Genomic DNA, 57671 nt, shown 5'->3' on the forward strand with positions numbered 1-57671 from the left:
ATCTTTAGGAACAAGCTCGTCAATACAGACGAACTCAAGAGAAGACTGAGTTTGGGGGCGAGAATTAAGCATGGCTTATTATAAAAAATCCCCGCCTAGGTTGGCGAGGACTTTGTCAGCAGTCTGAACGCCCATTAAATAATGGGCGTTTTTATTTTTTCAGTTGCTTAGCTGTTTGCTAGAGCTTTAATTCTGTCATCCAGTGGTGGATGGCTTGCTAATAATTCACCCAATGTCGGGCGCTTACCTGCGTTAATGCCAAATGCCATCATGGTTTCTGGCATATGGGATACTTCACTCTCTTTTTTGATACGGATAAGTGCTGCCATCATGTCTGATTTGCTTACTAATTGCGCACCTGCGATATCAGCCTTGTATTCACGGTAACGCGAGAACCACATGACTATCATAGAGGCCAAAATACCGAATAAGATTTCGAAGATGATGGTGGCAATATAATAACCCCAGCCTACACCGCCTTCGCCTTCATCATCTTTACGTAAGAACTGATCAACCGCATAGCCTGCAATACGGGCAAAGAACATAACAAATGTATTTACTACACCTTGTATTAGCGTCAGGGTAACCATGTCACCATTTGCAACGTGACCAATCTCATGGCCAAGTACCGCTTCGATCTCGTTAGGTGGGAATCTATCCATCATACCTTGAGAAACAGCGACTAACGCATCATTTTTATTCCAACCTGTAGCAAAAGCGTTGGCATCATGGCTTGGAAATATTGCTACTTCAGGAGTTTTTATACCTGCTTTATGAGCTAGTTGAGCAACTGTGTCTAATAGCCACTTTTCTTTATGGTTAGCAGGAGAGTCGATTATCTGAGCTCTGGCACTCATTTTTGCCATTTTTTTAGAAAGCAAAAGCGAAATAATACTGCCAGTAAAACCAAATACAGCACAAAATGCGAGTAGTGAGCCAAGGTTAAGGCCATCATTTGAAATGTATCTATCTACACCTAAAACACTGAGGACTATGCTAGCAACTATCAACACGGCGATGTTGGTGGCTAGAAATAATAATATACGCATTACAATTTGCTCCAAAATTAATCATGGCGTTAAGCCTGTTGAGCTAATCATATGGTCTTAATGTGTTTTTTCAAGCTTAAAAATAAGCATTTGAATGCAATTCACATTCCATTTGAACTGCTTATCACCTGAGGATGGCGATAAGCAGTACACTGAGTGGGGATAATCGCTTTGTTAGGTTTGGATTTAGTTATTTTCCTGGTGTCATACTTGCCATCACCCCGTCTTTACGAACGAATTTATGAAATAGCGCGCCACCTATATGAAATACGAGTAAAACTAGTAATAGGTTAATCGCACTTTTATGCAAACCTCTCATTAATAGAAAATCCGCTTCAAGGTAGCCTGAGGTAGAGACTTGGCTTAAATTGAATAAAGTGAAGGGCATCACTGGGAGTTCATGCAGACTTGCACTCAAGTAGCCAGTAATAGGAATCATGATAAGGCATGCGTACAAAGCAAGATGTACAAAACTGGACACACGTTTTTGCCAGCTTGGAATAGCATGCACGGGTCTCTCTGTTCTCACGATAAAACGTTTAACAAGTCTAAGAATGATAAATAGAGTAAGGATAGAGCCAATACTGGAATGGCCAATTAGCATATTGGTTTTATCTTCAACGCTAAGGGCGCTCGCAAAGCCGAATTTAGCCAAAAGCATGAGTAAAATGAGAGTCGCTACAAACCAATGTAATAGCTTGTAGACGGTATCGTATCGCGTGACGTGAGTTTGTGATGAGGTGTTCATCATGAGTGTATCAGGATTTAAATTTGATCGAGTTTGAATTGACATAATTGAGCTCCAATCGAAAGTTGCTTTATTATGACTGTTGTCTGTATATTGATAATCAGTTAATTAATGAAAAGATTGTTTTATATGCAGAACAATGATCTCAACCAAATCCGTATTTTTATCAAGGTTGCTCAATTCTCTAGCTTTACGAAAGCAGCAGATGTGCTTGATATCGAAAAATCCACCGTGAGTGCCAAGATTAGCCAACTTGAAGCATCTCTAGGGATTCGCTTGTTAGAAAGAACGACTCGCTCTGTTAGGTTGACTGAAGCAGGAAGAGAATACTTAACCTATTGCGAACAAGCACTTAATACCCTGGCTCAGGGGAATGATTACATCAGTTCATTGAAAGGCGCACCTTCTGGAACAATTCGGTTCTGTGCACCGAACAATTTGATTGATTTTATTTTATTGAGTGTGATCGAGCCCTTTCTTAAGCAGTACCCTAAAGTGAACCTTGAAATACATCAGGTTAATTCAGATGAGGGGTTCTTTTCTGGTGATTATGATTTAGCCATACGAAATCATAGAGGGGAGTTGAAAGATACGAGCTTAATATGCCGGCCTTTATTTGAAAGCCAATGGGTTTATGTCGCAAGTCCAGAACACCTTAAAGAGTTTGGTTATCCAAATACGCCTGAGATCTTATTGGAGCAACCGAGCATTGGCTTAAGGAATGCGAGCTTGAATAAAACCTATGATCCAAATTTAATCTGGCAAGGTAAAAGGCTCACATTTAAGCACCGATTTGCGGTAGATAATATGAGAACTGTGATTGCTTCGATAAAATTGGGGCTTGGTTTAGGTATGGTGCCAAAAAATATGGTCCAAACGGAATTAGAGAAAGGGGAGTTGATTGAAATAGTAAAAGAGATTCAGATACCTCCTACGTCACTTTATCTCATTTATCCCTCTAGAGAAGGGCAACCGGCCAAACTCACTAAATTTATCGACGTTTTGATGCAATGGGCAAAAGCTAACAGCTAGTATATAAAGCCTTATATAAATAAGTGCTATTAGCCAAAGGGTTCCCTGATACGAGAGCGCTGGGTTAATTCTTATCTTTTTCTAAACTAGTTCTAAACCAGCGGGTAGATAAATTGGGCTAACCTACAATTTATACCAATATGTCGTGAATTAATTGAATAAAAAGGGAACATCTAGATGAAAACAATCGCATTTAGTTTAACCATGCTGTCTTTAGTTGGCTGCTCTCAAGCCAGTTTACCTGTGAGCTCAATGGATTTGTCTGATTACAAAGGTAGCGGAGCCATTAGCCAAGGCCCAGCTAAAACCATCATTAAAAACTTGTATGAATGCGATAGAGGCAGAGCTCGGATTGCGGGTGTTGGAGAGGTACAAGATGTTAATGGAAATGTCTGGGTTGTGCCTGGTGTAAATCATTTTACTAGTGCTCCTATTAGTTCCGATTTACATAATGAATGTACGGGGTATCGGCCTAATAGCCTCTCTCAGGTCAATTTAAATAAGGTTCCGGTTGTCGAGGTTGATCCTGATGGTGAGATAGTCACTGGTTATATTTTTGCCGATAACTACTTTGAGCTTTATATCAATGGCGTCATGGTTGGTGTTGATTCAGTGCCTTTCACTCAATTTAATTCCAGTGTGGTGAAATTTAAGGTCAAAAAACCCTATAGTATCGCTGTTAAAGTCATTGATTGGGAAGAAAACCTCGGTTTAGGCACAGAAAGTAATAGGGGGAGTAACTATCACCCAGGTGACGGTGGTTTTATTGCCAGCTTTAGTGATGGCACTATCACGAATGCTGATTGGCAGGCTCAAACCTATTACACTGCGCCTATTTATGATTTAACGTGTCTAGTTGAGCCTAACAGCCTTCGTTATTCAAAAACTTGTTCAACAAAAGGCGTAGATAACGGATCTAATGCCTATGCTATTCATTGGAAAACACCAAGCAATTGGCAAGCACAATCGTTTGATTCAACAGATTGGCCTGCTGCAACCACCTATACAGAATCAGTGATAGGTGTTGATAATAAAAAAGCTTACATGAATTTTAGAGAGAAGTTTGCAGGCGCTGGAGCAGAGTTTATTTGGTCAACTAACGTGGTTTTAGATAACGAAGTGTTGTTAAGATATCAGGTTAAATAATCAAAAAAATGGCTTCACTATTTTGTTGAAGCCATTTTCATTTCTAGCTGGAAGAAGCATGAGACAAACTATTTTAGTTGTTGATGATAAGCATAATGTGCAACAGCTGCTGACCGAGTTTTTAACAGGTCAAGGCTACCAAGTAAGGCTTGCAACAAATGGAAAAGATGCACTTGTCTCTATAAAGGAAGAAACGCCAGATCTCATTTTATTAGATGTCATGATGCCTTTCATGGATGGTTATGAGTTCATGAAAGTCTTGCGTAAAACGAGCAATTTGCCTGTCATTATGATCACAGCTAAACAGCATGAAAGTGATTTAATTAAAGGTTTTGAGCTGGGAGCTGATGATTATGTGAGTAAACCTTTTCGTTTAAGCGAGTTATTAGCAAGGCTTAAAGCAGTATTAAGGCGGTCGGTTAGTTATGATGAAATTAAAACAAGCCATATTTACGCAGGTCTTAAGTTAGACAAATCAACGAATGAGGTTATCTACCTAGAGACTCAAATAATACTGACAGCTAGTGAATTTTGTTTATTAAATTTATTGGTTCAGCGTGCTGAGCAAACCGTTAATAAAGCTGATTTATGCCGCTACTTGATTGAAAATGGTAACACAGGGCTTGAATCCACTTTGAAAATTCATATTCGTAACCTGCGATTAAAACTGGCTGAAAATACAAACAATGCTTTTGATATCAATAGTGTATTTGGTGTCGGTTATCGATTAAGTGTTATGACAGAATGAAAATGTCTCTGAGAATTAAGCTAACGCTAAGTTACTTCGCTTTAACGAGTTTTACTGGCATTGTGATATTTCTACTTATCTATTTAACGTCTGATCAAAGATTAAAAAGCTTAGTTGATCAAGAACAACAGGCTGAGATCATTGCCGAAGTGATTAATTGGTATGAAATTGAAGGTTCATGGCAAGGGTTTGAAGAATACTATATAAACCTACATCCATTAAAACTTGATAATAAAGTTAATCTAGCTGGGCGAAACTCTACCAAAAAGCCGCTTGAGAGGCCAACTAAAAGGCGTATAAATCAGCATGGTATTTTGGATGCAGATAAAAGAGTACTAAAGCAATTTTTAACTTTCTCCACTGGCGACACTCCTCCTGATGTCTACCTCACCAAGATTAAACCGATAGAAATAGATGGTGAGGTGATTGCTTGGTTAGTGCCAAAAGATGGTAAGGGTATTAGCTTACAATCAGAGAAGAAAATCTTTTTTGAGCATACAAATCAAGTTCTTCTGATAGCTGTAGCGACAGCATTATTTGTTGCGGCAATCTTAGGAGGAATATTAGCAAAATACTTGCTAAGACCAATCGAGGCACTAACAAAAGCAAGTCAGGCTATGGCAAAAGGTGACTTGAAACAGTCTGTTGTAAAAACGTCTCGTGATGAGCTCGGTGAATTAGCAGAAAGCTTTAATAAAATGAGTGCTGAGTTAGCTCTTGCAGATATAAAAAAGCGTCAAATGACAGCCGATATTGCTCATGACTTAGGGACGCCATTGCAGGTGATATCTGGCTATATAGAAATGGCACAAGATCTTAATTCCCCTTTAGACTCCTCTAAACTAGACATTATCTCTGGTGAAATTGGCCAAATAAAGCGACTTTTAACCGACTTGAGCATTTTATCGGAAGCAGATGAACAAACCCTAAGCGTTATTTGTACTGAGGTGAATTTAGTAAAACTCTTTTCACGTATAGAAGGCGCTTTCCAAGCGCAATGTCTGAGTGTAGGGGTAAGCTTTAAAACAAATGTTGAGCATGGTTTATCCTCTGTCTTATTAGATGAAGAGCGTATGGTCCAAGTATTAAGTAACCTTGTGAGTAATGCTTTACGTTACAGCCAAGTTGACGGTGAAATTGTGTTAAAAGTGAAGCGTGAAAAGGCTTATTTGATAATAGAAGTGAAGGATAATGGTATCGGTATTGAGGCAAAGCACTTACCCTTTGTTTTTGATCGCTTTTATCGGGTTAGTCATAGCCGTAGCAGTGAGATTGGCCATATGGGTCTTGGTTTATCTATTACTAAAGCGCTGGTGGAGTTACAAAATGGTGTAATAAAAGTCGATTCGGCTGGTATAGGTAAAGGTTGCAATTTTCAGATACGTTTTAAGATGTTTAATATGGGGAAATGAGCAATAACATTCAAGAAACTACCTAATTTATGCTTTATTTTAGTGTTTAAATACAAAATAGGTAATGAGGGGTAATGAGTTTGGAATTAACACAAATATTGGCATATATGACTGCGCTCGCTATCGCAGCGGCTATTCCCGGGCCAGGAATAACGGCACTTGTTGCAAGAAGTGTTAATAGTGGCGCTGGTGCGGGTTTTGTCATGCTATTCGGGTTAATTTTGGGTGACTTAACTTATTTATCTTTTGCTGTTTTTGGTTTGGCTCTTCTGGCAAGCAGTTTTGGTTTGCTATTTGTCTTGGTGAAATGGGGTGCGCTTTGTTATTTGTGCTACTTAGCATATTGTTTTTGGACTGCAGAGCATCAAAACCTAGATAGCCAAGCTGAACCTAAGAAAAAAGATTATATTAGTGCGGCAATCTCGGGCTATACCATCACATTAGGCAACCCTAAAACGATTGCTTTTTATATGGCTCTTTTACCAGTCGTGATTGATTTAGAGTTGGTAAATATCACGACTTGGGCTTTTGTATTGGTGCCTAGTACCATGCTTGTTCTACTTGTGGTAGGTGCTGTTTTCATTCTTGCTGCTATGGCAGTACGACAAGCCTTGTCGAGTGAAAAGGCACAAACCCTGTTACACCGTGGTGCTGCAACAACTATGCTAGGCGCTGCTGCTAGCATGTTCGTTAGAGAGTTCTAAGCTCTCTTTTAGCTGATTGAGTGTTTGATCATACTTTTTAATAAAGAGATAGTTGAGACCTGCTATGGATTGGAAGCCTAAGGTATAAGCTATCTCTTTAGTGTTATAGCCCTTTTTAGAAAGATTTATAGCAAATTCACATATCACCTGATCAAGACAGTTCTGGAAACTTGTATCATGAGACTTTAATAATCTAGATAATGTTTTTGTGGTTGTTCCTAATTGGTCAGAAATATCTTTTAGGCTAGGCTTTTTGCCCTTGTAAATATTATTTCGGATAAGTTTGTTTACACTTAATACACAGCCTTTGATACTTTTGTAATAGTTTGATTTTTTCAAGAATTTATCACGATTTTTATTGAAGAAAGTTGGGTGCTTCATTATAGAGGGAAGCGGGAGTAATTCTTTTTCTATTTTTATTGATCTTGAATGTTTATTCGGTTTGTTTATCTTGTATATGAAAGGCTCTGTTTTTATTATATGAAAATCAGTTTTGAAGAAACGAATATATTTCTCTAGCATAAGGCATGATAAATCAAGAATATCGTCATTAAATTCTTTAAAAGTGCCTGGGTTTTCTATAATAAACTCTACCCCTTCTGAATTTGTCTTTTCTAACTTAAAATCAAAGCTTGGCTCTAGAATACAGAAAGCATTCTTAATCAGCTCCAGACCTTCTATCAGGCTGGGTGCAGAGAGTAGTGTAAAGCCAAAACCACCCAAATCAGATATGTTTAAATTCTCTTCTAGCACGTTAGCAATCTTTTCGTCAGGTGCCAAATAGCTCTTTATTAGCGCAAGTGATTTAATGAGAGTCTCAATTGTAATTTGGTTATGTTCATTTCTAAGGTCTTTATAACTAAAATTACAAGTGTGATATAACTCATCAAGATTTAAATTGTTTTTCAAATAAAAATCATGCGCCATTTTTAACGCATAAGTTGATATTAAGTTGAAGGATAAATGTTTCAAATCTTATCTCATCGAAAATATGTTTTTATAGCTTGTCTTATTATTTATATAGCTTTCTATTTTGAAAGTAAAACAAAATATTTATGAGATATATTCTTATTTGTAATGGGTGGGTTGTAAAAAATGAGACTACTTTCTTTAAAAAGTGAGACTGGTTCGTTTTGTCCCTTTTCTTATGTTTGTTGTCTTTATTCTTTGTTGTTTTAAACGCTTTTCTACATGGATACTTTGTCTTGCAAGTTTGCGCTAGGTAAATCAGCACAAATAAATAATTAAAATTAAGTGTTGCCTTGTGCCTTGCATAACAATGAACATTATAGATGGATGATAATAATGAAAAAATTAGCAGTGTTAACGTCTGCAGCTTTTGCTGCGCAAGTGGGTTTTGCTAGTAATTTGTTGGATGAATATTTTAATACACCTGAAAATGGTGGCACCATTACTTACTTTGAAAGCCAAAGCTTTGGTAAATCGAGTAATGGTAGCGATTTTGACATGTGTGATAATTATATGAATAAGCGCATGCCGGGAGACAAAATTACATCTATCACGGCTTACAGCGGTGATGAACGCATCAAAGGGCTAAAAATTCAGTACTTATATGCAGATGATGAGTTAGTAGGCAAAACGGATGGCAGTGGTACAGAAAAACTTTTAGGCGGCACTGAATACATTCAGGGCTGGCGTATGTATAAGAAGAATGCTGACAATATTTCACGTATTAGATTATATGTTGAGGATATGCATGACGGCTCAACTCGAGAATTATATTTTGGCTCTAACAACGGCTGGGATAAATGGCAATCCTATGATTTAGCGATTGATACTCGTTCTGTTGTGGGATTTGCAGGAACGGCTAGTGACTCAAAAATATGGAGTATCTATCCTTGTATCGGTGACAGGTTAGACTTAGAAGAAGTTGATGTTGAGATTCATTGGGATCAAATCAGTGACTATTCTGGTACTAAAACCTACTTTGGGGAGCGTTTACTACAAAACTCATCAAGTCTGATACAAGGTGATACGGCTGAAGTTTGGTATGTTGATGGTAAAAGCCAAACCGATTCTTGGACAGAAACACTAGGCGTGTCAGTTACCGCAGGTGTCAGCTTGACTGAAGGTTATAAAGTGGGTGTGCCTGGAACCGTAGAACAAAGTGGCTCAATTACATTTAACTTTTCAGAGACGTTTAATGCATCAACCACGGTTGGGGAAGACACTACCGTGAATAATCAAACAACAGAAAAAGAAGCGATGCCAGCGAATGTACCTGCTTACGGTTTAATGCTGGCAAGAATGGAAGTGCAAAATAGTGAGGTTGATATTCCCTACACAACAACAGTTCGTAACCCTCATAATAATGAAGAGTTTGAATTTAAAGGGGTAATTTCTGGTTCGGATTATTCTAATTCGATCAAACGTTGGGATGAAATCGGTAAAACATACCCCGACAGATACGAAATTTATGAGAGCTATGAATGGGTGCTTGATCAATATGCACTAGAGAATGTGACGATTATTGATGATCCAGTCATTGAAGAGTAAAGGCTAATTCTCGTTTTATAGGGTGACGCGATTGCGGCGCCCTTATTTGTCTTTTTAGGTCTAGATAGCGTCCTCTTTTACCCTTTGGCTGACATCACTTTTTCGGTACTTTAACTTGTGTTAAATCCTTAAGGTGTGATTGGAGATATAAATGCTAAACATGAATATGAGTAAACAAGGAGATGCAATAAATCAGTATTGCCCAAGATCAGGTAAAGATGTAGTTTCAAACTCTTATACACTTTACCGTGAGTATACCGTTGGTTTTTGTAACCCGGGTTGTCGTGATGATTTTCGAGACAACCTCAATGAAAGGCCTAAAGATAGGGCTTTTTTCGATAAGTTAATTGATAGTTTAATGTAATAAAGTCGAGTGCCTAAGTCGCACATCAAGTAAGAGTGATTTATTAATTACATTATACTTAACCACACAAAGCGCCTTTTCATGGCGCTTTTTATTTTTACTCTCAAGCCTTTCTTTAATATGGCTAAGTTTTTCTAGCATGCTAGGGAAGTCGTAATTAGTCTAAAATGATATTAGTCAAATTGTGCTTTAGTTCAATATGGCAAGATAGGCGCCAAATCTATAAGTGATATTTATTGAAATATAAAGTTTCGTCCCCATTTTATTAGGGCTACAAGAGATAACGTAACTTTTGATATGAGCTGACACAAACGGCTGTATTTTATTTTCATGAAATCAACCATGTTTTTGATGGTGTTTAGATATCTAGCCAAGCATTTTGGCATGAATCCCCATTAAGCGTTACATAATAAATAGAGAGAATCGAATGGCACTAAATAACATAGAAGACATTATTACAGATATCAGAGACGGTAAGATGGTCATCTTGATGGATGACGAAGACAGGGAGAATGAAGGCGATATTATTGTTGCTGCCGAAAAAGTTACGCCTGAAATTATTAACTTTATGGCGAGCAAAGCTAGAGGTCTCATCTGTTTAACTCTGACACCAGAGCGCTGTGATTATTTAGGCTTACCTTCTATGGTGGCAGGGAATGGATCTAAGTTTAGTACGCCGTTTACTGTTTCCATTGAAGCGGCGGAAGGGGTAACAACTGGGATCAGTGCCGCTGATAGGGCCAAAACAGTTTTTGCTGCTGTTAATCCTATGGGTAAACCTGACGATATTGTTCAACCTGGTCATATCTTCCCTCTAAGAGCGCAAGCGGCTGGCGTATTATTACGTGCCGGTCACACAGAAGCAGGCTGCGATTTAGCAAAACTTGCTGGTCTACAGCCAGCTAGCTGCATTGTCGAAATAATGAATGACGATGGCACTATGGCAAGAAGACCAGAGTTAGAAGAGTTTGCTAAGGAGCATGATCTTAAAATTGGCACCATTGCTGATTTAATTAAATACCGTATGGCAAATGAACACACGATTGAAAAGCTTAGCCAAGATACATTAGATACAGCCTACGGTGAATTTGACCTTCATTTATATAAAGACACAATTAACAATGAAGCCCACATGGTTCTTACGCATGGGGATGTGGCTGCCAGTGAAACGCCTCTGGTGAGAGTACAGTCTCAAGAAACCTTAAGGGATGTGCTAGGTGTGAATAGTCCAGGGTCTCATAGCTGGCCTATGCCAGAAGCGTTAAAGACAATTGCTAATTCAGATGCAGGGGTTCTTGTATTGCTTAATGTCGGCGAAAAAGAAAGCGTGATAGATTCAGTTGAAACCTTCTTGGGTCGCCAGAAGCCACAGCCTAACGCCAATATAGATAGTTCTGGCTCCTATGTGACAATAGGTACAGGTTCTCAGATTTTAAAAGACCTAGGTGTGAGCAAAATGCGACTACTGAGTAGTCCAATGAAATTTACCGGAATATCAGGCTTTGACTTAGAAGTCGTGGACTATCTCGAATACCAAAACTAATCGTTTATTTTGGCAAGCATTAAGATTTTAAGTATTAACTAACAATATTAGTGACACAGATAAGTAAGGGAAAAAAATGAAAAAGATCGAAGGTAACTTTAAGCCACTAGATGCGAAATTTGTCATTGTAAATACAACTTGGAATGAGTTTGTTGTAGATAAGCTAGTTGATGGTGCTGTTCGTGGTCTAACAAGGCACGGAATTAGTGAAGATGACATTACCTTGGTAAGTTGCCCAGGTGCATTTGAAGTGCCTTTAGTCGTTAAAAAATTAGCTGAAAGTGGCAAGTATGATGCTGTTATTGCCCTAGGTGCGGTTATTCGTGGTTCAACCCCTCACTTTGATTATGTTGCGGGTGAAGCGGTAAGTGGCTTAGGTAAAATCTCCTTAGATACGAATGTGCCAATTTCTTTTGGTATTCTAACCGTAGATACTATAGAACAAGCGATTGAGCGTGCTGGTACAAAAGCAGGTAACAAAGGTGAAGAATCAGCACTATGTGCTTATGAAATGGTGAGCTTGCTTAAACAAATCTAATAATTTGTAGATGGCATAACTTTTAGAGCCAGGCCTTTAGGGCCCTTCTATAAAGTCAGTGCTATAAAACAAAAAAGCCTTGATTAGAGTGAATCTGATCAAGGCTTTTTTATGGGGAGTGTGGCCTTGCCTGAACTTAGTACTTGCTTGCTCGTCTTACAAATCCGGGCGTTTCAGCAAAAAATGCTTTAAACGCTTTACTAAAAGCGGCCTCCGAGGAGTAGCCAGCATCTTCAGCAATTTGATACATAGAATCATCCGTCCCTTCTAATCGTGTTTTTGCCTTTTGCATACGCCAGTTAAGTAGATAGGTTTTTGGCGCTTGGCCAACCAGCTTGGAAAACTTATCTGTAAAGGCACTGCGCGACATAGCGACTTTTTCTCCTAACTTTTCGATGGTCCAAAAAGCTGACTCTTCTGCGTGTATTAGATTCAGAGTGGTGCCAATTTGTTGATCATTGAGGGCGGCGAGGTAATTATGCTTATTTGGTTGAGAATTAAGAAAGTAACGAATAATTTGAATAAACAGTACTTCAGTTAACCTATCTAGCATTAAACTTGAGCCAGGTGAAGGAGAGCGAGATTCTCTTGAAAGAGTCGCAACGAGTTCACTCATCCATCTTTGTTCGTTATTTTGTTCTGCTTTGATGTGTATGAAACAAGGTAGGTCTCGAATGAAAGGGTGCTTCATTTTTGTATCATAGCTGAATGATCCACACATTAAGGTGTTTTTGATAATTTCTTGGCTGGGCTCTGTTTGTGTTTCAAAGGGGCTTTCGCCCGATAAAATTTTATCTAGAACAAAGCGACTCGGCATTTTGGGACTGTCTTGATGGTCACTGATCCAATGGGCGCCACCACTGGGAAAAGCGACAATATCTCCTTTATTTAAAATGATGGTATTTGAATTATTACTTATATTTAGTACACAGCTGCCTTCAAGTACGACATGGAACATACCTTCACTGTCTTCATCCATCACAATCCCCCAAGGTGCATGAAAATCACTGCAAAAATAGGTTTGAGTATTTAAACGCAGGGTTTTAAGTACATCGGTTAATGCATCCAAAAGAATCTCCAAAACTGAGGTAAGCTGTTAAAGCCAAGATATCAGGACAAAATGACAATTAATTTGGCTATTTCATCATATTTTGAAGCAAATATATAAGGATAATTGCATGTATTGAAAATATGAATACTTTGGAGATTAGCTATGAGTAAATCAAACACAGTCCCAGGACTCGCTTTATATCACTATCATGCTTGCCCATTTTGCGCTTATACACGCCAAGCTCTTGATAAACTGAAATTGAATGTAGAACGCAGGGATATTCAAAAAAGTGCTCAACACAGAGGTGACTTAATTGCTGGTGGTGGTAGCAAGCAAGTACCTTGTTTAAGAATTGAGCGTGAAGATGGCCAAGTTAAGTGGCTGTATGAATCTCAAGATATAGTGAAGTTTCTAGTGCATTACTCTCAACAAACAGACTTAATTGCGTAAGGGTATTGCAGATGAACTTTAAAGAAGTTGATGTCGCCATTATTGGCACAGGTACAGCTGGCATGTCTGCTTATCGAGCCGCTAAAGCTCATACGGATAGTATCGCTTTGATTGAAGCGGGTGAATATGGCACTACTTGTGCGCGTGTTGGTTGTATGCCAAGTAAATTATTAATTGCTGCTGCAGAAGCTGCGCATCATGCTCATCAGGCGGATATCTTTGGTGTTGACGTTAGCGGTATTAAGGTTGATGGTACCAAAGTACTTGAACGTGTCAGAAGTGAGAGAGATAGGTTTGTTGGTTTTGTAATTGAGTCTGTTGAAGGTTTTGATGCAAAACATAAGGTGAAAGGCTACGCAAGATTTGTTGATGACAACACACTTTTAATTGATGATCACACTCAAATTAAAGCTAAGCGTATTGTCATCGCAACAGGCTCCAGACCTCACTTTGCGGATCTCTTTTATGAGGCTGGAGAAAGACTGCTTATTAATGATGATGTGTTTGAGCTTGAGGCCTTACCGAAATCGCTTGCTGTGTTTGGACCAGGTGTTATTGGACTGGAATTAGGTCAGGCATTGAGTCGTTTAGGTGTTGAGGTAAAGGTATTTGGGCGTAGCGGTTCGTTAGCGGGGATCCAAGATCCAACGATCAAAGAGTATGCTCAAGCGACATTTAACAAAGAGTTTGTATTGGACTTAGACACAGATCTTAAGCGTATTAGTAAGCTTGATAATGGTGTTGAAGTTGAATATATCAATGAAAAAGGCCTAAGTGTTACAGAGTGTTTTGAATACATTCTGGCAGCGACAGGTCGAAAAGCTAATTTGGATAACTTAAATTTATCCTTAACTAGCTTAGAATTAGATGGGCGTGGTACTCCAATTTTTGATGAGAAGACCTTGCAAACAAGTTGTGATCATATCTTTATTGCAGGAGATGCTAATGCTTTTTTACCGCTTTTGCATGAAGCTGCCGATGAAGGTAAGACTGCTGGTTCGAATGCTGGAAGCTATCCAGAGGTGAAGGCTGGTTTGAGGCGAGCTAGCATTGCTGTTGCTTTTACTGATCCACAAATCGCCAGTATGGGGTTAACACTTTCTCAAATTAAACAAGCTTATGGTGATAACTTTGCCGTGGGTGAGGTGAGTTTTGAAGGACAAGGTCGCAGTCGAGTCATGGCTAAAAACCAAGGGATGCTTAAAGTTTATGCCGACAAGCATTCTGGCGAGTTTTTAGGGGCTGAGATGTTTGGTCCTGCTGCTGAACACGTAGCACATTTGTTATCTTGGGCAATACAGCAAAAGTTGACGGTTGCTGAAATCTTAGATATGCCTTTTTACCACCCTGTTATTGAAGAAGGGGTGAGAACCGCATTCAGAGACTTAGCATCAAACCTTAATGTTTAAGTTTATATCGCCTTATTTTATATGCCCTTAGGATAAAAAAATGACAAAGAAGTTAACAAAAAATCTTGTTTTTAAAGCGATGAAAGTGGCGAGTGTTGTCGGTACGGTATTGCTGATAATTAACCAATATGATGCTTTATTTGGCGATGCGGAGCTTAGACTTGCCTCAGCGTTATTGACGTATTGTGTTCCTTTTGTCGTATTTCTCTCTGGTAAACTCTCTAAAGACTAAGTGGGGATTACTTAGTTTGCTATCATTGCTTGCTAACAATTGGCGAGCAATGATTGTGTCTTTAATTTGCTAATTTCCCTTCCTAAAAAATGCCTTAATTTGCTTAATCCTGTGCAGTTGCTTGCTTAATTAAATACTCACTTCGATTTGTCTCTTTTAGTTGTGTAATTAACTTGCCCATGTTTTGGCATTTATCCTTGTTCATCACAAGTACAGCATCAGCTGTTTCTATCACAACTAGGTTCTCAACCCCTAGAGTAGCAACTAACCTAGATTCAGATTTAATTAAACACTGGCTAGAATCTTGGCTAATAACGTCTCCCATTAGGCTGTTCTTATCATCATCTTTTGATGATTGATCATATACAGCAGACCAATTACCTAAATCTTGCCAGTCACAATAAAAAGGAACGACTTTCGCCTTTTTAGTTTGCTCCATAACCGCATAGTCTATTGAGTTTGCAGGGCAGAGTTTAAAAGCATCTTCATTGATGCGGATAAAATCATCATCTTGTTTACGTTCGCCAAAGGCTAAATGACAAGCTTGGAAAATCTCAGTTTGATGATTTTTTAATTCATTAAGATAACTTTCTGCTTTAAAAGCAAACATCCCAGAATTCCAAAGGTAGCTTCCATTTTTTACATACTCTTGTGCCTTAGCCAAGTTTGGTTTTTCAATGAAAGCCATGACCTCATGATTTTGACCTGCTTTGATGTAGCCATATCCTGTTTCTGGGTAATTTGGTTTAATCCCAAAAGTTACTAGATTGTTATCTTGAGCTAATTTGTTTGCAGCTTTAATACTCTGATCGAAACTCTCATCCCATTTGATATGATGATCGGCAGGTAAAACTAATAAGGTGTTATTAGTGTTACTTTGTAATGACTCTAATGCGGCAAGGGCAATAGCGGGAGCCGTATTACGTGCTACAGGTTCAAGTAAAATACGTGTATTTGCCAGATAAGCGTAGCTTTGTTTCAAGCTTTCAATTTGCTGGGCAATTACAAAGCGATGCAATTGATTGCAAACAATGATTGGAGAATTCAAATTAAGGTGCGCTATATGCACTAGAGTTTGCTGCAATAGGCTTAAATCATTTTCCGTTAATGTTAGGCAAGGTTTAGGGAAGGCTAAACGTGAAGAGGGCCAAAGGCGGCTGCCAAACCCACCGCATAGAATAACGGGTGTAATATTCATGAATTCTGACTCAAGTTGCTCGTTAAAAACGGATTAAGATGACTTAATCCGTATGTCGCGCATACTAACTGAGTTTTAGATGTGAGGCTAATGCTTTAGTTGAGCTGAATTAATTTCAGAGCACTTAATTCAACTCAGTTGTAAAAGGTTATCTTTGAGAATTAAAGCCTTCTAATACGTTGACTGTGTTAATACCTATCTCTTCGACGGCATAACCACCTTCCATTACAAATAAGGCGGGTAGGCCAAGTTCTGCTATGCGTTTCCCATAATCATAAAAGTCATCAGATTTGAGCTTAAAAGCGCTGATAGGATCATTCTCAAAAGTATCGACACCTAATGATACGACAAGGATCTCAGCATTAAATTGTTTGATTTGCTCAAAGCTTCTCTCAAGTGCATTTCCCCATGTTGTGTAATCACTACCAGCAGCAAGAGGGTAATTAAAGCAATATCCTTCACCTTCGTTTTCGCCTATTTCATTGGCATGGCCTAAAAAGTAGGGGAAAGCGAAATCAGGGTCACCATGAATGGAGAGTGTTTGAACGTCATTTCTGCGATAGAAAATTTGCTGAGTACCATTACCATGGTGATAATCCACATCTAAAATGCTGACTCTGGCATATCCATTATCACGAAGGTGTTGGGCAGCAATTGCAGCATTATTTAAGAAACAGTAGCCTCCAAATTGATCGCGGGCGGCATGATGTCCTGGCGGGCGACAAAGTGCAAAGGCACTGTTTTCTCCTTGGATGATATGCTCGGCTGCTGTGAGGGCGACGTCCTTGGCGGCATTAACCGCTTGCCATGTGCCTGCTGAGATCGCGGTTTCTGCTGCTAAAGCATAATAGCCAAGCTGTGCTTCTATATTGCTTGGAATGACATTAGATGGCATGGAGCGGGAAGGCCAAATATTCGGGATCGCATCACAAGTATGGCCAGCGTCGAGCCACTTTTGCCAAACGTTTTGTAGAAAATTGACGTAATCCTTGCTGTGTACCTTATGAACTGTTTCAAGGTTAAAAGCTTGCTCGGAAATGGGCCTATCGAAACCTCTTTTATCAAGCTCTTTTAATATGTAATCGACCCGCTCTTTACGCTCAAAAGGTGGGACTAATTCCCCATTATGAATTTCGGCTTTAACTTGTCTTAATATGTGTTTATCAGAATAAATGGTTTTCATAGATAGCCTTTGAGTTTCTTATTTTTAGTTATTTCTGAGTTGAGAAAATAAGTTTAAAGCTAAAATATGTTAGATATTAGATGTATTATTTAACAAATCTTATAGCAAATTGAACATAATGATTAATGGTGGTGTCTATTATGATAAGTGGTGGGGGTATTTAAGGATTAAAGTATGGATGAATTAAACCGTAAGATGTTGGCCTTATTACAGCTAGATGGACGCATGTCGATTGCAGATCTTGCTAATGCGTTAAAGGTATCTAGGGCAACCGTAAAAACAAGGTTGGACCGTCTAATCGCAGAAGGGGAGATTACAGGTTTTAGTGTGCAACTAAAATCGGCATTAAGCCCTCATGCGGTTCGGGCTGTGATGATGCTTGAAATTGAGGGTAAACCTTCAAATAGTCTTATTGTTAGGTTAAGAGCCATGCCTGAAGTGCTAGCCGTACATTCAACTAATGGGCGTTGGGACTTTATTGTCGAAATAGGGACAGAGAGTCTTGAAAGTTTTGATCATACAATTAAAGCCATTAGACTGTTAGATAGTGTCTCTTTAAGCGAAACCAGCATTAAGTTAACAACCCATAAGTCACATGATTAAATAGCATGTTTTAAATAGTTTTGCTCGAACGACTGCTAACCTTAACTTTTAGTCGCTAAGTGTGGCCTAATCTAAGTGTTCGGTATTGGCTAGGGGAAATGCCCATTACCTTATTAAATACCCTTGAGAAATAATAGGCATCTTCATAGCCTAGTTCCCAGCCTACTTCAGCAACTCCCTTGTCACTTACATCTAATAGGTGACAGGCTCTTTCAATCTTCATCTGGATAAAATCATTGATAGGTGTTCGGCCTGTTAGTGTTTTATAACGTTTGATAAAGTGACATTTTGATAAATTAGCGGCGTTAGCTAGTGTTTCTACATCAAGCTGTTGATGTATGTGTGTCAGCATTAGACTTCTTATTAATTCTAAATCTAAGCTTTTATCAAATTGAGACTGCACCTGTTTATTGAGTAGGGCGATATGAGTGATTATTTGACTTAATAAGCTACAACTATGGAGGAAGCTTTCAAAAAGTGAGTTATTGAGTCTTGTATCTAAAAGTGCCTCGAAATCAGTAATTAATCGCGAATGTAGACCTATGGATAATATGTTGCTCTGGGATTGAGTGATAATCTCATCAAGATAGTCTTTAGCGAGTATGCCATCACAGTGAACCCAGTAGATGCTCCAAGGTGACTTTTTCTTAGCGGTATACTCATGAGAAAGTGTTTTTGGCAGTATTAAAAAGTCCCCCGTACTGACTTTTATACTTTTCTTATTAAGCTTTAATAAACCTTCACCCGCAACGCAATATATTAATAAATAATCATCGTGATCTAGTCTGGACATAGTGTGCCCTTGTGCTTTTTTGTAAAACCCCATCGCAACTGGGTGGAGAGATTTTCCAATCGGGTTTTCTTTGAGACTATTAATTACGGGTCTTGGCAATAAAAAACGAACACTATCATTGGGAATTGGCCAGTTTGACGTGTTGCTCATGTGTGGGCTCTCTAAAAAATAATGTACAAAGTTAACCTAAAGGTAAACTCGTGATGTTTATCGCAATATAGTCCATCAATAAAGCAACTTTATCAATCCTGAAGTAGGAGTTTGCGTGGTAAAACATATTTCTGTTGAAAAATAATAAATATGAGATTAACGTTAACGTAAAGGTAATGACTTTGCTTACAAAGCAAACTCTCTGATTAACGCAATCTCTAAACTCAAGGAGAAATGGTTATGACACATAAAGTTCCTATGCTAATTAATGGTGAGATGGTGCAAAGCACCTCTCAAAACTGGATTGATGTGACGGATCCCGCTACTCAAAATGTCATTGCAAGTGTTCCTTGTGCAACTGAACAAGAAGTTGAGCAGGCTGTTACTAGTGCACAGTTAGCATTTGAAACATGGAAAGAAGTGCCTGTGTCAGATCGTGCTCGTCTTATGTTGCGATACCAGGCTTTGCTAAAAGATCATCACGATGAACTTGCTACCATATTAAGTAAAGAAACAGGTAAAACCTTTGAAGATGCGAAAGGTGATGTCTGGCGTGGTATTGAGGTTGTGGAGCAGGCTTGTAATATTGCAGCGCTAAGTATGGGTGAAACAGTTGAAAATGTTGCCCGTAAAATTGACTGCTACAGCTACACTCAGCCACTAGGTGTGTGTTTAGGTATTACTCCGTTTAACTTTCCTGCCATGATTCCGCTTTGGATGTTCCCTATGGCCATCGCTTGCGGCAATGCTTTTGTACTAAAACCTTCCGAGCAAGACCCATTAACGCCTATGCGATTGGCTGAGCTCTTTATCGAAGCAGGCGCACCTGAAGGTTTATTGCAAATCGTACACGGTACTAAAGATGTGGTGAGTCAACTGTTAGTTCATCCTGAAGTACATGCCATTTCGTTTGTTGGCTCTGTTTCTGTTGCTGAGCATATCTACAAAACTGGTACCGATCATATGAAGCGAGTACAGGCTTTTGCTGGTGCTAAAAACCACATGGTGGTCATGCCAGATGCACAAAAACAGCAAGTTATTAATAACTTATTAGGTGCATCGGTGGGTGCAGGTGGTCAACGTTGTATGGCTATTTCTGTTGCTGTCTTTGTTGGTGAGTCTCGTCAGTGGGTACCTGAATTAAAAGAAGCTTTATCTAAAGTTAGACCAGGTGCTTGGGATGATGAAGGCGCTGGATATGGCCCTTTGATCAATCCTGCTGCGAAAGAACGTGTGTGTCGCCTTATCAGTGAAGGAATAGAGGCAGGTGCTGAATGTCTATTGGATGGGCGTGACTATAAAGTCCCCGGATTTCCAAATGGTAACTGGGTAGGGCCAACACTTTTCACCAATGTTAGCCGTGATATGTCGATTTATCAGGAAGAAATTTTTGGCCCCGTGTTGTTAGTCATTGAGGCGGATACCTTAGAAGAGGCGATCCAAATTATTAATGAAAACCCATATGGTAATGGTACCTCTATTTTTACTGCATCAGGTGCGGCTGCACGTAAATTCCAACATGAGATTAAAGTGGGGCAAGTAGGTGTAAATGTGCCTGTGCCTGTGCCACTTCCTTTCTTCTCATTCACCGGCTGGCGCAAGTCGTTTTACGGCGATCAGCATGCATATGGTAAACAAGCTGTACGTTTTTATACGGAAACTAAAACAATTACAGCGCGCTGGTTTGAAGATGATATTGCGCATGGTCCTAATATGACGATTCAACTTAAATAATTACAATCTGAGGTGACAATATGGCCAGCGATTATCTAGCCAGTGACTAGATCACCTCATTAACAATTTAATAGTTTTAAAGGCTTAGCTTGATGATATGGCTAAGCCTATTTTGGAGGCTTTAATGGATTTTGAATTAAACGAAGATCAGGTGGCATTTTCGGATATGGCAACTGCATTTGCTCGCAGTGAGTTGGAACCAAATGCAGCAAAATGGGATGAAGAGTCTTTTTTTCCGGTTGATGTGATTCGTAAGGCGGGTGAAATGGGTTTTGCCTCACTTTATACCCCAGAGTCTGCGGGTGGCCTAGGTTTAAGTCGTCTTGATTCAAGTATCATTTTTGAGCGCCTTTCTATGGGGTGTACCTCCACTACCGCTTATTTGACCATCCACAATATGGTGACTTGGATGGTGACCAGCTTTGCTAAGCCTAGTGTGCTTGAAAAATATGCAGAGTCTTTGATTAGTGCACAAGCCTTGGGTTCTTATTGTTTGACTGAACCAAATGCGGGATCCGATGCGGCTTCTTTAAAAACAACGGCTAAGAAAGAGGGTGATCACTATATCTTAAACGGCAGTAAGGTATTTATTTCAGGTGCTGGTAGTACAGATGTATTGGTTGTAATGGCTCGAACGGGTGGTCTTGGTGCCCGTGGAGTGTCTGCTATTGTGGTTGATGCTCATAGTGACGGTATTAGCTATGGCCGAAAAGAAGACAAAATGGGATGGAATAGTCAGCCAACACGCATGATCAGTTTTGATAATGTGAAAGTGCCAGTGGAAAACCTGTTAAGTGAAGAAGGTGAGGGTTTTGTGCTTGCCATGAAAGGGCTTGATGGGGGGCGAATTAATATTGCTTCCTGCTCTTTAGGAACGGCTCAGCAAGCTTTAAATCAAGCGCGTGATTATATGCAAGAAAGAAAGCAATTTGGCAAACAAATTGGTGATTTTCAGGGTTTGCAGTTCCGTTTAGCTGATATGGCGACTGAGCTTTTAGCCGCTAGGCAGTTAGTCCGCTTAGCTGCAAGTAAGCTGGACCTTGGCCATAAAGACGCGACCACTTATTGTGCTATGGCAAAACGTTTTGCTACCGATGTTGGCTTTAAGGTATGTGATGAAGCGCTACAGATTTTTGGTGGTTATGGTTATATCAAAGAATACCCAATGGAGCGCTATGTGCGTGATACAAGGGTACACAGAATACTTGAGGGAACTAACGAGATTATGCGTGTCATTATTGGCCGTCGTTTATTGGCAGACACGGATTCTGAATTTTAATCTCATCATAAATTGAACATTCTTGTGTTCTGTATCGGCTCAATAGAGATTGATGTGATTTAGGACTGCAAGAGAAAGGAGCTAAACATGACTCAGGTAAAAACAGACTTAGTTTTGGTTGAGAAAAAGGGCCATATTGCCATTCTCACAATGAATAATTTACCCGCAAATACTTGGACGGCAGAAAGTCTAAAGGCGCTTAAGCTAATTGTTGAAGAGCTAAACCAAGATAAATCAATTTGGAGTTTGGTTTTAACGGGTGCTGGCGATAAGTTTTTTTCAGCAGGTGCTGACTTAAAGCTCTTTGCCGATGGGAATAAAGAAGTTGCTCGTGAAATGGCGCGTTTATTTGGTCTAGCTTTTGAAACCTTAAGTCAATTTAGAGGAGTCTCTATCGCTGCTATCAATGGCTATAGCATGGGGGGCGGCCTTGAAGTGGCACTTGCCTGTGATTTGCGTATCGCAGAAGAACAAGCTCTGTTAGCGCTACCAGAAGCAAAAGTTGGCTTGCTGCCTTGTGCTGGTGGTACCCAAAATCTGACTTGGTTGGTCGGAGAGGGATGGGCAAAACGAATGATCCTATGTGGTGAGCAAGTTAAAGCTGAAAAAGCGCTAGAAATAGGATTGGTCGAAGAGGTTGTTGAAAGAGGCGATGCTTTAGAGAAGGCGATTGCTTTAGCTGAGCAAGTCGGTCAGCAGAGCCCATCTTCTGTTGCTGCATGTAAATCTCTTATTCAAAATGCGCGAACAGCACCGCTACAACAAGGGCTAATTCTTGAAAGAGAGCTATTTGTTGATCTTTTTGATACGGAAGATCAGGCGGAAGGGGTGAATGCCTTCTTGGAAAAGCGAGCGGCTAATTGGCTAAACAAATAAAAAGCTAAGGAAATATTTATGGCAAGCGTAATCTTTCATGAGCACTTTACTGCTTCAGGTGAAATTATTGGTGAAATTAGGTTAAACGCTGAAAAGAAACTTAATGCGTTAACGTTAAAAATGATCGACCTTATTTCGGCGAAATTAGATGCTTGGCAATCTAAAAAAAGCGTTGTCGCTATTATATTAGATAGTGAAGGGGAAAAGGCTTTTTGTGCTGGTGGCGATATTATCAAACTGCACGAAGCAATGATGCGAGACGAAATTAGCTCTTTTCCAACTGACTTTTTTACCCGTGAGTATCAGCTAGATTACCAAATTCATACTTATCCTAAGCCAATTATTTGTTGGGGCAGTGGTTTTGTTATGGGGGGCGGCATGGGGTTGTTTGCCGGTGCTAGCCATAGAGTTGTTACTCAAACAACTTACCTTGCTATGCCTGAAGTGAGTATTGGTCTTTATCCTGATGTTGGAGCGAGTTATTTCCTGAATAAGCTGCCAGGTAATATTGGTATGTTTTTAGGGTTAACGGCGGCAGGAATTAACGCAAAAGATGCGATGGCATTGGGAATGGCAGATTATGCTCTAGATGTCGGTCAAAGATCTCAGCTTCTGGAGCGACTTCTTGTTGCCGATTGGCAAGCTAACCCTCATGAGGCAGTGAATAAACTTTTGCCTGGTTTGGGTGATGAATCACAAGGTGTATTTGAAGCATTACCTAGCCCAATAATATCTCATCAAGGTTTGATTGAAGATTTAATGTCTAATGATTCTCTAGATGACGTATTAAAGGACCTAGCTGGCATTGAAACAGAGGATAAGTGGTTGGTTAAGGCTCAAAAAACGGTTGCGAGCGGTAGCCCTGTGTCACTTGTTCTTATTAAAGCCCAATTAGAGCGAAGTGTGGGCTTGTCGCTGAAAGAGGTTTTTCAGCAAGAGCTTGAAGTGTCTGTGCAATGTACAAGACATGATGAGCTTGCTGAAGGTGTAAGAGCATTATTAATCGATAAGGATAAGTCGCCAAAGTGGCGTTATGAATCTGTGGCTGAGGTAGAAGATACTTATATTGCAGACTTATTAGGTTCTCCTTGGGATAAAGCTGATCATCCACTTAGGTATCTTTAGATTAGTAATGCTTATATAAGCACGCTGTTTGGCTTGTTTTTTTAAGCATTTAACAACAGAAAGTGGCAGATCAAATTACTAAAACAAGAATAATGATTTAAAGGATAAACGTCATGGCAAATATTGGATTTATAGGGCTTGGCAACATGGGCGGGCCAATGGCAGCTAATTTAGCAAAGGCTGGTCATCAGGTAAAAGCATTCGACTTATCAACAGAAGCGTTGGATAAAGCTGTGCAAGCTGGTTGTATGAAAGTGGACACGACTTTAGAAGCGATTCAAGAAGCAGAGTTTATTATTAGCATGCTACCTGCTGGTAAGCATGTTCATGGTTTGTATGTCTCTTGTGATGCTCCCTTGTTTGATCATATCCCCTCAGGCGCTTTGGTTATTGATAGCTCGACCATTGAAGCTGATGTGGCAAGGACAATTGCTCATCTCGCTAAAGAGCGCGGTATTGAGTTTATTGATGCGCCTGTGTCTGGTGGTGTAGGTGGTGCGCAAGCTGGCACATTGGCATTTATGGTTGGTGGTGAACAGGCTCAATTTGATAAGGCTTTGCCTGTACTAGAGTGTATGGGAAAGAATATTTTTCATGCGGGTGATCATGGTGCAGGTCAAATAGCAAAAGCCTGTAATAACATGATGTTAGCTATTCTTATGGCGGGCACTTGTGAGGCTCTGAATATGGGCATGAAGAATGGTTTAGATCCGAAGGTTTTGTCTGACATTATGAAGCAAAGCTCAGGTAATAACTGGGCTCTACAAGTCTATAATCCTGTGCCTGGTGTAATGGAAAATGTTCCTTCATCTAATCAATACCAAGGTGGATTTATGGTGGATTTGATGTTTAAAGATTTGGGGCTCGCTATGAATTTAAGTCAGCTAAGTTCATCTCCAACGCCTATGGGAAGTGCTGCTAGAGGCTTGTTTAACCTGCATAAAGAACAAGGTAATGGTGGTTTAGACTTTTCTAGTTTGATTAAGCTATATCAAGAAAAGTAAATATCATAATTTAAAGATAATCATGATTTAAGCTTGAGTCTGTGCATAACTTGATTTTTATAAGCTAATTCAGTCTTGAGTGTTATATAAAAGGAAGGTGTATGAAACTTGATCAAAAGGTGTTTGCAATAACTGGTGGTGCAAGAGGTTTAGGTGCTGGAATGGCGTCTCATTTAGTAGAGCTAGGCGCGCATGTTGCCATTATAGATCTTGATGATGCTGCTGTAGCTATGATGGCGAAAACGTTATTGGAACAAGCGCATCAGGCAGATAAAAATCTCACTGTGAAAGGGTATGTTTGTGATATTTCAAGTGAAAGAGAGGTGGAAGATACTTTCTCACAAATCAAACAAGACTTTGGTCAATTAAATGGCTTAATCAATAATGCTGGTTTAATGCGTGATGGCATGTTGATTAAGGTGAAAGATGGAAAGCTCACAGACAAAATGTCACTTAAGCAATGGCAGTCGGTTGTTGATGTGAATTTAACTGGATCTTTTTTATGCGGCAGAGAGGCTGCCGGTATTATGGCTGAGCAAGCAGATGCTGGCGTCATCATTAATATTTCATCTGTATCACGTGCTGGGAATGCTGGACAGACTAACTATAGTGCGACTAAGTCGGGTGTTGCGACTATGGTGGTAAGTTGGGCGAAGGAGTTAGCTAGATACAATATTCGTGTAGCTGGTATTGCTCCTGGCATGATTGCAACGGATATGACGGCACAAATGAAACCAGAAGCGGTTGAGCGTATGTTAAAAGCGGTGCCATTGAGACGTATGGGTGAAGTGGATGAAATCGCTCACACTATGCAGTACATATTAGAAAATGATTATTTTACGGGCCGTGTCATTGAAATGGATGGCGGACTTCGCGTATAACTTAGGGTGATGACCCTTATTTATCAGGCAAAACAAATAGTTAAAGAAGTATATACCTCTAAAGCTATAGATTGCAGTTAGGGCCATAAGCCTTGGCTGATTATAAAAAGGCCAAAAGCCATAAATTAGACAGAGATGGGAATTTGCCAATGAAAATTTTGGTAGCAGTAAAGCGCGTTATTGATTACAACGTAAAAGTGCGAGTTAAGGCTGATCAATCTAATGTTGATCTTAATAATGTTAAAATGGCCTTAAATCCTTTTTGTGAAATTGCAGTTGAAGAGGCTGTTCGATTAAAAGAGCAGGGTGTAGCAACTGAAGTGGTTGTAGTGTCAATTGGGTCAAAATCTTGCCAAGAGCAACTCAGAAATGCGCTAGCACTAGGTTGTGATAGGGCAATTCAAGTTGAATCTGAGGACGGGCCTGATTCACTCTCAGTAGCTCGTATTCTTGCTAAAGTTGCAGAATCAGAAGAGCCAGGTTTGATATTGCTGGGTAAACAAGCAATTGATTCGGATAATAATCAAACGGGCCAAATGTTGGCTGCATTGCTTGATAGACCTCAAGCCACTTTTGCATCTGAAATTAAAGTGGAAGACGGTAAAGCTTTAGTTACTCGTGAAATTGATGGTGGCTTGCAAACACTAAGGCTTACCCTACCTGCTGTTGTTACTACTGATCTTAGATTGAACGAACCTAGATTTGCATCTCTTCCTAATATTATGAAAGCTAAACGTAAACCTCTTGAGGTTAAGTTGGCTGATGATCTTGGTGTAAATGTTTCATCAAATCTAAAACTTATAAGTGTCGAAGAACCTGCACAAAGACAAGCAGGTATTAAAGTTTCTTCAGTTGATGAATTAGTTGAAAAATTACGTAATGAAGCAAAGGTGATTGCATGAGTACCTTAGTATTAATTGAACATGATAATAGAACGCTTTCACCTATAAGCTTGAATGTGTTAAGTGCGGCTAAACAAATTGGCAAACCTATTACTGCACTTGTGGCTGGTGCAGGTTGTGCAGATGTTGCAAATCAAGTTGCAAAAATCGCTGATGTTGATTTAGTTTTGTTAGCTGACAGCGTAGCATATGAGCATCAAGTTGCAGAAAATGTTAGTAAACTGCTATTAGAGCAAATTGACCCTGATAATAAAGGTGCTGATGTTGCAAGATTTAGTAATCTTCTTGCGGCATCTACGACAACTGGGAAAAATGTTCTACCAAGAGTGGCTGCGTTATTGGGCGTTAATCAACTATCGGATGTTATGTCTATTGAATCTGAAGGTCGCTTTAAACGTGCTATTTATGCAGGCAATGCGATAGCGACAGTTGAATCATGTGATGCTGTTAAGGTTATGACGGTTCGTGGAACCGCGTTTGATGCTATCTCTGCTGAAGGTGGATCGGCTCAAATAGAGCAAGTATCAAGTGTTCATTCATCAGGCGATATTGAATTTATTGAGGAGTCTTTAGCTGTATCAGAAAGACCTGAATTAACCGCTGCAACAACTGTGGTCTCTGGTGGGCGTGGTCTTGCAAATGGTGAAAACTTCAATATGTTGTACAGCTTAGCGGATAAGCTAGGTGCTGCTGTCGGCGCCTCTCGTGCTGCGGTGGATGCTGGCTTTGTTCCTAATGATATGCAAGTTGGACAAACGGGTAAAATGGTTGCGCCAGAGCTTTACATTGCGGTTGGCATTTCAGGAGCGATTCAACACCTTGCGGGCATGAAAGATTCTAAAGTGATAGTTGCAATCAACAAAGATGAAGAGGCGCCGATTTTTCAGGTGGCTGACTATGGGGTAGTTGGTGATTTGTTTGAGCTAGTGCCTGAGATTGAAAAACAAATCTAAAGCGATTGTTTTTCACTAGCAAGATTCCTTAAAAGCCTGTTCAATAGCCTATTGGGCAGGTTTTTAAGTTTATAACGATTTAAAAAAATCATACATTTCCTTTCATATACTCCTTTTTGTAAAATTCAGAGTTAGTAGTATATATTTTGCTGATTGAAATAATTGTGTGTTAATTCAGTTAAATACGACATTTGTTAAATACTGTTATTAAAAAATATATATGACTGTTTTTTTTGGCTTTTTTCTGTAATCATTGTGCCCAATAAAATTACACCTGATAACTTTAATGCCATTGATAAATATTGAATATAAATGCATTAAACAAAAAGCGATAATTGACCTTATGAAAACTTGTAAAAAAACAATTATTACCATCTTTATGCCTATTTTTTTAGCTGGTTGCTCGGTTCCAGGGTCTTACCTAAGTGTACAGGATGGTGACAAGGATCCTGCTTTAGAAACCAGTTCAACTGATATTATAAGTAAGATCAATCTTTACCAGTTAACAGCTGCTGAAATGAAGAACTTTAAAACCCCTAAAGTGGTAGCAAGAGTTAATACAGCATTAGATAAAGAAATTGCAGATTATGAATACCTAGTAGGAAGTGGAGATATTCTGAATATTACCGTTTGGGATCACCCTGAATTGACGATACCAGCCGGCTCGTATCGTAGTGCAAGCGAATCTGGTAATTGGGTTCATGCGGATGGGCGTATTTTTTATCCATATATTGGCTTTGTTGAGGTTGCTAATAAAACAACTACACAAATCCGAGAAATTATGACGACGAAGTTGTCAAAATTCATAGAGTCACCTCAAGTCGATGTGAGTGTTGCTGCATTTCAATCTAAAAAAGCCTACGTAACTGGCGCAATTAGCTCACCAGGTCAACAATATATTTCCAATGTACCTTTGACACTACTTGATGCGATAAACCAGGCTGGTGGTCTGGTTGAAGATGCAGATTGGCGTAATGTAAGCCTTACCAGCAATGGGGCCGAAGAGACATTATCTTTATATCGATTAATGCAAAAAGGTGATTTAACTCAAAATCGTTTATTAAAACCTGGGGATATAGTTCATGTTCCAAGAAACGATAATCAGAAAGTGTTTGTTATGGGTGAAGTTAACAATCCTCAACTACTGAAAATTGATAGATCTGGTATGAGTTTAACTGAGGCGTTAAGTAGTGTAGGAGGTATCAATCAATTAGCTGCTGATGCGACAGGTGTGTTTGTTGTAAGAACTAATAAAGATAATACTAGCAATGAATCTAAACTAGCTAATGTATATCAGTTGGATATTTCAAACTCGATTGCATTGGTAATAGGTACTGAGTTTGAATTGAAGCCAAAAGATATTGTGTATGTTACAGCTGCACCAATCGTTCAGTGGAATAGAGTGATTAGTCAAATAGTGCCAACAACAGCTGGTTTTAATAGTTTGACCGACGGTATTAATGATGTGAGGGGGTGGTAATGTTTGATAAAATTTTAGTTGTTTGTGTAGGGAATATATGCCGCTCACCAACAGGTGAATACATTTTAAAGTCACTATTACCTGATAAGATTATTGAGTCAGCTGGAATTGGCGCCTTAGTTGGTAAGCCAGCGGATAAAACCGCGTTAGAAGTGGCAAAGGAAAATGGGTTGAACATGGAGGGGCATATTGCCCAACAACTCACATCAGATTTATGTAAAGAGTTTGACTTGATACTTGTTATGGAGCAAGGACATATAAATGCAGTTACAAGTATAGCTCCTGAAGCGAGGGGGAAAACCATGCTATTAACACAATGGCTTGATAAACAAGATGTTCCAGACCCATACCGACAAAGTAAAGAAGCATTCGAATATGCATATACTCTTATTAATACATCTGTAGTTGCTTGGTCTAAAAAACTAAACTGATTTATTATTTATTGGAAAAAATTATTTATTATGAATAATCAAACACGATTACCTCCTCAGGAAAAACAAGCAGATGATATTGACTTAACTAAAGTATTTGGGGTTCTGTTAGATAATATCTGGTTAATCGTTGTTATTACTGGTGTATTCCTTATGCTTGGGGTTGCTTATGCATTGTTATCTACACCAATATATAAAGCGGATGCTTTGTTACAGATTGAAAGCAAAAGTAGTGGTATGTCTGCTTTAGTTGGTGATATGGGAGAAATGATCTCAAATAACTCATCATCAAACACTGAAATAGAAATTATTACATCCCGTATGATTTTGGGGAAGACTGTCGATAAATTAAATTTGACAATACTCGCTAGACCATATTACTTGCCGTATATAGGAAAGGGGATTGCTCGGATAGTTGGTAAGCAAAATTCAATTTTAGTTAGTCGTTTTGATGTTTCATCAGGTAACTCCTCTTATCTAACTCTGAAACTTGAGGATGCTAGTCAAGGTAAATACTCTTTATATAATAATGAAAATCGAAAAATTCTAGATGGTGTGGTTGGTGAATTAGCTTTTAATGATAGTTATAGTTTGTTTGTGCAATCAATAGTTGGTGAGAATAAAGATGAATTTTTACTAGGGAAACGATCCAGAGAACAAAGTATTGGATGGATAAAACAAAACTTATCGATAGATGAGAGAGGGTTGCAAACAGGTGTTCTGGAATTGGCATTTGTAGGTGAAGATAAAGTATTAGTTGAGAATATACTTAATGATATAAGTCAGAACTATTTACTGCAAAACGTCAAAAGAAATTCTGCAGAGGCAGAAAAAAGTTTGGAGTTTCTTAAAGGGCATTTGCCGAGTATTCAAGTTGAATTAACGTCATCTGAGGATGCTCTTAATCGCTTTCGTCAAGATAATGAGTCTATCGACCTTGGACTAGAGGCACAATCTACGTTGAAAGTAATGCTGTCTCTTGAGGCGCAATTAAATGACTTAACATTTAAGGAAAGCGAGATCAGTAAACGTTTTACTAAAGATCACCCTGCATATAAATCACTTCTTGATAAACGGGCTATTCTGTTAGGTAAAAAGGATGAGCTTAATACGCAAGTGCAAAAACTACCTAAAACGCAGAGGGATGTTCTGCGTATGAAGCGTGATGTAGAGGTTAATCAGCAAATTTACATTCAATTACTAAATAAAGTGCAGGAACTGAATATTCTAAAAGCTGGAACAGTAGGTAATGTGCGTATTTTAGATGCAGCACAATCATACTCCTCCCCAATAAAACCAAGAAAGCTTATAATCGTAATTTTATCTACAATGCTTGGTGGTTTTTTTGCTTTTGCATTTGTTATTCTAAAATTCGCATTGTACAAAGGTGTTGAAAGTCCCGATGAAATAGAGGCCCTCGGGCTTTCTGTATATGCAAGTATACCAATGTCAGATTTTCAAGCAAAAATGAATGTTAAGTTAAAACAAAAAATTAAAAAAGATGATTCACCTAAATTACATCAAACATTGCTAGCAGTTGCTAATCCAGCAGACCTTGCTATTGAGGCTTTACGTGGACTGCGTACTAGTATGCACTTTGCTATGATGGAAGCAAAAAATAATGTAGTTATGATATCTGGTCCTGGACCTGGTATTGGTAAATCATTTGTGTCAGTAAATTTTGCAACGGTAATGGCTAAAACTGACCAGAAGGTTCTTTTAGTTGATGCTGATATGAGGAAAGGATACATACAAAAACACTTCAGTTTACATTGGATGAATGGATTATCTGAATTATTATCAGGTAAGTTAGCAACTGAAAAAGTTATCAAAGATTCTCATTTTGAAAACCTTGATATTGTTACTCGCGGACAAGTTCCACCGAATCCATCTGAGCTATTAATGAATTCCCGTTTTACTGCGTTTGTTGAGTGGGCTTCAGATAATTATGATCTTGTAATTATAGATACTCCACCGGTATTAGCTGTAACAGATGCGAGTATTGTCGGTTCAGTTGCAGGTACAACTTTGATGGTGGGCCGCTTTGGTCAAAATACAGCTAAAGAAATTGATGTTGCTCGACATAGATTTGAAATGGCTGGTGTTGACGTTAAAGGCTTTATTCTTAATGCTGTTGAAAAGAAGGCAAGCACATCTTACGGTTATTATAATTACAGCTATGAGAGTGATAAAAGTTAGCTTAATTGGATGTTTTTTATTTATAATTGTATTAGCTTTTCATTATAGACTGAATGCTAGTTGTTTTTTGTAAAAATGTTGTTGTATGTTTTTATGTATATAAATGAAAAGTACTTGAATTTAACATTTATACAAGTGTTTTGATTTGAGAGTAAGGAAAAGATAATAGGAAAATGAATGTATTTCTTATATTGAGCTTTATGTGCAATAGATATCTGGATAGATAGTCTAAACTTATTGATTTAAATCTGTATTATTAGAACTCATATGGCAATGTTAAGGTATTTATAAATATGTAAAAGTTTAATTTTATTACTGGGCTAATAAAAATAGTGAAAAATTAAAACACAATAGAAAACCATAAGTGGTTGAATAAATAGAGTATATGTTAAAAAATTAAATAGTTAGCATTGTGATTTTAATGGGATTTATTTTCTAAGGTTGTATCACTTATATCTTTGTGTAACGAGTTAAAGATCAAGTTTTTAAAAAAATAACGAAAGAGTAATTTATAAAATATGATGTTTTTTTAAATAGTGTAGAAAGCAACTATTAATCAATGGAAATACTAATATATAAATTTGCATCATGTTTTTTGGTTAAATTTTTTAGTTTGTAATGATTAGTTAGAGCAAAGATCGTCAAAGAATGAATATAATCAGTTAGTCATATTTATATATTCATAAGTAAACAATTGAAATTAAAATAAGAGATAAATATGAAAATCCTAGTTACAGGTGGTGCAGGCTTTATAGGATCTGCTGTTATTCGACATATAATTAAAAATACAAATGACAGTATCTTTAATATAGATAAATTAACCTATGCGGGTAACTTGAAGTCATTAGAAGATATTAAAGAATGTGAACGCTATAGATTCGAAAAAATTGATATTTGTAATCGTGAAAAGTTAGATAAAATATTTTTAGAATATCAACCGGATGCAGTGATGCATTTAGCTGCGGAATCACATGTCGATCGTTCAATTGATGGGCCGGCTGCATTTATTGAAACTAATATTATAGGGACGTACACTTTACTTGAAGCAAGCCGTGCTTACTGGAGTCAACTTAAAGAAAATGAAAAAAAAGAGTTTCGTTTTCATCATATTTCTACTGATGAGGTATATGGTGATTTGCAAGGCGTTAGTGATTTATTTACAGAAACATCACCTTATAAGCCAAGTAGTCCATACTCGGCTTCCAAAGCATCAAGTGATCATTTGGTTCGCGCATGGCAAAGAACATATGGATTACCAATCCTAATAACAAACTGCTCAAATAACTATGGGCCATATCACTTTCCAGAAAAGTTGATTCCACTGGTTATATTGAATGCAATAGAAGGTAAGCAGTTGCCTGTATACGGTAATGGTAAGCAGATTCGTGACTGGCTATATGTAGAGGATCATGCGTTTGCTTTACATAAAGTGTTAACAGAAGGGGTTATTGGAGAAACATATAATATTGGTGGTAATAATGAGAAGACTAATATTGAAGTGGTTGAATCAATCTGTGATTTACTTGAAAGGTTAGTACCTTCTAAACCAAAAGGGGTTAATAAATACGTAGATCTAATTACATATGTTACAGACCGACCTGGGCATGATATTAGGTATGCTATCGATTCCTCTAAAATCAAATTTAATTTAGACTGGCAACCAAAAGAAACGTTTGAGTCTGGGTTGAAAAAAACTGTTGAATGGTATTTGGCTAATGAGCGATGGGCTAGTGAAGTGATTGATAATACTTATAAAGTAGAGCAAATTACATCAGGTGGTAAGCAATGAAAGGAATAATATTGGCAGGCGGTACTGGCTCACGTTTATATCCAATTACAATGGGGGTGTCGAAGCAATTATTACCGGTATATGATAAACCAATGATTTATTATCCATTGTCAGTTTTAATGTTAGCAGGAATAAGCGATATATTAATCATTACAACACCAGAGGATTTAAATAGTTTTAAGCGTTTGTTAGGTAATGGAAGTTATTATGGAATTGAAATTTCTTATGAAATTCAAGTTAAACCTGAAGGAATAGCACAAGCATTTATTATTGGTAAAAAATTTATTGGCAATGATTCAGTGTGCTTAATTTTAGGTGATAATTTGTTCTGGGGACAGGGCTTTTCTCAAATGCTAAAAAAAGCCGCAAAAACTAAAAATGGAGCAACAGTGTTTGGTTATCAAGTAAAAAAACCAGATCAGTTTGGGGTTGTAGAGTTTGATAAGAACATGAAGGTTATTTCGATTGAGGAAAAACCAGTAATTCCTAAATCCACATATGCCGTCACAGGGTTATATTTTTATGATAACAACGTTGTTGAAATAGCAAAAAAAATTAAACCGTCTGCTCGAGGTGAGTTAGAAATAACTTCGATAAATCAAGTTTATCTAAATAATAGTGCTTTAAATGTTGAATTGCTTGGCCGTGGTTTTGCGTGGCTTGATACTGGTACACATGAAACACTTTTGGATTCTGCAATGTTTGTAGAGACAATCGAGAGGCGTCAAGGATATAAGATAGCTTGCTTAGAAGAAATTTCTTTACAAAACGGTTGGTTAAGCTCTGAGGATGTTATTAAAATAGCAAAAAAAATGAAAAAAAATAGTTATGGACAGTATTTAGAGAACTTAGTAAAACAAATATGAAAAAAATACTAATTTTAGGTGTCAGCAGTATTATTGGTTTTCAGTTTTATCTGATGAATAGAGAAAAATATCATATTTATGGTCTATGTAGGAAATGGTCACATGATAAAGATGTGAAAATTTATACTGATAATGAACTTAATTTTAATTCAATTGAAAAAACTATTTATGAAGTTAACCCAGATTTAGTAATTAACTGTATAGGAATTAATGAGTTAGATCTTTGCGAAAGATTTAAAAAAGACTCTTGGAGGTTGAATGTGGATCTTGTAATACATTTAGTTAAAATATTGAATGTATTAGGAGGTAGGCTTTTATCATTATCTACAAGTCATATTTATTCAGGTAATAGAACGGAATACTTTGAAGATAGTATTCCTGATCCAATTAGTGAATACGGTAAACAAAAAAAATGTGTAGAAGATTTTATTAAAAAAAATAGTAATAATTACTTGATTTTGAGATTGTCAAGTGTAATTTCAGTTAGATATGGGTTTCAACGGAATAATTTGACGAATTATATAATTGAAAAATTGTTAAGAAAAGAGGTGGTTACACTTGTCGATGATGATGTAACAAATTTCATATATATTGATGATTTAGTGAATTCTATCAAAGAACTAATAAATAAAGAAGCGACAGGTATTTATAATATATCTGGTAATAAAGCAATCAGTAGATATGAACTTGGAAATGAAATAATGAGAATTATGGGTTGTGAAAAGCTCATTAAAAGAACTGATCTTTATACTTTTTCAAATGGATTATATAAAAAGCGAGACTTAATATTGAATAATAATAAATTAAATAAAGAAATTAGTTACAAATGTCAATCTTTGGAAGATAGTCTTAAAAAAGTACTTAAAAATAAAGAGATTTAAATATGTGTGGTTTATTTGTATCTAATAATCCAAGTGTAAATGCAAGTTCACTTTCGACAATATCAGCCTGCTTAAAATTTAGAGGTCCTGATTCATCTTCAGGTCTAGTTTTTCATCATAAATGGTCACTTTATCATTCTAGATTGTCAATAATTGATGTTTCGGAACAAGAAAATCAACCTGTTTTTGATAATATGGGAGGGGTTTTAGTATTTAATGGTGAAATATTAAACTACAAGGAGTTAGGTTTAAAATATTTTAATAAGGAATATTTCAGCGATTCAAAACTACTTAGTGATTTGCTAGCATCAAAAAAATTAAACGTTAATGAGTTGGATGGTTTTTTTGCATTTGTTTATATTGATGAATTAGGTGCGGTGAAAAAAATTTGTCGTGATAGGTTTGGTGTAAAGCCATTGTTTTATTATGAGGATTCTGGGTACATAACCATAGCTTCAGAGCCACGAGTATTCAAGGAATTATTTAATACTAAAGTTAATGAGAATGCTATTAGTGAATATTATGCGACAAGATCACCAATCTTTTCAGGTTCTTTTTTTGAAGGTGTTAACTCAGTAATACCTGGAAGTTGTTTGATTAGCGGCACTTATTTTGATTGTCAGGATTTTATTTTAGAATCATATAAAAATAATTCAGAGAAAGAATTAGAAGATATTATAGTTAAAAGTATTTCAAGCCGTTTAGTCGCTGATACCCCTGTAGGGTTACTTTTAAGTAGAGGTATAGATAGTAATTTACTTAAGGAATTAGGTTCATTTGATAGTTTTTATTCAATTGGTTTTCCTGGTGATGCTGATATTGAATATTTAAAATCAAAAGAAATTGATAATTTAACTATAGTAGAATGTAATAACGAACAGTATTTAGAAAGTTTTAATTATTTATTAAAATTACGCGGCGAACCAATGTCTGTACCAAATGAAGTGCTCTTATATCGTTTAGCTAAAGTTGCATCTAAAGATGGAGTTAAAGTTTTACTTTCTGGTGAAGGTGCGGATGAATTCTTTGGAGGATATGATAGGATATTTAACTGGGCTGCTAATACTGAACACTTTAATTTAGATGATTTTCTAAGTCTATATTGTTACATTCCTCCTGATAAAAACTCTAAATTATATCAAAAGTTTTTTAACTTATTTGATTTAGTAAAATTTAAAACAACATTTGAAATTGTGAGATGGTTTTTTATTCGATATCATATGCCGATTTTATTTAGACGTTTAGATTTTTCGCTAATGGCTGCGGGTGTGGAAGGAAGAGAACCGTTAGCAAATCATCATATTTTTGAAATCGCAATAAATTATTGTAAAGATGAATTGATGTGTAAAAATCTAGGTAAAGCTCCATTGAGACAGCTGTTAATGAAGTATCTTGGTAAGGATTTTGCCTATGAAAGTAAAGTTGGTTTTCCTGTCGACTTAAGAAAAGTGTTTACTAATTCAGACAATAAAACTTCATACGACTTATGGTTTCAAGAAAATTTAAAGGTATTAAAATGATTGTTGGTTATACAAGTGGTGTTTTTGACTTATTTCACATAGGGCATTTAAATTTATTAAGAAATGCAAAAGGTATGTGCGATAAATTAGTAGTTGGTGTAACAAGTGATGAACTGGTTAGTTACAAAAACAAACAATCTGTTATATGTCACTCAGAGAGAATGGAAATTGTAAGATCAATTGAATATGTAGATGCTGTTGTCCCACAAGAAAATATGAATAAGTTTGAAATGTGGGAAAAGTTAAAGTTCAATGTAATGTTTGTTGGTGATGACTGGTTTCAAACTGAAAAGTGGCAAGAGCTAGAATTAAAATTTAAAGATGTTGGAGTTGAAATAGTTTATTTCCCATATACAAAAGGTACGTCTTCAACACTATTAAATAACACCTTAATTAAGCTTCGTGATGAAATTTAAAATGAATAAAGAATTAAAATATATCTCAGTAGCTGGTTATGGGTCTACAGGCTCTAGTGCAGTTGTTAATTTATTAGAAGAGTTAACTTCATGTCATGTTGTTGGAGGTGAGTTTCGATTTATCCAAGACCCAGATGGACTAGAAGACTTATGCTCAAATTTAACCAATTCATGGGGATGGGTAAGGAGTGATGCATTTGTTAGGCGTTTTATTAAATACACGGATATTATTGGTAGAGACCCTCACTATTTTCAGTTTGGAGAAAGATTAGACATTCTATTTAACAATAAATTTTTTAAATATAGGGATGAATTTCTAAGTGAAATAATTGATACAACTTGGAATGGTTATTGGTTTTATCACGACTATCATGAAAGAAATTTTTTTGAAGTATTTATAGAGCGTATAAAGAGATACTCGGCAAGGTTTGGAGTACAAAAACATAGAATAAGATCCCTTACAAAAAAAACAGACATGTATTTTGTGAGGCATGATATTGATAGCTACTTTTTTGCTAAAGCTTTTATCAAAAAACTATTCTCAGAATTAATTGGTGACTTAAATAAGAGCATTGTTTTGGATCAGTTAATATTACCCTATAATCGTAATAAATTTGAATTACTTTTTGAAAACCTAAAGCAGATTGTAGTCGATAGAGATCCAAGGGATGTTTATTTAGATGCTAAAAATTATAATGCTTATCCAATAACTAACGATATCAATACATTCATATCATTTTATGAATCGGTTCATTTAAAAGAAAAATTAGATCTGGATGATAATGTTTTAACAGTACAATTCGAAGATCTCATTTATAAATACGATGAAGAGAAAGATAAAATTTTTAATTTCTTGGGTTTTGAAAATTCACAGCACATAAATTTTAAAGAAAAATTTAACCCTGATGTTTCAATTAAAAATACACAGACTTGGTTAAAGCCTGAAAACAGTATTTATTTAAATGATATAAGAATGATAGAATCAAAATTAAAAGAATGGTGTTATGATTTTTAAAAAAACTAAGAAATTGCTTTTTGTAATTAACGACAAGAATTACAAAAAATTTTTATTGCTCCTTATGTTGTTAGTTTTAACTTCGATTTTGGAAGTTGTTGGTATTTCATCAATAATGCCGTTGATTACTTCAATAACAGACATCGAAAAAATTTTGGAAAATACATATGTTTTATGGTTTTATGATTACTATCAACTTGATAATAATCAATTAAGAATGTTAATAGGTTTTACATCATTAATATTGCTACTCATGAGCTCTTTGTTTACTATATTTTCAAATCGTGAATTATTGATTTATGGAAATAATATAGGAAAAACTGTTTCAGTTTCTTTGTTCGAAAGTTATATACACAAAAACTATTTGTTCCATGTTGAGAGTAATAGTTCTGAATTAATAAAAAATATTACACAAGAAACTTCTCGTTATACACAGAACGTTTTTATTCCGATGCTAAGATTAATTTCAAAAATCATATTTTTAATGATTTCATTTTTTGTTTTAGCTTATATAAACCTCTTTATTGCCTTATCATCTATAATAAGTATTGTATCTATTTATTCAGTTATATATTTTATATTGAGGTCAAAATTAAGTAGTAATGGAGAAAAAATTTCAAAATGTAATAGTAATCGCTTTAAACTTCTAAATGAAAGTTTTTTTGGAATTAAAGAAACAAAAATGATGGGGTTAGAAAAAGAATATGTAGATGAGTTTAGTAAAAATAGCATGCAAATTTCTACATCGACTGCTTCAAGTCAATCAATCAGTATTATTCCAAAGAGTATAATAGAGTTTTTCCTTTTCGGTGGTTTGATATTTATAATATTATATTTAGTCTTTGTCGATAAAATTAATGAATATTTACCTGTTTTGACTTTGTTTTTATTTATGGGGTATCGCACTCTTCCAGCATTGCAAATGATTTATAGTAGTATGGTCTTAATTAGATCTAATGAAAGATCAATTGAAAGTATATCTAGTTATAATACTGATTTTTTAACAGTGGAAAAAAAAGATAATGTTTCATTTAAATCATCAATATCTGTTTCAAATGTTACATTCTCATATCCAAAAACAAACACAAAGGTTTTAAGAGGTATTGATTTTAATATCAATTCTAATAGTATTTTAGCCATAACTGGCTTATCTGGATCTGGTAAAACAACATTAATTGATTTACTGCTTGGTTTAATTAATCCTTCTACTGGATTTATTTTTATTGATGGTATACCAATAGAAAACAGAAAACCTTTTTTTTCTTATGTGCCACAAAATGTTCATTTAATTGATGGGACAATTAAAGAAAATATAACACTAGGTTATAATGGTGTAGTTGATGATTCTATGTTAAATAAAGTCTGTCAACAAGCGGAGTTAGAAGGCCTTATATCTGATTTGACACTAGGCATTGATACAAATGTTGGTGAAAATGGTTCACAATTAAGTGGTGGACAAAAGCAAAGAATTGGCCTTGCCAGAGCTTTATATCGCAATAAAGATATTATAATACTTGATGAAGCCACTAGTGCTTTAGATGCAAAAACAGAAACTAAAATTTTAAATTCACTAAAAGAATTATCTGAATTTAAAACTATTATTATGATAACGCACAAACTCGACACATTGAGTTTTGTTGATAATATTATTTTTATGGAAAAAGGCAGCATTGTAGCTGAAGGTTGTTATGATATGATTTTGAAATCTTGTCATGAATTTAAAAGTTTGGTAGAAAATAATAAAACGGAGAGTGTTAGTGAGTAGTATGAAAGTTACAATTGTTGTACCTACATACAATGCAGAAAAATTTATTATTGAAACTATTCAATCGTGCTTGAACCAAACACATAAAAATTTAAGTGTAGTTGTAATAGATGATAACTCTAAAGATAATACTTTAAAATTATTAGAAAAATTTTGTGATAATATAACTATTATAAAAAACACTAAGAACTATGGGTTACCAAGAAATATTAATAAAGTAATTTTAGATGACAATAGTGATTTTTTTATCTATTTAGGGCATGATGACATCTTGTCAAATGATCATGTTACAATTATGTTAAATGAATTTGAAGATGATGTAGTTGCAATACATTGTAATAGTAAAATAATTAATGGAGAAGGTGTTGTTTTTGATTACACCAAGAATAATGAATTGCAATTGTTAAAGACCGACAGAATCCATTATGAATTGGCTAAGAATAATTTTATAAGTATTGTTGGTATGATGCATCGAACAGATTCATTTAAAAGTATTGGTGGTTGGGATTCATCATACGATTTATATGGAGAGTGGTTGTATTATATAAATTTATCAACAATTGGTAGAATAAAGTATTCAGAAAAAACATTTTCATATTATAGGCATCATAACTCAAATGTATCACAATCATTATATGATGATAGTAAGTTAAAATCTTTCTTTCTATATAAAAAGCGTTGCAGAATGCTCGCATATTCTAAATGTAAAAATCTAACTTTAATTGATAAATTAAATTTTAGATTTATAAATCTATTAGAGTTTTTGCGATCCAAAAAAAGTCTTCGAACACTTAATAAAATTATATTTAAATGATTATTAAAGTTCAGTTTTTAACCTAAATAAATAAAGCAGTGATAATGCATGGATAAGAAACTCATTTTAGTTTTAAATGAAGGTTATTCTGATAACCTTGGAGATCAAGCAATTAATGAAAGTATACATTTCTTACTAAAATCAAATAATATCCATAATATTGTATTTCATGATTTTTCTAAAAAATTAGATCAACCAATGAAAATAGCTTCTATTGAAAATATTCAAAATAAGAATGTTAGTAATATATTCTTACTTTTGCGTCTTTTACCTGTAAAGTTAAGATGGTTAATACTTAACTTTACCCGTATTTTGAAGGTTTCTAGAAAAAAGTACGATCATGTGATTATTGGTGGCGGTCAATTAGTTCTTTCGAATGATACATTTTCTTTTGCTATGTTTATTTGGGTTTTGCTTTTAAAAATTTATGGGAATAATAATATTACAATTTTGGGTGTTGGATTAGGTGATAAATTCAATTTTTTAGATAAACTTCTTTTTAAATGCTCTTTGCGATTTGTAACGAGAATTTACCTAAGAGATAAAGAATCACAATTAACTTTAGAAAAAATATTCAAATTAGACAGTGGTTTTATTTATGATTTAGCATTTATTCACAATAAAATAAATTTCGAAAGTGTAGAAGAAAATGAATATAGCTCTTTGCTTGGGGTTATTTCATATGATGTTTATAAAAAATATGCTAAGGATGAGCCTCTTTCTAAATATGATTTTTATGAAACATGGATTAGTTTGCTTTCAGAATCAAATGTTTCTTTAAAAGATGTCAAATTATTTTATACTACTGAAGATGATAAGAAAGCATCACTTGAATTTATCAATTATGTTAATCATAAATATAGTATAAAATTAGAAATGCTTGATACAGACCAACTCGATGTTTTGGTTACAATTATTAGTAAAAGTGAATTAGTTATTTCTGCCCGAATGCATGCACTTATATTGGCAATTACACATAATAAGGATATTGTTGTATATCCTGTATCTGAAAAATTAATTGAATTTAAAAATATGATTGAAAGTAATATTTCACTTGAATTTATGCAGGATGAAATTGAGAATAAATTCAAAAAAATTATCGAAGAAGAATATTTTGAAAAATAATAAAGTTTTAGTTTTCTCTCACGAACTTCCACCTTTAGGGGGGGGGGCAGGTGTTGTAGGGTTGCAATATTGTAATGAATTATATCAGGCTGGTTTTAATGTTACTTTATTAACAAAAAAAGAAAAATCTTACCCAAACTCTCTAAAAAATATTAGAATTATAGGAGCTGAATATATACCTAAGGTATATTTGTTACCATACGTTTTTGCTTTAATGAAAGTTAAATTAAATGATTATGATTATATAATTCTTAATGATATGGTTGCAGCTTATGTTGCTGGTTTTTATTTTTCAGAGGAAGACCTGAGTAAATCAACATTGATTTTACATGGATCTGAACCGGAGATAATTTATGACTCACCCGATATATATCAAAGAATTACACTCCTGAAATTTTTTTATAATAAAGCATTAAATAAAGTTGGTAAAATAATTGCTGTTAGTAATTACATGAAAAGTAAAATATTAAATGAAACCCCTTTTAATGATGCGAAAAAGATATTTGTGCATTATTCAAAATTGGGATCGCCATTTTTTCCTTTATCAAATAAACCTACAAAAATAGAAAAGACAAAAAACAAAGAGGTTATATTAACTGTTAGCAGAATTGAAAAAGGCAAAGGCTTTTTGGAGATGTATGAGATATTTAAAAAATTGATTTCTTTAGATAATACATTTCAATGGACAATAGTAGGTGATGGTAGTTTTAAAAGCGCTTTAGTCAATTTGATTAATAAAGATAAGATGAATGAATATATAAAATTTGTTGGAAAAATTGATAGGAATGATCTTATATACCAATATAATAATGCGGATGTTTTTTGGCTCCTTTCTAACTATAAAGAATCATTTGGTTTGGTCTATTTAGAGGCTCAAGCCTGCTATTGTCCAGCCGTTGGTTATAAAAAGTATGGGGTAATTGAAACAATTAATAATAACAAGACAGGTTTTTTGGTTGAGAATAAAGAACAGTGTTTAGATATATTTATAAATAGAGAATATAAATATTTTAAAAAATCTGATTTTAAAGAGTTTATTAATGCTCTGCATTTGTCATCTATAAAGGCCATATTATAAATAGCTCTGTACTTATATGTATTTATTGTTTTGTCATTAGTTTCTTTAACACCTTTTGTTAAAGGTTTAAATAAGAATAAAAAATTTTTCTTTATATTAATATTTATAGTTCTTTTTTATTTTCGGCTCTTGGATATAAAAGTGTTGGTACAGATGTTTTTTCATATATTGAAAAATATCGTAGTATTCCTGATATTAGTTATTGGTTTACAGGAGAGTTTATTTACTCTTTTAGCTCGGTATATATGGAGCCAGGATATACAGCTTTTGTTACTGTAATTCGTTATTTTTAGAATGATTATATATTTCTATTTTTTTAGGTGTTTCATTATTATTAACTGCTTTTGCTCTTATAAATTATTATAGGTATTCAAAATATTTATTTTTAATGTTACTTCTGTTTTTTGTTCATGATTATTTTTACCGAGATATGAATCAAGTAAAAGATGCGATTGCATGTGCTATTAGTTTGTTTTTAGTTTTTAAAATACATAATAAAGAGTATTTCTAAACGCTTTTAATTATCTTTTTTGCAAGTATGTTTCATATTGCAGCGCTGTCATATATTTTAATTTTTCATTTTTTTAAAGTTACAAAGGAAAAATTATATTTGATGCTTCTAATATCATTTGTTTCTAGCTTTGTTGGCGTTACTAGTTTTATCCTTTCAAATATTCCTAGTATGGGGCGTTTATCTCTAAAAGTAATTAATTACTCAAATTCAAAATATGCAGAGTCAGTTGGTTTATTTGACATTATAAATATTAAGATCGTAACGTTTTTTCTTTATTACTACTATCTTATTGGGAAAAAATAATGACATTAGATTCTGTAAGTTATTTACCTGATGATATTCTAGCTAAAGTAAACAGGGATTCTATGGCTGTGTCTCTTGAGAGTCGGATACTTTTTTAAATCATAATGTTGTTGAGTTTACTTGGACTTTTCCTATTGATTACAAGTTTAGGAATAATGAAACAAAATGGTGTCTAAAAGAAGTATTGTATCAATACATGCCTAAAAAATTACTTGAACGTTCTAACATGAGATTTGGAATACTAATTGGAGCTTGGCTTAGATGACCTTTAAAAGAATAGTCCTCAGTATTACTTAAAGAAGATAGATTACGTATGGAGGTTTTTTTTGATCCTGTTTCAGAGTTATGTGAAGAGCACCAGTCAGATAAGAGTGATTGGCAGTGTATACTATGGAATATTTTGATGTTCTAGGTTTGGTATGAAAAAAATCAATAGGTCAACTGGGTGTAATTTTTTCCTAAAGAAAAGTGTTTGATTTAATATTATATCTAGTTGTAATCATTAAAAGCGATTCACTGTCAATAGCATTTATTCTTTAATTTATCGAACAAATATTTGTAATCGTCTTTAATTTAGAACAAAAGATTTATTATTAATCGTTTTAATATGATAGTTTTCTGAAATGATATCTATTTGATATGTTTTTATGAAATAATGATACTTGATCTAACTTGTAATAATTGCATTAGTTTAGTTCTAAACTAAAAACTAACTTTTTAATGGTTATTCAGTTTCTTGGAAGAATTACAAAGTATTTCTAAAAATGAAAACTTTATTTGTAAAAGTTGTTTCTTTTATCGTGCTGACACAAACTATATTTAACGAGTTACCTAACATATAATTATTCTGTAGTGCATTTAATCTAGAGTTGAACTTAACAAGTATGTATCTGTTTTAGCTATTAAAAAATCATTGTTAATACGCTTTTTTAAGATTAATAGTTGAAATGATTTTTTGATATATTAAGTTATAGAATATAGAAGCTTTGATTTTTATAAAATTATTATGTTATTATTTCTGTTTCCTTTAACCGATTTCAGAAGATAACAGCATAATTTTTAGAGGAAGATCTTTATATTTTCTTATTGTTTTAGTTATTTGAAAATAAAGATGATCTCTTTTCTTTTAACAAGTTTAAAACTGATTTTTCCATAATTTGCACTCTTAGAAATCTCTCATGGAAAGGGTAGGTGTTGATCATTACTTATTCAAAATGAACTTTAATTTTCTTAACCTTTCAGTTCTAAAAGGCAATTTACATATTATATTTTAATTGAGAAATTAATTCCGTAATCTATTTTTTATATTTCGTAATTTATCAATTATTTGAACTGGTAGGCTTATATATTTGGATTTTATATTGATATTGATATTGATTTCAATTATTTTAATTAAATAAATATTTAATGTACAGTTTAAACAAAACACTAAATCACATATGATATTTATACTCAATTGTTTTTTAGGTGGTTCTGAGTTAACTAATGAATTTAAAATAGTCTTGATATTAAAACTATTTTAAATATCAATAACTTCTCCATCTTAGGTTATTAAAAGCACTTTGAGCAAAATGTTAGATTAATAAAAAATACTAGAAGTGAATGTCGATATAAAAAAATGACAATTAATTATCTGGATAATAATGGATTATTTTAGTAATATTTATTTAGTTATACGCAAACTTTAATGAGTGGGGCTTAATGAAGAGTATTGATTTTATAAACGAGTGTAAATTTTATTTGATATAAGAACTTAAGTTTAAAATATAGCCGAATTAAATTTTTTATCAAATTTTAAGGCGCATTATGATTTTACAACTTCTCAATGACTTTTAGTTGAAATTTATACACAAAAATCTCAATAAAAATATATAGAATCTTGTTATCATACTAATGAAAAATTATATCAATAGTTTTTATAGAGATCTATTTATTTTTTTTATGTTTTTATTTGAATTTTCTAATCTAGAAGAGTTTTGATTGAATTTAGTATTATATAAATTATTTCTTTTTTATTATGATATTATGTATGAAATATTTCAAACTTTTCTTTGATTAATTTTTAAAAAATTAGTGAGACCTTTAATGAATAAAATTAAAATCCTTTATTTATGTTCTACTCTTAAAAACTCGGGTCCAACAAATCAATTGTTTAATATTATTACAAACTTGAATAGTGATAAATTTGAATGTATTGTAATAACCCTTTCACCTGAAAGTAATAATAGTTTGATTCATAAATTCAAGAATAAAAAAATAACTGTAATAAGCTTAGAATTATCTAGGATAAAGGGAATATTTTTTTTGCGCAGAAAACTTCTTAAACAGTTAAAAGTGTTTATTCCTGATATTATTCACAGTCAAGGTGTTAGAGCTGATAGCTTATCTTCTTCTCTTTTAGGCTCATTTGTAAAGATTTCAACTTTGAGAAATTTTCCACAATTAGACTATAGAATGACTTATGGTAAAATTCTTGGAGCTTTATTGACAAAGAATCATATTTCCTCATTGAATAAAATTGATTTTTGTGTTGGGGTTTCTAAGGCGGTAACTAAAAATCTTAATGAAAATTTTTTGTTTAAAAATACTATAAGTATTCAAAATGGTGTGGATGATACTACTTATTACCCATTAAGCTTTGAAAATAAAGTTGAAATGAGAAATAAACTTAATATACCTAAAAATGCTATAGTATGGGTAACAACAGGTCATTTGTCTGAAAGAAAAAATCCAATTAATATAATCAATTCTTTTACTAATTTTTTGAAAATGAATGATAAACATTATTTGGTTTTTATAGGAAATGGTAATTTGTTAAATGAATGTAAAAGACTTTCAAACGGAATGAATATTATTTTTACCAAAAAAATTGATAATGTTCATGAATATCTTAAAATCTCCGATTATTATGTGTCAAGTTCAAAAGCTGAGGGGTTACCAAATGCTGTTTTGGAAGCGATGGCTTGTTCTTTGCCTGTTTTGCTATCTAATATAGAGCCTCATAATGAATTTTTTAATGTTAACCTCAATATAGGCTATAAGTTTAATGTAGATAGTGAATTTTCAAATGAAATTAATTTAATGATAAACTCAGATTATAAATTACAATCAAAATCTTGTCTTGATGTTATAAATAAAAATTTTAGCGCTTCGATTATGTCTAAAAAATATCAAGATTTGTATATTGAACTATTAGAAAAAGATAAATCTAATGTCTAAAATAGCTGTAGCAATGTCTATATATCATGGTGATATTTTAAGTAATATTAAGATGAGTATTAACAGTGTATTAGAGCAAAGTTACTATGACTTTGATTTTTTTATTGAAGTTGATGGAGTTTGTGACTTTGAGATAAATGATTATTTAATTGAAATTTCATCAAAATTTAAAAATATTTTTTTAAATTTCCATGATGTAAATTTAGGGTTAGCTTATCGCTTAAATACAATTATAGATAATTCTCTTAAAAATAATTATACTTATTTAGCGAGAATGGATGCAGACGATATATGTCATAAAGATCGTTTTCAAAAACAAGTATCCTTTCTTGAAAGCCATGAAAATATAGACTTAGTAGGTAGTGATGTAATTGAGATTGATGACATGGGAAAACATCTTTTTTATAAAAAAATGGAAACTAATAGTAAGTTAATTATATCCAACGTGATCAAAAAATGTCCACTAAATCACCCTACAGTAATGTTTAGAACTTCAGTTTTTCATGATCCTTTAAATCGTTATAATCATTTATTGAAAAATACCCAGGATTATTATTTTTGGATAGACTTAATATCTAAAGGTTATTGTTTATCCAATATTAATGAACCTTTGCTTTACTTTCGAGTAGATAAAAACTTTCACAAAAGGCGAGGGCTTAAAAAAGCGTTTAATGACATTCTAAGTAGATTTTATGCTATGAATAAGCTTAATTGTTTTAGTGTTCCTAATGTAATATATGTTTTTTTGCTTTTTGGGTTAAGATTATCTCCAAGCTTTATTAAAAAATTTTCTTATAGGAAGTATCGTTAATATGAAATTCTTAGTAACGGGTGCTGCAGGCTTTATTGGATCAAGCGTCGTATCACGTTTATGTGTTTTAGGTCATCAAGTTGTTGGTGTTGATAATCTAAATAGCTATTATGATGTGGCTTTGAAGGAAGCTCGCTTGAATCGTATTCAAGATAGAAATTTTAAATTGGTTCAGTTAGATATAGCTAATCGTGATAGTGTTGCAAATTTGTTTGAAACTGAGCAATTTGAACAAGTTATTCACTTGGCAGCGCAAGCTGGAGTTCGTTATTCTATAGAAAACCCATATGCGTACGCAGATTCGAATTTAGTTGGGCATCTGAACATTCTTGAAGGGTGTCGTAATAATAAAGTGAAGCATTTGGTATATGCATCTTCAAGCTCAGTATACGGGTTGAATGCAAAAACACCATTTGCAACGTTAGATTCTGTCGATCATCCAGTATCTTTGTATGCAGCGACAAAGAAATCGAATGAACTCATGGCACACAGTTACTCACATCTATATGATATTCCAACTACTGGCTTGCGTTTTTTTACTGTGTATGGCTCATGGGGGCGTCCGGATATGGCTCCGTTTATTTTCACTAAGAAGATCCTTGATGGCGATATCATTGATATCAACAACAATGGTGATATGTGGCGTGATTTTACACATATAGACGATATAGTTGAGGGTGTGATACGTATTTCGGATGTGGTACCACAACGCGATAATGATTGGAAAGTAGAAGGTGGTTCTCCTGCAGGCAGCTCAGCCCCCTATGCTATATATAATATCGGCCATGGTTCACCAATCAAATTAATGGATTTTGTTAAGGCGATTGAAGACGAGCTTGGCATTAAAGCGAAGAAAAACTTCAGAGATATGCAACCTGGTGATGTTTACCAAACCTATGCTGATACACGAGATTTGTTTGAAGCAACAGGTTACTTACCAAAAGTAACTGTTAAAGAAGGTGTTAAGGAGTTTGTTGAATGGTACAAAAAGTTCTATAAAAAATAATTTTTCTGTTTATATCTGTGTCTAAAGGAATTTGAATGACCGTTTTAGTGGCTAGTCGCGCAGATTACATGGGTAGGTCATACAATATTAGAGCTGTTGTTTTTGATAACCGGTCTAACTCAAGAAAAGAATTATTGAAACGTATTGAGTAAATTACTGGTAAATAAGCTACTTTTTTATCTAGGTGATATTTTTGATAGCGAGTTATTAATGCGTATCTTTTGTAATCATCAAATTCAATCTGTGATCCATTTCCATGCTTAAAAGCAGTAGGTGAGTCAAATGAAATTCCTTTAACATATTGTTGAAACAGTATTACAGCCACGATTAATTTGTTAGAAGCAATTGATGCGTATAATGTTAAGGACTTTTTTTAGCTCTTCTGCAACTTTTTATAGTGATCCAGAATCTGTTCCAATTGATGTTAGAAAAGTTTTTTGCTGATTTACATAAGTCAGATACCTCTTGGAATATTGCTAGATTACGTTATTGTAATCCAGTTGGTTCACATGAAAGTGGATTAAACGGTGAGGATCTTAATGGTATCCCAAAGGGTCTTATGCCATTTATATCTAAAGTTGCTGTTGGGAAGTTAAAGCCGTTAAATGTATTTGGTGATGACTAAGGTACTAAAGATGGAACAGGTGTGCGAGATTATATACATGTTGTTGACTTGGCATTAGCCCATTGAAGCATTTTAAAAAATATCTCTTTTCAAATATCACCTCGTTGCCAAGGAGATATCGCTTAATGTTATGCATCAATAGACTTAGCAGAATGTGAACTTGATTGGAAAGCGGTTAGAAATATTGATGATATGTGCCAAGACACTTGGCGATGACAGATAAACAGCCCTAATGGTATATTGAGATAAGAGCACTTAATTAATAATATATTTTTTGTTATAGGGCTAATAATATAACTTTTCTTTGCTATAATTGATCTTCTGACTAATTGTAATCTTATGTCATTTGCTTATATGGATTTTTATGTTTTTTGAAATATCTTTGCTTTTTGCTATATCTTTTTTAGCTTTGTTTCTACTAAGAAAACTTGCAAAAATAATTGGCTTAGTAGATAAACCAAATTTAAGAAAACAACATAAAGGCTCTATACCTTTGGTTGGAGGCATATCAATTTTCTTAGTTTTCTCTTTGTTTCTTCTCTTCAAACCTTTGTACTTGATTGATTCAACAGTTTATTTGTTATCAATGATGTTCTTAGTTTTTATAGGTGTGCTTGATGATAAGTTTGATGTCAGTTACAAGTTAAGGTTTTTTATTCAATCCGTATTATCTTTGATTATGATGTTGATAGCAGATATTCAACTTCATACAATTGGTAATATTTTTGGTTTTGGTGATATTGACTTAGGAGTAACTGGTTACCTTATTACAACCATAGCGGTTATTGCTGCGATTAATGCTTTTAATATGGTTGATGGAATAGATGGGCTTTTAGGTGGTTTGTCGATTGTTACTTTTGGTGGCTTAGGTTTAATTCTAGGTTTAGATGGTCAAAGTAATATGTCATATTTATGTATGGTTTTAATTGTCATAATTTTACCTTATGTCTTTATGAATTTAGGTCTTCTTGGTCACAAGCGTAAAGTGTTCATGGGTGATGCTGGTAGTATGTTTATTGGCTTTACGGTTATCTGGTTCTTACTTCTATCTTCTCAGAATGGGCATGATGCGCCGTTAAGGCCTGTTACTGCTTTATGGCTGATTGCTTTACCATTGATGGACATGGCTGCCATTATGATTAGAAGAATTAAAAATGGAAACTCTCCTTTCAAGCCAGATAGGGAACACCTACATCACATCATTCAACGTTTAGGTTTTAATTGTAACCATACACTCTTTATTATTTGTTTTGTTGCGATATGCTTTGCAGCATTTGGAATTTATGGGGAAGTTAATGGATTGCCGGAAAGCCTTATGTTCTATGCTTTCATTTTTTGTTTTTTTGTATATCTCAAGATTGTTTCTAAAGCTTCATCTTATGAAGGTGACGCTAAAAGTTCTATAATACAGGCTATTACTAGGAATAAATAATTTCATTGAGTTTGAGTCTTTATAAACACTCTTATGAACCAGTTAATAATATTTATTAGTTGGTTTTTTATTTATGATCACTTAATTTAATTGTGTAAACTTAAGAAGTTACAAGAGGGAAATATTTATTTGATAAGTATTTTTTCAGAGTTAACTACTTATTTAAAACTAGTTACTGAACTTTGATGCTTGCTTTTAAGGCTGAATGGAAATAATTTTTTGAATGCGGTTAGAAGTGTTTGAAATGTATTTGGTATTAAGGCGCTCTCATTAAAGCGCCTTAATAATTATTAATTCTTAAAGCTGGTTCTTAGCTTTAAATGCTTGAATCAAAGTTTCAGGTTTTACTTTTTTGTTCTGGCTATTTAAAGCGTAAACAACGGTTTCGCCTTTAGGTCCTGCACCGATTTGAGTAAAGCGTAAAGGTACTTCACCTACTACGCGAGCAGTTGTCATTTCTTCTAAAGATGAGAATACATAGATTCTACCTTCTTCAGTGCGAGTCTCGCCATAAAAACCAGCTGAACCTTCAAGCTTGCCGTCGTACATGTCAACTGAGGCGATACCTTGGGTTTTCTTTTTGTCTTCGTTAGTTAGGCCAAATACGATAGTTTCACCTCTAGGGCCTTCACCAATGCGTACTTTTCTATAGGCAGTCTCACCAACTTGTAGGAAGGTTTGGTAAGTAGCAAAATCATCGAAGAAATAGATGCGACCTTCGTGATCAACTTGGTATAAGTCTTCGTTGTTTTGAGAAACAACTGCTTCAGTTTGAGTGTTTGTAGTGAGTGTATTATCGACAGAGCTTGTGCCGCAAGCCGTTAAAATTAAGCTAGTACCAAGTACACATGAAAGGTTAATAAGAGTTCGTTTCATTTTAGTCTTCCTAGTTAAATAATGACAAAGATGTTACAAAGTTCTTATTAAGCTTTTGTGTCAAAGAGGTGACACTTTTATGGCATTAACTTTTCATTTGAGCCAGAGCGCGCCAGCCTTGTATATTTAGCGGTTCTTAATTTGAAATCACTTCCTGAATTCAAGTTCGATACTTTTTATTTCCATTGACTGAATAAATTTACAAGATTTTTAGCGTTTCTTGCTAAGAGAATTGTGGGCTAGTTTTGATTTTTAGGCTCATTAAATGATCTTTTTGAAATAGCTTTGTCAATCTATGGCTGATGCATGGGGTTTTATATTAGGGTTTTCTTTCAAAAAACGAAGGAGAATGACTAATGCTCAAATTACGACATGGACTGTTAGCCTTAACGATAGTCGGTTCACATCTTGTTAATGCGGAAAGCTGTCCAGATTATGAAGTGTTGGATGCACTTCCCAACTTTACTTACCCTGCTGAGCGTTCTTTTGAACATACTGCGAGCACTTTGTTATCAAGTTTCTATAGCCCTTATCATATTATTCATGACCAAGTAGCGAAGGCAGATGAGCCAGTAACAATAGTGGGTAAATTTGACTATAGCCGTGTTTTTCACAAAGACTTAGAGGATTAAAATGTTCATGCTTATATTTTTGGTAGTGGTATGAATCAGTGGCAGTATCTAGGTACTTACACGACAGATGCTGATGGTAAGGTTTTTGTTCCAATACAAAAGCCAGAGGGTGAATATCAAATTCGTATGGTGGTGGAAGGGGATCTATCGAGTGTTGATGGTTACCTTTCTGTCGTTAGTGATAATCGTAAAGCGGTCTTGTTCGATATTGATGGTACTTTAACGCTTAATGATTTTGAGTCTGTAGGTGATTATCTGGGAGTTGATAAAGCCGATCCTCACTATTTTGCTAAAGAAACTGTCTTAGCATACAAAGATAAGGGCTATCAAATTATTTATTTAACAGGTAGGCCATATTGGGTCGGTAAAGATAGCCGCTAATGGTTCGATTATATGACGCTACCTCAAGGCCAGTTACATACCAATCCTTATGGTGATGGGCCAATACCAGGTAATACACAAGCTTATAAAACTGAATATCTAAATCAGTTAATTAATGACTCGTCTATTGAGATTGTTAGAGCTTACGGTAACGCAACGACTGATATAGCCGCTTATGCTGATGCTGGCATATCAATTGATGAAACCTATATTATTGGCGAGAACGCAGGTATGGATGGAACTCAAGCTGTATATGGCGATTACGCTTATCACTTTGCTGACAAAATTAGTGAATTTGCTGGGCTAAATTGTGACTAATTACTAAGGTAAATAAAGAGTGAAAACTTATCCCCTTACAACTTTAACCTTATAAGGGGATAAACTTCTCTAGTTTTGATTAGGCAACGTTCTGCTGATGATTCTTTCCTACAAGGTTTAAGCGGGTGTCAATTAAATCAAGTGCTTGCTTAAGATCTGCTATCAAATCATCTTCATGCTCTAGACCTACTGATATACGAATTAAGCCATCACTGATACCCGCATCTAAACGTTCTTCTTGAGTATAAGGAGAGTGAGTCATAGAGGCAGGGTGTTGAATTAAAGACTCAGCATCGCCCAAGCTTACCGCAATAGAAAAGAGTTTCATGCTATTAATGAATGCAGCGCCACCTGCTAAGTCTGTATCAAGCTCAAATGCAATGACACCGCCAGCCGCTTTCATTTGTTTTCCAATGAATGTATTTCCTGAGTGACTCTTAAGGCCTGGATAATGGACTTTAGTGACGTGTTTATTTTCTTCTAAAAACTCAGCAACACTTTGTGCATTGCGACAATGGCGCTCCATACGAATGGGTAAGGTTTTAATTCCTCTTAATATTAACCATGCATCGTGAGGGCTCATGGTTGCGCCGATATCTTTCAGTACAGTCATTTTGATGTGATTAATCATCTCACTCGTACCACAAATAATACCGGCAACCACATCTCCGTGGCCATTCAAGTACTTGGTAGCACTATGGACAACGATATCAATCCCAAATTCTCTAGGTTGTTGCAAAATAGGTGTGAGGAAAGTGTTATCTACGACTGAGATGAGGTCATGCTCTTTAGCTATGTTTGAGATGGCGTCTAAATCTAATACCACCATATTGGGGTTTATAGGCGTTTCTAAAAAAACCAACTTGGTATTTGCTTTAATTGCCTGACGGAACGCATCCATATCAGTCATATCGACAAAAGTAACTTCAATGCCAAAACGAGTCAGCATATGGCTGATGAGTGCGTAAGAGCAACCATAAATCGCTTTAGAAGCAATCATGTGATCGCCTGCTTGCAAATAACTTAGTAAGGCACCAGAAACAGCACCCATACCTGTTGCAGTAGCTGCTGCATCCTCCATACCTTCCATTGCTGCAACACGCATTTCTAATTGACGTGTTGTCGGGTTACCTAGACGACTATAGATAAAGCCTTCTTCTTCTCCGGCAAAACGGTCAGCACCTTGTTGTGCGTTCTCGAAAATGAAAGTTGATGTCTGATATAAAGGCGTGGCTAATGAACCAAATTGCTCATCATTTATGCGTCCTGCATGAATTGCTTTGGTTTCAATATTATTACTCTTCGCCATGATAATAGTCCTTAAGGTTACTGTTAACCTGTTATCTCTGATGATTTTTGTTTTATTTATATCTCCTTATTAGATAGCAACTCTCTTGCCAATATATATAAATTTATATTAATCAATGGTTTAGAGATTGTTTTGGTTTTTAATGTATTATTTCTGTCATAAAAGAGTGACACTTGAAAGTTTAGACTAATTAGAATTTTGTTTTTTAATCGTAAGGGTTTATTTTATAAAGAATTTATACGGAAAAGTGGGTGAAAGGGAAGAATTAAGCTGGTTAAAGTGCATTTTAATTGTAATATTAATATTACGCTGTCATATTTAAATGACATTTGGTGTTGGAATGCGGTGAGTTTAATGCGCTTAGAAATTAGATCGAATGATAGAATAGGTATTAGCCAAGAAATATTGCATATTTTCTCTAAGTACGCGTGGGATATTCGAGCAATAGAGGTAACGGCTGGCTTTACTTATGTTCATGTGAATGAAAGCTATCAAGACTCTTCCCTTATCATTGAGCAAGTGCACTTAATTGATGGTGTCACGTCATGCGACGAAATAGAACTTATGCCTCAGGAGAGGCGAGAAAACCACTTAAGGACCTTACTCAACCGTATCCCAACCCCAATATTTGACCTCGATGAAGCGGGTAATATTTTAGCCTTGAATCAAGCCGCGATCCATTTAATTGATTTACCAGATACTAAACTGGAAGGCCTCTCAATCAGTGAGTTTATCGATCAAGACTTTAATGGATTACTGCAAGGTAAAGGAAGGGAGCAAAGTATTGTCTTCAAGCAAGATGCCCATATTGCAGAGGTAAGCCCCGTTTTGGTAGAAGGCCAAGTGCGTGGTGCACTCTTGATGCTAAGAGACATGAATAGCCTAGGGCGGCAAATGTCGCTTATGCAGGCACAAAAGGAGCATGGGTTAGAACAAATAATAGGTCAGTCTGAAACGATTAAACTTTTGAAACAACAAACTAAACGCTTTGCACAGCTTCATTTGCCAGTTTTAATTCAAGGCGAAACAGGGACAGGTAAAGAGTTAATCGCTAGGGGGTTACATCAAGAAAGCGAACAGAAAAATGCCGCATTTCTCGCGTTAAATTGCGCAGCCTTGCCAGAGCACTTATTAGAAAGTGAATTATTTGGTTATGCATCAGGCGCTTTTACAGGTGCGCAAAAAGGTGGCAAACCCGGTTTATTAGAACTTGCGGATGGTGGCACCTTATTCTTAGATGAAATTGCTGAAATGTCGGTTTATCTTCAGGCTAAGTTATTGCGTTTTTTGCAAGATTATCGCTTTCGGCGTGTGGGCGGGAATCGCGAAATCAAAGTAAATGTGAGAATTATAAGTGCCACTCATCAAAACCTACCCCAGCAAATCGAAGAAGGTCGTTTTCGAGCAGATCTTTATTATCGCTTAAATGTTTTGAATCTTGTTCTACCTGCGCTCAGGCACAGAGGAAATGATATTGCTTTACTGGCTAAGCACTTTATTCAAAGTGCAGCAATTCAAGTTAATATGCCAGCCCCTTTGATTGATGAAGCATCAATTGCTGAATTACATGCCTACACATGGCCTGGTAATATTCGACAACTACAAAATATATTGTTTCGCCTCGTTGCTCTTAACAAAGGAGAGTATCTTTCTTTAAAGGATATTAAGCAAAGCCTCGCTCAAGCTGCTGGAGAAATGAAAAGTGTCAAAAAAAGTCATTTGAGACTTGAGTATGATGGGGAACCAATCATAGATAATAAGTTACAGGGACAAGAAATTAGAACAGAAGATGATAAAACTTGGGCGAATGCTCAAGCTGAATTTGAGGTGGATTTATTATCACGTTTATACCCGCTTTATCCAAGCACACGTAAATTAGCAAAGCGTCTTGGCGTATCTCACAATAAGATTGCTATGAAGCTTAAAGAGCACGGTTTTACGTCTGATTAAATGTATTTAATCAGACGTTTCCTAGATTTATCACCATTTTGCATAATGGTCTTCAACTAAACCCATAGCATTTTGAATCTTTATGGTTTCCTTATTTAGTTTAATGGAGCCATTAAAGTATCCAAAAAACTGCCTGAAATTAGATGCAATTAGAATGAGATTCATCTTCTGAGCGCGTTTGCCTTGTTTCTCAAAACTAAGTTCGAGCTTTGCATCATTTGATATAAGGTGCCATGTTTGAGACTCTTGGTAGCGATCAAAGCTGAAATCAACCATGTCAATTTTGTAGTATTCATCATCCAACCAGATAGCGTTTTCACTAAAGCCTGTTTCATTTACGCCGGAAGCCAAATTAAAACCCAGTCGACGACCATCTTCTAAATAGGTAGAGAGACTAGCCCAGTGCCAACTTGTCTCTCTACGCATAAATCCCGCACTCCAATCAATGCTTGCTAGAGCTCTTCTTGCTTCTAAAGGGTAACTTTTTGATTGCCAGTTTAATTGCCCATGAACAGGGCGAGCAGTCAATTTTTGAGTATAAACCCAACCGTTATAGCCTGCTTTAGAGCACAGATTAAGGGCTTTGTCTGAGTTTGTTTCATCAATGATAGCCTCTAAACTAAGGCCATTCTTTAATCTCAAGGTAATATATCTAGCTTGATGCTTTGCTTCAAACTGCAAAAAATTATCCGCTTTAGATATGCTTGAAAATCCTTTGTTGGGATGAGAAGACATTCTTGTTTTAAGGCTAAATGGCTGAATGAAATCAAACTCCTCAAAAGTTTGTTTCTCGATGTGGTAAAGGTATACAAAGCAGTTGCTGGCATATTTTAAATCAACAATAGCCATCCCCATGATAAAGTCATCGCACTTGATTGAAATGAATTGGAACTGATTAAACTTAAACTTTTTCCGCCAATGAGAAAGCGGTTTATCCATGGCATTTCTGAGGTCATAATCAAGATGGTTAATCTCTTTCGCTTTTGTGTAGCCGAATTCGATTTGTCCTTTACTGTTAACCAAATATGACATTGAAACGTCCCTGAATAATTATTAGTCATTGTTATAGTGTCTTTTACTAATATAAAAATCAATTATTCAGTTCAACTGCTCAATTTATACATACCTGTAATAGCAAAACTCATTTCAGATAAGCTATGGATACATTACCTTTATAGTTTGCTATAAGGCGCTCATTTATGGCTGACTTTTGACTAAAATAAGTACTGTATCCTATATGGATGCGTTTAATGGCAATTTACTTGAATGCAGTACTTTCTATTGCTAAATTT

At 35.3% G+C, this 57671-nt stretch carries 52 protein-coding genes and 1 pseudogene; 43 read left to right on the forward strand and 10 right to left on the reverse strand.

Annotated features, from left to right (window positions below; translation table 11 throughout):
* Positions 1-167: 167 nt before the first annotated feature.
* Positions 168-1049: a protease HtpX gene (gene htpX, locus OA91_RS02120; RefSeq protein ID WP_063336956.1), complete on the reverse strand. Its 882-nt coding sequence runs from the start codon at positions 1047-1049 to the stop codon at positions 168-170.
* A gap of 190 nt (positions 1050-1239) precedes the next feature.
* On the reverse strand, positions 1240-1842 hold the full coding sequence (locus OA91_RS02125) for a cytochrome b (protein ID WP_063336957.1): 603 nt from the start codon (positions 1840-1842) through the stop codon (positions 1240-1242).
* An 84-nt stretch (positions 1843-1926) separates the two neighbouring features.
* Here OA91_RS02125 and OA91_RS02130 point away from each other — a divergent pair, with 84 nt between their 5' ends.
* The 5 genes from OA91_RS02130 to OA91_RS02150 all read left to right on the forward strand — a co-directional run bounded on the left by OA91_RS02130 (position 1927) and on the right by OA91_RS02150 (position 6839).
* Positions 1927-2829 carry a LysR family transcriptional regulator gene (locus OA91_RS02130; protein ID WP_063336958.1) on the forward strand — a complete coding sequence of 301 codons (903 nt, stop codon included), beginning with the start codon at positions 1927-1929 and terminating at the stop codon, positions 2827-2829.
* 177 nt (positions 2830-3006) lie between these two features.
* Positions 3007-3975 carry a hypothetical protein gene (locus OA91_RS02135; RefSeq protein WP_063336959.1) on the forward strand — a complete coding sequence of 323 codons (969 nt, stop codon included), beginning with the start codon at positions 3007-3009 and terminating at the stop codon, positions 3973-3975.
* A gap of 58 nt (positions 3976-4033) precedes the next feature.
* Positions 4034-4723: a response regulator transcription factor gene (locus OA91_RS02140; protein ID WP_063336960.1), complete on the forward strand. Its 690-nt coding sequence runs from the start codon at positions 4034-4036 to the stop codon at positions 4721-4723.
* Positions 4720-6135 carry a HAMP domain-containing sensor histidine kinase gene (locus OA91_RS02145; protein ID WP_063336961.1) on the forward strand — a complete coding sequence of 472 codons (1416 nt, stop codon included), beginning with the start codon at positions 4720-4722 and terminating at the stop codon, positions 6133-6135. The genes OA91_RS02140 and OA91_RS02145 overlap by 4 nt, the downstream gene beginning before the upstream one ends.
* 74 nt (positions 6136-6209) lie before the next feature.
* Positions 6210-6839: a LysE family translocator gene (locus OA91_RS02150; RefSeq protein WP_063336962.1), complete on the forward strand. Its 630-nt coding sequence runs from the start codon at positions 6210-6212 to the stop codon at positions 6837-6839.
* Here the strand turns inward: OA91_RS02150 and OA91_RS02155 are convergent.
* A complete protein-coding gene (locus OA91_RS02155; protein WP_157203770.1) occupies positions 6801-7811 on the reverse strand; it encodes a helix-turn-helix domain-containing protein in 1011 nt (336 codons plus the stop codon). The genes OA91_RS02150 and OA91_RS02155 overlap by 39 nt on opposite strands.
* Before the next feature lie 333 nt (positions 7812-8144).
* Between OA91_RS02155 and OA91_RS02160 the strand changes: the two genes are divergently transcribed.
* From OA91_RS02160 to ribH, 4 genes are all read left to right on the forward strand, one after another.
* Positions 8145-9356, forward strand: coding sequence for a hypothetical protein (locus OA91_RS02160; protein WP_063336964.1), 1212 nt, complete (start codon positions 8145-8147; stop codon positions 9354-9356).
* A gap of 151 nt (positions 9357-9507) precedes the next feature.
* Positions 9508-9720 carry a hypothetical protein gene (locus tag OA91_RS02165; protein WP_197477709.1) on the forward strand — a complete coding sequence of 71 codons (213 nt, stop codon included), beginning with the start codon at positions 9508-9510 and terminating at the stop codon, positions 9718-9720.
* A 427-nt stretch (positions 9721-10147) separates the two neighbouring features.
* Positions 10148-11263, forward strand: a complete 1116-nt coding sequence (gene ribBA, locus OA91_RS02170; RefSeq protein WP_063336965.1) for a bifunctional 3,4-dihydroxy-2-butanone-4-phosphate synthase/GTP cyclohydrolase II — start codon at positions 10148-10150, stop codon at positions 11261-11263.
* Between the two features lie 76 nt (positions 11264-11339).
* Positions 11340-11801, forward strand: coding sequence for a 6,7-dimethyl-8-ribityllumazine synthase (gene ribH / locus OA91_RS02175; protein ID WP_046017150.1), 462 nt, complete (start codon positions 11340-11342; stop codon positions 11799-11801).
* 136 nt (positions 11802-11937) lie between these two features.
* On the opposite strand, the gene OA91_RS02180 is transcribed toward ribH, so the two are convergent.
* Positions 11938-12870, reverse strand: coding sequence for an AraC family transcriptional regulator (locus OA91_RS02180; RefSeq protein WP_063336966.1), 933 nt, complete (start codon positions 12868-12870; stop codon positions 11938-11940).
* 144 nt (positions 12871-13014) lie between these two features.
* Here OA91_RS02180 and OA91_RS02185 point away from each other — a divergent pair, with 144 nt between their 5' ends.
* The 3 genes from OA91_RS02185 to nrtS are packed head-to-tail and all read left to right on the forward strand — an operon-like array spanning position 13015 to position 14943.
* Positions 13015-13302 (forward strand): glutaredoxin family protein, encoded by a 288-nt coding sequence (locus OA91_RS02185; RefSeq protein WP_052702104.1) that lies wholly within the window; start codon positions 13015-13017, stop codon positions 13300-13302.
* An 11-nt stretch (positions 13303-13313) separates the two neighbouring features.
* Positions 13314-14711 carry a dihydrolipoyl dehydrogenase gene (locus tag OA91_RS02190; RefSeq protein ID WP_063336967.1) on the forward strand — a complete coding sequence of 466 codons (1398 nt, stop codon included), beginning with the start codon at positions 13314-13316 and terminating at the stop codon, positions 14709-14711.
* A 40-nt stretch (positions 14712-14751) separates the two neighbouring features.
* Positions 14752-14943 carry a nitrate/nitrite transporter NrtS gene (gene nrtS / locus OA91_RS02195; RefSeq protein WP_046017153.1) on the forward strand — a complete coding sequence of 64 codons (192 nt, stop codon included), beginning with the start codon at positions 14752-14754 and terminating at the stop codon, positions 14941-14943.
* A gap of 103 nt (positions 14944-15046) precedes the next feature.
* Here the strand turns inward: nrtS and OA91_RS02200 are convergent, their stop codons facing one another.
* The gene (locus OA91_RS02200) at positions 15047-16141 is read right to left on the reverse strand and encodes a mannose-1-phosphate guanylyltransferase/mannose-6-phosphate isomerase (RefSeq protein WP_063336968.1); all 1095 of its coding nucleotides are present in this window, start codon (positions 16139-16141) and stop codon (positions 15047-15049) included.
* 148 nt (positions 16142-16289) lie between these two features.
* Positions 16290-17324 carry a histone deacetylase family protein gene (locus OA91_RS02205; protein WP_063336969.1) on the reverse strand — a complete coding sequence of 345 codons (1035 nt, stop codon included), beginning with the start codon at positions 17322-17324 and terminating at the stop codon, positions 16290-16292.
* Between the two features lie 174 nt (positions 17325-17498).
* Between OA91_RS02205 and OA91_RS02210 the strand changes: the two genes are divergently transcribed.
* A complete protein-coding gene (locus OA91_RS02210; protein WP_063336970.1) occupies positions 17499-17927 on the forward strand; it encodes an Lrp/AsnC family transcriptional regulator in 429 nt (142 codons plus the stop codon).
* Between the two features lie 55 nt (positions 17928-17982).
* Here the strand turns inward: OA91_RS02210 and OA91_RS02215 are convergent, their stop codons facing one another.
* Entirely contained in the window at positions 17983-18870 is an 888-nt protein-coding gene (locus tag OA91_RS02215; RefSeq protein WP_063336971.1) for an AraC family transcriptional regulator, read from the reverse strand.
* A gap of 240 nt (positions 18871-19110) precedes the next feature.
* Between OA91_RS02215 and OA91_RS02220 the strand changes: the two genes are divergently transcribed.
* The 27 genes from OA91_RS02220 to wecA all read left to right on the forward strand — a co-directional run bounded on the left by OA91_RS02220 (position 19111) and on the right by wecA (position 50913).
* Entirely contained in the window at positions 19111-20604 is a 1494-nt protein-coding gene (locus OA91_RS02220) for a CoA-acylating methylmalonate-semialdehyde dehydrogenase (RefSeq protein ID WP_063336972.1), read from the forward strand.
* A gap of 124 nt (positions 20605-20728) precedes the next feature.
* Positions 20729-21883: an acyl-CoA dehydrogenase family protein gene (locus OA91_RS02225; protein ID WP_063336973.1), complete on the forward strand. Its 1155-nt coding sequence runs from the start codon at positions 20729-20731 to the stop codon at positions 21881-21883.
* Positions 21884-21970: 87 nt separating this feature from the next.
* Entirely contained in the window at positions 21971-22759 is a 789-nt protein-coding gene (locus OA91_RS02230; protein ID WP_063336974.1) for an enoyl-CoA hydratase, read from the forward strand.
* Between the two features lie 18 nt (positions 22760-22777).
* A complete protein-coding gene (locus tag OA91_RS02235; protein ID WP_063336975.1) occupies positions 22778-23884 on the forward strand; it encodes an enoyl-CoA hydratase/isomerase family protein in 1107 nt (368 codons plus the stop codon).
* A gap of 113 nt (positions 23885-23997) precedes the next feature.
* Positions 23998-24888, forward strand: a complete 891-nt coding sequence (mmsB, locus tag OA91_RS02240; protein WP_063336976.1) for a 3-hydroxyisobutyrate dehydrogenase — start codon at positions 23998-24000, stop codon at positions 24886-24888.
* Between the two features lie 101 nt (positions 24889-24989).
* Positions 24990-25769 carry an SDR family oxidoreductase gene (locus tag OA91_RS02245; protein ID WP_063336977.1) on the forward strand — a complete coding sequence of 260 codons (780 nt, stop codon included), beginning with the start codon at positions 24990-24992 and terminating at the stop codon, positions 25767-25769.
* A gap of 149 nt (positions 25770-25918) precedes the next feature.
* Positions 25919-26671, forward strand: a complete 753-nt coding sequence (locus OA91_RS02250; RefSeq protein ID WP_063337270.1) for an electron transfer flavoprotein subunit beta/FixA family protein — start codon at positions 25919-25921, stop codon at positions 26669-26671.
* The gene (locus OA91_RS02255; protein ID WP_063336978.1) at positions 26668-27624 is read left to right on the forward strand and encodes an electron transfer flavoprotein subunit alpha/FixB family protein; all 957 of its coding nucleotides are present in this window, start codon (positions 26668-26670) and stop codon (positions 27622-27624) included. Before OA91_RS02250 ends, OA91_RS02255 begins: the two co-directional genes overlap by 4 nt.
* A gap of 343 nt (positions 27625-27967) precedes the next feature.
* The gene (locus OA91_RS02260) at positions 27968-29104 is read left to right on the forward strand and encodes a polysaccharide export protein (protein ID WP_063336979.1); all 1137 of its coding nucleotides are present in this window, start codon (positions 27968-27970) and stop codon (positions 29102-29104) included.
* Positions 29104-29535 carry an arsenate reductase/protein-tyrosine-phosphatase family protein gene (locus OA91_RS02265; RefSeq protein WP_063336980.1) on the forward strand — a complete coding sequence of 144 codons (432 nt, stop codon included), beginning with the start codon at positions 29104-29106 and terminating at the stop codon, positions 29533-29535. Before OA91_RS02260 ends, OA91_RS02265 begins: the two co-directional genes overlap by 1 nt.
* Before the next feature lie 30 nt (positions 29536-29565).
* The gene (locus OA91_RS02270) at positions 29566-31734 is read left to right on the forward strand and encodes a polysaccharide biosynthesis tyrosine autokinase (protein ID WP_063336981.1); all 2169 of its coding nucleotides are present in this window, start codon (positions 29566-29568) and stop codon (positions 31732-31734) included.
* 718 nt (positions 31735-32452) lie between these two features.
* The gene (rfbB, locus tag OA91_RS02275) at positions 32453-33523 is read left to right on the forward strand and encodes a dTDP-glucose 4,6-dehydratase (protein WP_063336982.1); all 1071 of its coding nucleotides are present in this window, start codon (positions 32453-32455) and stop codon (positions 33521-33523) included.
* Positions 33520-34389: a glucose-1-phosphate thymidylyltransferase RfbA gene (gene rfbA / locus OA91_RS02280; protein WP_063336983.1), complete on the forward strand. Its 870-nt coding sequence runs from the start codon at positions 33520-33522 to the stop codon at positions 34387-34389. The genes rfbB and rfbA overlap by 4 nt, the downstream gene beginning before the upstream one ends.
* On the forward strand, positions 34386-35270 hold the full coding sequence (locus OA91_RS02285) for an SDR family oxidoreductase (protein ID WP_063336984.1): 885 nt from the start codon (positions 34386-34388) through the stop codon (positions 35268-35270). Before rfbA ends, OA91_RS02285 begins: the two co-directional genes overlap by 4 nt.
* Positions 35271-35272: 2 nt before the next feature.
* Positions 35273-36790, forward strand: a complete 1518-nt coding sequence (locus OA91_RS02290; RefSeq protein ID WP_063336985.1) for an asparagine synthetase B family protein — start codon at positions 35273-35275, stop codon at positions 36788-36790.
* A complete protein-coding gene (locus tag OA91_RS02295; RefSeq protein ID WP_063336986.1) occupies positions 36787-37206 on the forward strand; it encodes an adenylyltransferase/cytidyltransferase family protein in 420 nt (139 codons plus the stop codon). The genes OA91_RS02290 and OA91_RS02295 overlap by 4 nt, the downstream gene beginning before the upstream one ends.
* A gap of 1 nt (position 37207) precedes the next feature.
* A complete protein-coding gene (locus OA91_RS02300; RefSeq protein WP_157203771.1) occupies positions 37208-38221 on the forward strand; it encodes a hypothetical protein in 1014 nt (337 codons plus the stop codon).
* A complete protein-coding gene (locus OA91_RS02305) occupies positions 38211-39986 on the forward strand; it encodes an ABC transporter ATP-binding protein (RefSeq protein ID WP_063336988.1) in 1776 nt (591 codons plus the stop codon). Before OA91_RS02300 ends, OA91_RS02305 begins: the two co-directional genes overlap by 11 nt.
* 1 nt (position 39987) lies before the next feature.
* Positions 39988-40800, forward strand: a complete 813-nt coding sequence (locus OA91_RS02310) for a glycosyltransferase family 2 protein (RefSeq protein ID WP_063336989.1) — start codon at positions 39988-39990, stop codon at positions 40798-40800.
* Positions 40801-40848: 48 nt separating this feature from the next.
* Positions 40849-41925: a polysaccharide pyruvyl transferase family protein gene (locus OA91_RS02315; RefSeq protein ID WP_063336990.1), complete on the forward strand. Its 1077-nt coding sequence runs from the start codon at positions 40849-40851 to the stop codon at positions 41923-41925.
* A complete protein-coding gene (locus tag OA91_RS02320) occupies positions 41915-43003 on the forward strand; it encodes a glycosyltransferase family 4 protein (RefSeq protein ID WP_197477713.1) in 1089 nt (362 codons plus the stop codon). The genes OA91_RS02315 and OA91_RS02320 overlap by 11 nt, the downstream gene beginning before the upstream one ends.
* Positions 43004-43953: 950 nt before the next feature.
* Positions 43954-44085: an asparagine synthase-related protein gene (locus OA91_RS24820; RefSeq protein WP_082827751.1), complete on the forward strand. Its 132-nt coding sequence runs from the start codon at positions 43954-43956 to the stop codon at positions 44083-44085.
* Positions 44086-45905: 1820 nt separating this feature from the next.
* Positions 45906-47039, forward strand: a complete 1134-nt coding sequence (locus OA91_RS02325) for a glycosyltransferase (protein ID WP_063336992.1) — start codon at positions 45906-45908, stop codon at positions 47037-47039.
* Positions 47032-47850 (forward strand): glycosyltransferase, encoded by an 819-nt coding sequence (locus OA91_RS02330; protein ID WP_063336993.1) that lies wholly within the window; start codon positions 47032-47034, stop codon positions 47848-47850. The genes OA91_RS02325 and OA91_RS02330 overlap by 8 nt, the downstream gene beginning before the upstream one ends.
* A 1-nt stretch (position 47851) precedes the next feature.
* Positions 47852-48856 (forward strand): NAD-dependent epimerase, encoded by a 1005-nt coding sequence (locus OA91_RS02335; RefSeq protein WP_063336994.1) that lies wholly within the window; start codon positions 47852-47854, stop codon positions 48854-48856.
* 397 nt (positions 48857-49253) lie between these two features.
* Positions 49254-49481, forward strand: coding sequence for a hypothetical protein (locus OA91_RS24515; protein ID WP_231870291.1), 228 nt, complete (start codon positions 49254-49256; stop codon positions 49479-49481).
* Between the two features lie 364 nt (positions 49482-49845).
* Entirely contained in the window at positions 49846-50913 is a 1068-nt protein-coding gene (gene wecA / locus OA91_RS02345) for a UDP-N-acetylglucosamine--undecaprenyl-phosphate N-acetylglucosaminephosphotransferase (protein WP_063336995.1), read from the forward strand.
* 297 nt (positions 50914-51210) lie between these two features.
* Here the strand turns inward: wecA and OA91_RS02350 are convergent, their stop codons facing one another.
* Positions 51211-51789: a hypothetical protein gene (locus OA91_RS02350; RefSeq protein WP_063336996.1), complete on the reverse strand. Its 579-nt coding sequence runs from the start codon at positions 51787-51789 to the stop codon at positions 51211-51213.
* 356 nt (positions 51790-52145) lie between these two features.
* Here OA91_RS02350 and OA91_RS24520 point away from each other — a divergent pair, with 356 nt between their 5' ends.
* Both OA91_RS24520 and OA91_RS24825 read left to right on the forward strand, forming a co-directional pair.
* On the forward strand, positions 52146-52421 hold the full coding sequence (locus OA91_RS24520; RefSeq protein WP_231870292.1) for a hypothetical protein: 276 nt from the start codon (positions 52146-52148) through the stop codon (positions 52419-52421).
* 15 nt (positions 52422-52436) lie between these two features.
* Positions 52437-53120 (forward strand): annotated as a pseudogene (locus tag OA91_RS24825) (LNS2 domain-containing protein).
* Positions 53121-53199: 79 nt separating this feature from the next.
* Here OA91_RS24825 and megL read toward each other — a convergent pair.
* A complete protein-coding gene (gene megL / locus OA91_RS02360) occupies positions 53200-54429 on the reverse strand; it encodes a methionine gamma-lyase (RefSeq protein ID WP_063336997.1) in 1230 nt (409 codons plus the stop codon).
* Positions 54430-54783: 354 nt separating this feature from the next.
* Here megL and OA91_RS02365 point away from each other — a divergent pair, with 354 nt between their 5' ends.
* Positions 54784-56379 carry a sigma 54-interacting transcriptional regulator gene (locus OA91_RS02365; protein WP_063336998.1) on the forward strand — a complete coding sequence of 532 codons (1596 nt, stop codon included), beginning with the start codon at positions 54784-54786 and terminating at the stop codon, positions 56377-56379.
* Between the two features lie 30 nt (positions 56380-56409).
* Here the strand turns inward: OA91_RS02365 and OA91_RS02370 are convergent, their stop codons facing one another.
* Positions 56410-57411 carry a DUF2804 domain-containing protein gene (locus OA91_RS02370; protein ID WP_063336999.1) on the reverse strand — a complete coding sequence of 334 codons (1002 nt, stop codon included), beginning with the start codon at positions 57409-57411 and terminating at the stop codon, positions 56410-56412.
* Positions 57412-57671 lie beyond the last annotated feature (260 nt).

Source organism: Marinomonas sp. SBI8L, from assembly GCF_001624705.1.
Lineage (GTDB): Bacteria > Pseudomonadota > Gammaproteobacteria > Pseudomonadales > Marinomonadaceae > Marinomonas.

Coding starts and splice junctions, on each gene's coding strand:
- OA91_RS02140 (WP_063336960.1), top strand. CDS start 4,034: ATGAGACAAACTATTTTAGTTGTTGATGATAAGCATAATGTGCAACAG.
- OA91_RS02145 (WP_063336961.1), top strand. CDS start 4,720: ATGAAAATGTCTCTGAGAATTAAGCTAACGCTAAGTTACTTCGCTTTA.
- OA91_RS24520 (WP_231870292.1), top strand. CDS start 52,146: ATGCTCAAATTACGACATGGACTGTTAGCCTTAACGATAGTCGGTTCA.
- OA91_RS02270 (WP_063336981.1), top strand. CDS start 29,566: ATGAATAATCAAACACGATTACCTCCTCAGGAAAAACAAGCAGATGAT.
- OA91_RS02235 (WP_063336975.1), top strand. CDS start 22,778: ATGGCAAGCGTAATCTTTCATGAGCACTTTACTGCTTCAGGTGAAATT.
- OA91_RS02245 (WP_063336977.1), top strand. CDS start 24,990: ATGAAACTTGATCAAAAGGTGTTTGCAATAACTGGTGGTGCAAGAGGT.
- mmsB (WP_063336976.1), top strand. CDS start 23,998: ATGGCAAATATTGGATTTATAGGGCTTGGCAACATGGGCGGGCCAATG.
- ribBA (WP_063336965.1), top strand. CDS start 10,148: ATGGCACTAAATAACATAGAAGACATTATTACAGATATCAGAGACGGT.
- OA91_RS02205 (WP_063336969.1), bottom strand. CDS start 17,324: ATGAAAACCATTTATTCTGATAAACACATATTAAGACAAGTTAAAGCC.
- OA91_RS02190 (WP_063336967.1), top strand. CDS start 13,314: ATGAACTTTAAAGAAGTTGATGTCGCCATTATTGGCACAGGTACAGCT.
- OA91_RS02135 (WP_063336959.1), top strand. CDS start 3,007: ATGAAAACAATCGCATTTAGTTTAACCATGCTGTCTTTAGTTGGCTGC.
- htpX (WP_063336956.1), bottom strand. CDS start 1,049: ATGCGTATATTATTATTTCTAGCCACCAACATCGCCGTGTTGATAGTT.
- OA91_RS02130 (WP_063336958.1), top strand. CDS start 1,927: ATGCAGAACAATGATCTCAACCAAATCCGTATTTTTATCAAGGTTGCT.
- OA91_RS02160 (WP_063336964.1), top strand. CDS start 8,145: ATGAAAAAATTAGCAGTGTTAACGTCTGCAGCTTTTGCTGCGCAAGTG.
- wecA (WP_063336995.1), top strand. CDS start 49,846: ATGTTTTTTGAAATATCTTTGCTTTTTGCTATATCTTTTTTAGCTTTG.
- OA91_RS02325 (WP_063336992.1), top strand. CDS start 45,906: ATGAATAAAATTAAAATCCTTTATTTATGTTCTACTCTTAAAAACTCG.
- OA91_RS02305 (WP_063336988.1), top strand. CDS start 38,211: ATGATTTTTAAAAAAACTAAGAAATTGCTTTTTGTAATTAACGACAAG.
- OA91_RS02225 (WP_063336973.1), top strand. CDS start 20,729: ATGGATTTTGAATTAAACGAAGATCAGGTGGCATTTTCGGATATGGCA.
- OA91_RS02330 (WP_063336993.1), top strand. CDS start 47,032: ATGTCTAAAATAGCTGTAGCAATGTCTATATATCATGGTGATATTTTA.
- OA91_RS02335 (WP_063336994.1), top strand. CDS start 47,852: ATGAAATTCTTAGTAACGGGTGCTGCAGGCTTTATTGGATCAAGCGTC.
- OA91_RS02185 (WP_052702104.1), top strand. CDS start 13,015: ATGAGTAAATCAAACACAGTCCCAGGACTCGCTTTATATCACTATCAT.
- OA91_RS02220 (WP_063336972.1), top strand. CDS start 19,111: ATGACACATAAAGTTCCTATGCTAATTAATGGTGAGATGGTGCAAAGC.
- OA91_RS02255 (WP_063336978.1), top strand. CDS start 26,668: ATGAGTACCTTAGTATTAATTGAACATGATAATAGAACGCTTTCACCT.
- OA91_RS02315 (WP_063336990.1), top strand. CDS start 40,849: ATGGATAAGAAACTCATTTTAGTTTTAAATGAAGGTTATTCTGATAAC.
- ribH (WP_046017150.1), top strand. CDS start 11,340: ATGAAAAAGATCGAAGGTAACTTTAAGCCACTAGATGCGAAATTTGTC.
- OA91_RS02215 (WP_063336971.1), bottom strand. CDS start 18,870: ATGAGCAACACGTCAAACTGGCCAATTCCCAATGATAGTGTTCGTTTT.
- OA91_RS02210 (WP_063336970.1), top strand. CDS start 17,499: ATGGATGAATTAAACCGTAAGATGTTGGCCTTATTACAGCTAGATGGA.
- OA91_RS02230 (WP_063336974.1), top strand. CDS start 21,971: ATGACTCAGGTAAAAACAGACTTAGTTTTGGTTGAGAAAAAGGGCCAT.
- OA91_RS02150 (WP_063336962.1), top strand. CDS start 6,210: ATGAGTTTGGAATTAACACAAATATTGGCATATATGACTGCGCTCGCT.
- OA91_RS02370 (WP_063336999.1), bottom strand. CDS start 57,411: ATGTCATATTTGGTTAACAGTAAAGGACAAATCGAATTCGGCTACACA.
- rfbB (WP_063336982.1), top strand. CDS start 32,453: ATGAAAATCCTAGTTACAGGTGGTGCAGGCTTTATAGGATCTGCTGTT.
- OA91_RS02165 (WP_197477709.1), top strand. CDS start 9,508: ATGCTAAACATGAATATGAGTAAACAAGGAGATGCAATAAATCAGTAT.
- OA91_RS02310 (WP_063336989.1), top strand. CDS start 39,988: ATGAAAGTTACAATTGTTGTACCTACATACAATGCAGAAAAATTTATT.
- OA91_RS02260 (WP_063336979.1), top strand. CDS start 27,968: ATGAAAACTTGTAAAAAAACAATTATTACCATCTTTATGCCTATTTTT.
- OA91_RS02350 (WP_063336996.1), bottom strand. CDS start 51,789: ATGAAACGAACTCTTATTAACCTTTCATGTGTACTTGGTACTAGCTTA.
- megL (WP_063336997.1), bottom strand. CDS start 54,429: ATGGCGAAGAGTAATAATATTGAAACCAAAGCAATTCATGCAGGACGC.
- rfbA (WP_063336983.1), top strand. CDS start 33,520: ATGAAAGGAATAATATTGGCAGGCGGTACTGGCTCACGTTTATATCCA.
- OA91_RS02285 (WP_063336984.1), top strand. CDS start 34,386: ATGAAAAAAATACTAATTTTAGGTGTCAGCAGTATTATTGGTTTTCAG.
- OA91_RS02300 (WP_157203771.1), top strand. CDS start 37,208: ATGAATAAAGAATTAAAATATATCTCAGTAGCTGGTTATGGGTCTACA.
- OA91_RS02265 (WP_063336980.1), top strand. CDS start 29,104: ATGTTTGATAAAATTTTAGTTGTTTGTGTAGGGAATATATGCCGCTCA.
- nrtS (WP_046017153.1), top strand. CDS start 14,752: ATGACAAAGAAGTTAACAAAAAATCTTGTTTTTAAAGCGATGAAAGTG.
- OA91_RS02295 (WP_063336986.1), top strand. CDS start 36,787: ATGATTGTTGGTTATACAAGTGGTGTTTTTGACTTATTTCACATAGGG.
- OA91_RS02290 (WP_063336985.1), top strand. CDS start 35,273: ATGTGTGGTTTATTTGTATCTAATAATCCAAGTGTAAATGCAAGTTCA.
- OA91_RS02125 (WP_063336957.1), bottom strand. CDS start 1,842: ATGTCAATTCAAACTCGATCAAATTTAAATCCTGATACACTCATGATG.
- OA91_RS02200 (WP_063336968.1), bottom strand. CDS start 16,141: ATGAATATTACACCCGTTATTCTATGCGGTGGGTTTGGCAGCCGCCTT.
- OA91_RS02365 (WP_063336998.1), top strand. CDS start 54,784: ATGCGCTTAGAAATTAGATCGAATGATAGAATAGGTATTAGCCAAGAA.
- OA91_RS02250 (WP_063337270.1), top strand. CDS start 25,919: ATGAAAATTTTGGTAGCAGTAAAGCGCGTTATTGATTACAACGTAAAA.